Source organism: Hydrogenophaga sp., from assembly GCF_022844385.1.
In the GTDB taxonomy this organism is placed as follows: Bacteria; Pseudomonadota; Gammaproteobacteria; order Burkholderiales; family Burkholderiaceae_C; genus Hydrogenophaga.
Genome location: NZ_JALHLX010000006.1, coordinates 3113 through 59900 on the forward strand (window position 1 = coordinate 3113; position 56788 = coordinate 59900).

At 66.1% G+C, this 56788-nt stretch carries 48 protein-coding genes and 1 pseudogene (1 of these 49 only partly in view); 26 read left to right on the forward strand and 23 right to left on the reverse strand.

Annotated elements, in window-relative coordinates:
- Together Q0C59_RS02330 and Q0C59_RS02335 are read right to left on the reverse strand one after the other, a co-directional pair.
- Positions 1-414: pseudogene (locus Q0C59_RS02330) on the reverse strand (class I SAM-dependent methyltransferase); the annotation flags it as partial.
- A gap of 13 nt (positions 415-427) precedes the next feature.
- Entirely contained in the window at positions 428-1264 is an 837-nt protein-coding gene (locus Q0C59_RS02335) for a Crp/Fnr family transcriptional regulator (protein ID WP_291211154.1), read from the reverse strand.
- A gap of 287 nt (positions 1265-1551) precedes the next feature.
- On the opposite strand from Q0C59_RS02335, the gene Q0C59_RS02340 reads away from it, so the two are divergent.
- From Q0C59_RS02340 to Q0C59_RS02355, 4 genes are read left to right on the forward strand one after another with little or no spacing between them, the layout of a single operon-like run.
- Positions 1552-3096, forward strand: a complete 1545-nt coding sequence (locus Q0C59_RS02340) for a PAS domain S-box protein (protein ID WP_291211157.1) — start codon at positions 1552-1554, stop codon at positions 3094-3096.
- Between the two features lie 13 nt (positions 3097-3109).
- A complete protein-coding gene (locus Q0C59_RS02345; RefSeq protein ID WP_291211160.1) occupies positions 3110-4252 on the forward strand; it encodes a PAS domain S-box protein in 1143 nt (380 codons plus the stop codon).
- The gene (locus Q0C59_RS02350) at positions 4249-4935 is read left to right on the forward strand and encodes a response regulator transcription factor (protein WP_291211163.1); all 687 of its coding nucleotides are present in this window, start codon (positions 4249-4251) and stop codon (positions 4933-4935) included. The genes Q0C59_RS02345 and Q0C59_RS02350 overlap by 4 nt, the downstream gene beginning before the upstream one ends.
- Positions 4936-4985: 50 nt before the next feature.
- Positions 4986-7937, forward strand: coding sequence for a chemotaxis protein CheB (locus Q0C59_RS02355; protein ID WP_291211166.1), 2952 nt, complete (start codon positions 4986-4988; stop codon positions 7935-7937).
- A 6-nt stretch (positions 7938-7943) separates the two neighbouring features.
- On the opposite strand, the gene Q0C59_RS02360 is transcribed toward Q0C59_RS02355, so the two are convergent.
- On the reverse strand, positions 7944-8669 hold the full coding sequence (locus Q0C59_RS02360; protein ID WP_291211169.1) for a phosphoribosyltransferase: 726 nt from the start codon (positions 8667-8669) through the stop codon (positions 7944-7946).
- Entirely contained in the window at positions 8666-9319 is a 654-nt protein-coding gene (locus Q0C59_RS02365) for a dienelactone hydrolase family protein (protein WP_291211172.1), read from the reverse strand. The genes Q0C59_RS02360 and Q0C59_RS02365 overlap by 4 nt, the downstream gene beginning before the upstream one ends.
- Positions 9320-9481: 162 nt before the next feature.
- Between Q0C59_RS02365 and Q0C59_RS02370 the strand changes: the two genes are divergently transcribed.
- A complete protein-coding gene (locus tag Q0C59_RS02370; RefSeq protein WP_291211174.1) occupies positions 9482-9997 on the forward strand; it encodes an ureidoglycolate lyase in 516 nt (171 codons plus the stop codon).
- 86 nt (positions 9998-10083) lie between these two features.
- Here the strand turns inward: Q0C59_RS02370 and gdhA are convergent, their stop codons facing one another.
- Both gdhA and Q0C59_RS02380 read right to left on the reverse strand, forming a co-directional pair.
- Positions 10084-11427: an NADP-specific glutamate dehydrogenase gene (gdhA, locus tag Q0C59_RS02375; protein ID WP_291211177.1), complete on the reverse strand. Its 1344-nt coding sequence runs from the start codon at positions 11425-11427 to the stop codon at positions 10084-10086.
- A 118-nt stretch (positions 11428-11545) separates the two neighbouring features.
- Positions 11546-11947, reverse strand: coding sequence for a GreA/GreB family elongation factor (locus tag Q0C59_RS02380; RefSeq protein ID WP_291211182.1), 402 nt, complete (start codon positions 11945-11947; stop codon positions 11546-11548).
- A gap of 378 nt (positions 11948-12325) precedes the next feature.
- Here Q0C59_RS02380 and Q0C59_RS02385 point away from each other — a divergent pair, with 378 nt between their 5' ends.
- From Q0C59_RS02385 to Q0C59_RS02405, 5 genes are all read left to right on the forward strand, one after another.
- Positions 12326-13681 (forward strand): NAD(P)H-dependent oxidoreductase, encoded by a 1356-nt coding sequence (locus Q0C59_RS02385; protein ID WP_291211185.1) that lies wholly within the window; start codon positions 12326-12328, stop codon positions 13679-13681.
- An 86-nt stretch (positions 13682-13767) separates the two neighbouring features.
- Entirely contained in the window at positions 13768-14319 is a 552-nt protein-coding gene (locus tag Q0C59_RS02390; protein ID WP_291211188.1) for a hypothetical protein, read from the forward strand.
- A gap of 170 nt (positions 14320-14489) precedes the next feature.
- On the forward strand, positions 14490-14885 hold the full coding sequence (locus tag Q0C59_RS02395) for a response regulator (protein WP_291211190.1): 396 nt from the start codon (positions 14490-14492) through the stop codon (positions 14883-14885).
- Between the two features lie 23 nt (positions 14886-14908).
- On the forward strand, positions 14909-16576 hold the full coding sequence (locus tag Q0C59_RS02400) for a PAS domain-containing protein (protein WP_291211192.1): 1668 nt from the start codon (positions 14909-14911) through the stop codon (positions 16574-16576).
- Positions 16573-16983: a response regulator gene (locus tag Q0C59_RS02405; protein WP_291211194.1), complete on the forward strand. Its 411-nt coding sequence runs from the start codon at positions 16573-16575 to the stop codon at positions 16981-16983. The genes Q0C59_RS02400 and Q0C59_RS02405 overlap by 4 nt, the downstream gene beginning before the upstream one ends.
- A 67-nt stretch (positions 16984-17050) precedes the next feature.
- Here Q0C59_RS02405 and Q0C59_RS02410 read toward each other — a convergent pair whose 3' ends face one another.
- Positions 17051-17773 carry an aldolase gene (locus tag Q0C59_RS02410; RefSeq protein WP_291211197.1) on the reverse strand — a complete coding sequence of 241 codons (723 nt, stop codon included), beginning with the start codon at positions 17771-17773 and terminating at the stop codon, positions 17051-17053.
- A 25-nt stretch (positions 17774-17798) separates the two neighbouring features.
- Positions 17799-18794 carry an NADPH:quinone oxidoreductase family protein gene (locus Q0C59_RS02415; RefSeq protein WP_291211200.1) on the reverse strand — a complete coding sequence of 332 codons (996 nt, stop codon included), beginning with the start codon at positions 18792-18794 and terminating at the stop codon, positions 17799-17801.
- 124 nt (positions 18795-18918) lie between these two features.
- Here Q0C59_RS02415 and surE point away from each other — a divergent pair, with 124 nt between their 5' ends.
- From surE to rlmD, 5 genes are all read left to right on the forward strand, one after another.
- Complete coding sequence (gene surE / locus Q0C59_RS02420) at positions 18919-19719, forward strand: 5'/3'-nucleotidase SurE (RefSeq protein WP_291211202.1); 801 nt, start codon at positions 18919-18921, stop codon at positions 19717-19719.
- Positions 19716-20543, forward strand: a complete 828-nt coding sequence (locus tag Q0C59_RS02425; RefSeq protein ID WP_407066540.1) for a protein-L-isoaspartate(D-aspartate) O-methyltransferase — start codon at positions 19716-19718, stop codon at positions 20541-20543. Before surE ends, Q0C59_RS02425 begins: the two co-directional genes overlap by 4 nt.
- Positions 20544-20632: 89 nt before the next feature.
- On the forward strand, positions 20633-21520 hold the full coding sequence (locus Q0C59_RS02430; RefSeq protein WP_370654533.1) for a peptidoglycan DD-metalloendopeptidase family protein: 888 nt from the start codon (positions 20633-20635) through the stop codon (positions 21518-21520).
- Between the two features lie 12 nt (positions 21521-21532).
- Positions 21533-22318 (forward strand): 3'-5' exonuclease, encoded by a 786-nt coding sequence (locus tag Q0C59_RS02435; protein ID WP_291211206.1) that lies wholly within the window; start codon positions 21533-21535, stop codon positions 22316-22318.
- A gap of 186 nt (positions 22319-22504) precedes the next feature.
- Positions 22505-23986 (forward strand): 23S rRNA (uracil(1939)-C(5))-methyltransferase RlmD, encoded by a 1482-nt coding sequence (gene rlmD, locus Q0C59_RS02440; protein WP_291211208.1) that lies wholly within the window; start codon positions 22505-22507, stop codon positions 23984-23986.
- Positions 23987-24004: 18 nt separating this feature from the next.
- Here rlmD and Q0C59_RS02445 read toward each other — a convergent pair whose 3' ends face one another.
- Together Q0C59_RS02445 and Q0C59_RS02450 are read right to left on the reverse strand one after the other, a co-directional pair.
- Positions 24005-24358 carry a hypothetical protein gene (locus Q0C59_RS02445; protein ID WP_291211210.1) on the reverse strand — a complete coding sequence of 118 codons (354 nt, stop codon included), beginning with the start codon at positions 24356-24358 and terminating at the stop codon, positions 24005-24007.
- A gap of 125 nt (positions 24359-24483) precedes the next feature.
- Positions 24484-25179, reverse strand: coding sequence for a Bax inhibitor-1 family protein (locus Q0C59_RS02450; protein ID WP_291211213.1), 696 nt, complete (start codon positions 25177-25179; stop codon positions 24484-24486).
- A 249-nt stretch (positions 25180-25428) separates the two neighbouring features.
- Here Q0C59_RS02450 and Q0C59_RS02455 point away from each other — a divergent pair, with 249 nt between their 5' ends.
- A complete protein-coding gene (locus tag Q0C59_RS02455) occupies positions 25429-25836 on the forward strand; it encodes a heme-binding protein (protein WP_291211215.1) in 408 nt (135 codons plus the stop codon).
- A 105-nt stretch (positions 25837-25941) separates the two neighbouring features.
- Here the strand turns inward: Q0C59_RS02455 and hemP are convergent, their stop codons facing one another.
- The 4 genes from hemP to Q0C59_RS02475 are packed head-to-tail and all read right to left on the reverse strand — an operon-like array spanning position 25942 to position 28057.
- Positions 25942-26139 (reverse strand): hemin uptake protein HemP, encoded by a 198-nt coding sequence (gene hemP / locus Q0C59_RS02460; protein WP_291211218.1) that lies wholly within the window; start codon positions 26137-26139, stop codon positions 25942-25944.
- A complete protein-coding gene (locus tag Q0C59_RS02465; RefSeq protein ID WP_291211221.1) occupies positions 26136-26546 on the reverse strand; it encodes a biopolymer transporter ExbD in 411 nt (136 codons plus the stop codon). Before Q0C59_RS02465 ends, hemP begins: the two co-directional genes overlap by 4 nt.
- Positions 26547-26560: 14 nt before the next feature.
- Positions 26561-27307 (reverse strand): MotA/TolQ/ExbB proton channel family protein, encoded by a 747-nt coding sequence (locus Q0C59_RS02470; RefSeq protein WP_291211223.1) that lies wholly within the window; start codon positions 27305-27307, stop codon positions 26561-26563.
- Positions 27308-27334: 27 nt separating this feature from the next.
- A complete protein-coding gene (locus tag Q0C59_RS02475) occupies positions 27335-28057 on the reverse strand; it encodes an energy transducer TonB (protein WP_407066541.1) in 723 nt (240 codons plus the stop codon).
- A 543-nt stretch (positions 28058-28600) separates the two neighbouring features.
- Here Q0C59_RS02475 and Q0C59_RS02480 point away from each other — a divergent pair.
- The 3 genes from Q0C59_RS02480 to Q0C59_RS02490 are packed head-to-tail and all read left to right on the forward strand — an operon-like array spanning position 28601 to position 33497.
- A complete protein-coding gene (locus tag Q0C59_RS02480) occupies positions 28601-30058 on the forward strand; it encodes an efflux RND transporter periplasmic adaptor subunit (protein ID WP_291211225.1) in 1458 nt (485 codons plus the stop codon).
- Complete coding sequence (locus Q0C59_RS02485) at positions 30055-32079, forward strand: MacB family efflux pump subunit (protein WP_291211227.1); 2025 nt, start codon at positions 30055-30057, stop codon at positions 32077-32079. The genes Q0C59_RS02480 and Q0C59_RS02485 overlap by 4 nt, the downstream gene beginning before the upstream one ends.
- Positions 32080-32087: 8 nt before the next feature.
- Entirely contained in the window at positions 32088-33497 is a 1410-nt protein-coding gene (locus tag Q0C59_RS02490; protein WP_291211230.1) for an efflux transporter outer membrane subunit, read from the forward strand.
- Between the two features lie 30 nt (positions 33498-33527).
- On the opposite strand, the gene Q0C59_RS02495 is transcribed toward Q0C59_RS02490, so the two are convergent.
- The 3 genes from Q0C59_RS02495 to Q0C59_RS02505 all read right to left on the reverse strand — a co-directional run bounded on the left by Q0C59_RS02495 (position 33528) and on the right by Q0C59_RS02505 (position 37721).
- Positions 33528-34658: an alpha-hydroxy acid oxidase gene (locus tag Q0C59_RS02495; RefSeq protein WP_291211233.1), complete on the reverse strand. Its 1131-nt coding sequence runs from the start codon at positions 34656-34658 to the stop codon at positions 33528-33530.
- Positions 34655-35335 carry a Fe2+-dependent dioxygenase gene (locus Q0C59_RS02500; RefSeq protein WP_291211236.1) on the reverse strand — a complete coding sequence of 227 codons (681 nt, stop codon included), beginning with the start codon at positions 35333-35335 and terminating at the stop codon, positions 34655-34657. The genes Q0C59_RS02495 and Q0C59_RS02500 overlap by 4 nt, the downstream gene beginning before the upstream one ends.
- 85 nt (positions 35336-35420) lie before the next feature.
- Positions 35421-37721, reverse strand: a complete 2301-nt coding sequence (locus Q0C59_RS02505) for a TonB-dependent siderophore receptor (RefSeq protein ID WP_291211239.1) — start codon at positions 37719-37721, stop codon at positions 35421-35423.
- A 269-nt stretch (positions 37722-37990) separates the two neighbouring features.
- On the opposite strand from Q0C59_RS02505, the gene ahpC reads away from it, so the two are divergent.
- Both ahpC and ahpF read left to right on the forward strand, forming a co-directional pair.
- Positions 37991-38554: an alkyl hydroperoxide reductase subunit C gene (gene ahpC / locus Q0C59_RS02510; RefSeq protein WP_291211241.1), complete on the forward strand. Its 564-nt coding sequence runs from the start codon at positions 37991-37993 to the stop codon at positions 38552-38554.
- 93 nt (positions 38555-38647) lie between these two features.
- Positions 38648-40240, forward strand: a complete 1593-nt coding sequence (gene ahpF / locus Q0C59_RS02515; RefSeq protein ID WP_291211243.1) for an alkyl hydroperoxide reductase subunit F — start codon at positions 38648-38650, stop codon at positions 40238-40240.
- Between the two features lie 69 nt (positions 40241-40309).
- Here the strand turns inward: ahpF and Q0C59_RS02520 are convergent, their stop codons facing one another.
- The 5 genes from Q0C59_RS02520 to Q0C59_RS02540 are packed head-to-tail and all read right to left on the reverse strand — an operon-like array spanning position 40310 to position 49963.
- A complete protein-coding gene (locus Q0C59_RS02520) occupies positions 40310-41335 on the reverse strand; it encodes a M12 family metallopeptidase (protein ID WP_291211245.1) in 1026 nt (341 codons plus the stop codon).
- A gap of 25 nt (positions 41336-41360) precedes the next feature.
- Positions 41361-42419, reverse strand: coding sequence for a toll/interleukin-1 receptor domain-containing protein (locus tag Q0C59_RS02525; RefSeq protein WP_291211248.1), 1059 nt, complete (start codon positions 42417-42419; stop codon positions 41361-41363).
- Complete coding sequence (locus Q0C59_RS02530) at positions 42416-48025, reverse strand: CHAT domain-containing protein (RefSeq protein ID WP_291211251.1); 5610 nt, start codon at positions 48023-48025, stop codon at positions 42416-42418. Before Q0C59_RS02530 ends, Q0C59_RS02525 begins: the two co-directional genes overlap by 4 nt.
- Positions 48026-48058: 33 nt before the next feature.
- The gene (locus tag Q0C59_RS02535; RefSeq protein WP_291211254.1) at positions 48059-49000 is read right to left on the reverse strand and encodes an N-acetylmuramoyl-L-alanine amidase; all 942 of its coding nucleotides are present in this window, start codon (positions 48998-49000) and stop codon (positions 48059-48061) included.
- Between the two features lie 57 nt (positions 49001-49057).
- A complete protein-coding gene (locus Q0C59_RS02540; protein WP_291211256.1) occupies positions 49058-49963 on the reverse strand; it encodes a caspase family protein in 906 nt (301 codons plus the stop codon).
- A 435-nt stretch (positions 49964-50398) separates the two neighbouring features.
- Between Q0C59_RS02540 and Q0C59_RS02545 the strand changes: the two genes are divergently transcribed.
- The 3 genes from Q0C59_RS02545 (at position 50399) to Q0C59_RS02555 (ending at position 53019) form a co-directional block, all read left to right on the forward strand.
- On the forward strand, positions 50399-50659 hold the full coding sequence (locus Q0C59_RS02545; RefSeq protein WP_056276888.1) for a DUF4212 domain-containing protein: 261 nt from the start codon (positions 50399-50401) through the stop codon (positions 50657-50659).
- 17 nt (positions 50660-50676) lie between these two features.
- Positions 50677-52530 (forward strand): sodium:solute symporter family protein, encoded by a 1854-nt coding sequence (locus Q0C59_RS02550; RefSeq protein WP_291211261.1) that lies wholly within the window; start codon positions 50677-50679, stop codon positions 52528-52530.
- A gap of 129 nt (positions 52531-52659) precedes the next feature.
- On the forward strand, positions 52660-53019 hold the full coding sequence (locus tag Q0C59_RS02555; protein ID WP_291211264.1) for a hypothetical protein: 360 nt from the start codon (positions 52660-52662) through the stop codon (positions 53017-53019).
- Positions 53020-53055: 36 nt separating this feature from the next.
- On the opposite strand, the gene Q0C59_RS02560 is transcribed toward Q0C59_RS02555, so the two are convergent.
- Entirely contained in the window at positions 53056-53877 is an 822-nt protein-coding gene (locus Q0C59_RS02560; protein ID WP_291211267.1) for a pyruvate, water dikinase regulatory protein, read from the reverse strand.
- Between the two features lie 157 nt (positions 53878-54034).
- Here Q0C59_RS02560 and ppsA point away from each other — a divergent pair, with 157 nt between their 5' ends.
- Together ppsA and Q0C59_RS02570 are read left to right on the forward strand one after the other, a co-directional pair.
- Positions 54035-56446, forward strand: a complete 2412-nt coding sequence (gene ppsA, locus Q0C59_RS02565; RefSeq protein WP_291211269.1) for a phosphoenolpyruvate synthase — start codon at positions 54035-54037, stop codon at positions 56444-56446.
- Positions 56447-56601: 155 nt separating this feature from the next.
- Positions 56602-56788: the 5' portion of a hypothetical protein gene (locus tag Q0C59_RS02570; protein WP_291211271.1), read on the forward strand. Its footprint extends 26 nt past the window's final position; only the first 187 of its 213 coding nucleotides appear in the window; its start codon is at positions 56602-56604; its stop codon lies beyond the right edge, outside the window.

Below are 56788 nucleotides of genomic sequence, written 5' to 3' on the forward strand. Positions count from 1 at the left end.
GTACACGCGCAAGGGGTCGAGCCAGAGGGCAAAGAAGTCGTCGCACAGGTCGTAGTGAAAGCGCACCTGCTCGGCGTCCTTGTGCGGGCGGTGCAGCCAGCGCGAGCGCAGGTGCTGCAACAGCTGCGTGCCCAGCGTGGCCTGGCCCTTTGCCACCGGGTCGCCCACGAGCTCGGCGGCGATCTCCATCACCTCGCGAAGGTCGCCTTCAATCTCCAGATCGCCACGCACGTAGGCGTCGGCCAGGGTGCCGATGTTCCCGCTGGCCAGGTACTTGAGGTTCCCGGTGTCGTTGACCTTGAGGCGCACCGCAGCGTCCGCCGCACCCGCTTGCCCACCCGGCCACTGCAGCGCCAGCGGGCGCGACAGCTGCCCGATGCGCGACTCGACGAACGAAGGCATGGTGAGTTGCATGGCGGCTCCTGTGTCAGGCGGGCATGGTGCTCAGGCCCGTGGGTTGGCAGGGGACCGCACGCCGGCTGGTCGGGCGGCGCGTGGCGGTTGATCCGAGGTCGTCCATCGAACGCCGGGTGCATCGCGAATAGGCCTTGAGTCCGTCCATGTCGAGTATCTCGACGTCGCGGTCGCTCACGTGGATGAGGCAGTTCATGGCCAGCGCGGTGAACGAGCGGCTCACGGTTTCGTGTGCCACACCCAGCATGCTGGCAATGTCGCGCCGGCCCATGCGCAGGTGAAAGCGCCGCGGTGACTGCCCGCTGGCGGCCATCTGGCGCGAGAGCTGCAACAGAAAGCGCGCCAGCCGCACTTCGGCTGCCACAGCCGCCATCACGTCCACCAGTTCGTTGGTGCGGGTGAGGGCGCGGCTGCCGGCGCGCTGCAGTTCATGCTCGAAGGCAGGCTCGGCGCGGCCGAGGGCGGGCAAGTCGGCCTTGCGGATCACGTAGACGGTGGAATCTTCCAATGCGGTGGCGGCGGTGGGGTGGGTCTCCATGCACAGCGCGTCGAAGGCCAGCACTTCGCGCCGTCCGGCAAAGGCCAGCACCTGCTCGTAGCCGTCTTCGTCGGTGCGGAAGATCTTGAAGGTGCCGGTGCATACAAAGTACAACGCATCGCTGGGTGCACCCATCTGCATCAGGTGGTCGCCGGCACCCACCCGCCGCAGACCCACGGGGATGTGGCTGGCAGCGCACTGGGGGTCTTGCATGGTCTGCGTTTCGCGACCCAGAAGGCGCATCAGGTCGGCCAGTGTGCTGCGCCCGATGTGAGAGCCGGCACGGGCGTCGACTTCGGCGGTGCTGTTCATGGGTGTGGTCGTTTGGTTCAAGAGGCCTCCTGATGGGTGGTGCGGACGGCGGTTTCTGCTGCTTCAAGGATGCGACTGCAACCCTTGGCGCACCATCGGAATCCGGCACGACCTGTGTTCGGAAAGTGGCGCTTCGTGCTGCGCTCGATTCCGACAGCCGTTAGGAGAAGTCCTACCCCTGGCTGGCAGCCCATTGACCTGGGTCAAGGCGGGTGGGTTTTGGTGCTGGCGGGTCTGGGCAAACCTTCCTAAGATGCCCCTACAGGTATCCAACCGGGCCAGACAACATGACTTCAGACAGCATGGGCAGCGTTTCCCTGGCCCCAGAGGCACTGGCGCAGCCACGGCTGGCCCATGCGGCGCTGGAGGCGGTGATCACGGTGGATCAGCAGCAGCGCATCGTCATGATCAATCCGGCGGGCCTGAGCATGTTCGGCCTCACGAGCGAGCAGGCGCTGGGCATGGATCTGGGCCGACTCATTCCGCCGCGCCTGCGCGCAGCACACCAGGGTCACGTGCAGCGCTTCAGCGATTCGCCCGAGATCGAACGCCCGATGGGCCAGCGCGGCCAGGTGCTGGGCCTGCGGGCCAACGGCGAAGAGTTTCCGCTGGAGGCGGCCATCTTCAAGAGCGATGTGGTGCTGCCTTCAGGCACCGTGAGCTACACCACGGCCCTCCTGCGCGACCTCTCGGAGTTCACCCGCATGAGTTCCGTCATCGAGCAACTCAACCAGCGCCTGCGCTCGGTCTTCGAGCGGGCGCCGGTGGCCATCTGGATCACGGAGCGGGACCGTGTGGTCTTTGCCAACAGCGCCTGTGCCCGGCTGGTCGGGCTGCAGGAGCCCGGACAGCTGGTGGGTCGTTCCATCTTTGAACTGCTTGCGCCCGATTCGCGCGAACCAGTGCGAAGCAAGCTGCAAAATCTGGAGCAGACCGAAGGCGTGTCGGTGCTGGTGGGCTCGCTGCAGCGAGCGGACGGCGCCTTGCTCGAAGTCGAAATGGTGGTGGCGGTGCTGCCCGACCACGAACACAGCTTTGTGCAGATGGTCATCAACGACATTACCTTGCGAACGCGCGAGAGACAGAGACTCTTGAACTCGCGCCGCACCTTGCGCGAGTTTTCGGCCAGCCTGGTGGCGGCGCGCGAAGAGGAGCGCCGGCGGATCGCCCGCGAATTGCATGACGAACTGGGGCAGCGGCTCACCGCACTCAAGCTGGAGATGATTGCCTGCCAGCGCGACCACCCGAACCTGGGCGTGGGCGAGCGGGCCCAGCTCATGCTGGACATGCTGGACGAGACCGTGGCGTCGACCCGCCGCATCTCCATGGACCTGCGCCCGCTGATGCTGGACGACCTGGGACTGGCCGACGCCATCGACTGGCTGGTAAAGGAATTCAGGCGCCGCACCGGCGTGGAGGTTGAGATCCGGCTGGGTGAGGGTTTGCGGGAGCTCTCGCCCCACCTGGCGACCACGCTCTACCGCATCGTGCAGGAGGCGCTGACCAACATCACGCGGCACGCGCGGGCCACCTGGGTGCGGGTCGAACTGGGGCGCACCGGTGACGAACTGCGGCTGGCGATCCGGGACAACGGCGTGGGTTTCCCCAACGGAAGCCGCTCGCGCAACCCGGGCTCCTTTGGACTGCTGGGCATCCGCGAGCGGGTGCTGATGCTGGGCGGGCAGATTTCGGTGGGCAACGCGCCCGAAGGCGGCGCCCTGCTGGTGGTGCGGGTGCCTTGTGTGACACCGCCTGTGTCTGCGCGCGACGACGACCTCAGGGAAGCAGCGGAGCCGCTGTTCGACGAATCCACCCGCGGCAGCCTCGAATGAAGGAGACAGAACGATGAACAATTCACCGGGTTCGTCAACGGTCAGCCGCGAGGCGCTGGAACATGAACTGCACGTGCACCAGGTCGAGCTGGTGCAGCAGAACGAGGAGTTGCAGCGAACCCAGTCCGACCTGGCCGCAGCGCACGACCGCTACCGCGATCTGTACGACTTCGCGCCTGTGGGCTACTGCACGCTCGACGCACAAGGCTGCATCAGCAAGATCAACCTCACGGGGGCTGGCTTGCTGGGGCAGCCGCGCGCTGCGCTGGTGGGCAAGCCGCTGGCGCGCTTCGTGAGTTCAACCGACGCAGACCGCTGGCATCTTTACCTGCGCTGGGCGCTCGCGCGCGAAACACCGCAGCGCATCGACCTCACCATGAACTTTGCCGACGGCACGCTGCACTGGTTCGCCGCCATCAACAGCGCGCGGGTGCTGGACGAGCACGGCGAGCCCTGCTTGCGGGTGTCGATCACCGATGTGACCGACCGCATCCGGTCCGAGGTGGAGCGGCGCATCGCCGCCATCGATGCCGACGCCCGCGAGTCCGAGCGCCGGCGCATGGCGCTGGACCTGCATGAAGATCTGGGACAACGCCTGAGTGCGATCAAGATCCAGCTGGCCAGCCTGCAGCAGGGCAGCGAAATGGTGGGTGCGATTGACCAGGCGCTGGCGCTGGTGCGGCGCATCACCATCGACCTGCGTCCGCCCATGCTGGACGACCTGGGCCTTCATCCCGCGATCGAATGGCTGGCCCGGGACACGGCGCGCCGGCTGGACCTGAAGCTGTCCCTGCGCATGGACAACGACCTGCCGCCGCTGGGCCGGGCGGTGTCGGTGGCGCTGTACCGCTTCTTCCAGGAATCGCTGTCCTACCTGCTGCACGAGACCCACGCCTCGGAACTCGGCATCGAGGTGCTGCGTCCGCTGGGGCAGTTCATCCTGATCCTGCGGGCCCGCGCCAGCGGAGCCGGCACACCCTGGCGCCTGGACACGCGCTCCGAGCCCTCGTTGATCCTGGAGCACCGCGCCCGCCTGCTCGGGGGGCGGCTGGCGTTTGATGCCGTACCCGACGGCTCGGGCTGGTTCGGCCTGCAACTGACCCAGAACCTGGACCTGAAGGAAACGCCCGTTGATCGAGCGGGGCGACCGGCATGAACGGCGATCTGGCCCACCACCAACTCCGCCTGCTGCTGGTGGACGACCACACCGTGGTGCGCGAAGGACTCAAGCGCCTGCTCGACCCACAGGGCAACCAGTGGTTCATCACCGAGGCGGGCACCGGCTTCCAGGCGCTCGAATGCCTGCGGCGCGCGACCTTCGACCTCGTCATTGCCGACCTGTCCCTGCCCGGCATGAGCGGGCTGGACCTGATTCACCGCATCAAGGAAACCTACCCCGGTGTGGCCGTGCTGGTGCTCACCATGCACAGCGAAGAGCAGTACGCGTTGCGCGCCTTCCAGGCCGGGGCCAGCGGTTACGTCACCAAGGACAGCGCCAGCGAAGAGCTGGTGGCCGCCGTGCGCAAGGTGGCCTCGGGCGGGGTGTTTGTGACCGCGATGCTGGCCGAGCGCGTGGTGCAGCAGCTCAACGGGCGCCGCCCGGCGTCGGACCTCAGCATGCTGTCCAACCGGGAGCTGGAGATCCTGCGGCGCATCGTGGCGGGTGAGCGCATGGTCGACATCGCCGACGCGCTGCACCTGTCCATCAAGACGGTGAGCACGCACAAGACCCGCATCCTGGAAAAGCTGCAGCTCGACAGCACGGCCGCGCTGATCCGCTTTGGCCTGGAGCACCAGCTCGACCAGGCCGATCCGGCCACGGCGCCGGGCCCGGGCTGAGCCTGCCCGCCTGGTGACCGGGCGACAATACCGCGCATCGAGGAGCGGACATGGTCACCAAAAAACAGCCCCCATCGGCCGGTACCGGCCCGACAGCCCTGCCGGCCGACGCAGCGTTGAACGTGGCAACGCCTGGCCAGGTGGTGGCGCTGGGCGCATCGGCCGGCGGGCTGGAGGCGTTCGAACAATTTCTGCGCGCCATGCCCCCGGACAGCGGCATGGGCTTTGTGCTGGTGCAGCACCTGGACCCCACGCACCCCAGCATCCTTGCTGAAATCCTGCGCCGCAGCACCCCCATGACGGTGGTGGAAGCCACCGACGGCATGCCGGTGCAGGCCAACCGCGTGCACGTGATCCCGCCCAACCGCGACATGGTGATCTCGCACGGCGTGCTGGGCCTGAGCATGCCCACCGAGCCGCGTGGGCGCCACCTGCCCATCGACAGCTTCTTCCGCGCGCTGGCGGCCGACCAGGCCGAAGCGGCGGTGGGCATCATCCTCTCGGGCACCGGCACCGACGGCACGCTGGGCATCCGCGCCATCCACGGCGCGGGCGGGCTGGGGCTGGTGCAGGAGCCGGCCACCGCGCGTTTCGACGGCATGCCGGCGAGCGCCCTGAAGTCGGGTTTTGCCACCCAGGCCCTGGCCGTGGAAGCCATGCCGGCGCTGCTGCTGGCGCATGCCCGGCGCCTGGGCTCGCGTGCGGTGGCGGCCGACGGCGACGGTGCTTCGGCCCGGCTCGCCGGTGTGTTGATGCAGTTGCGGCTGGGCACAGGCCACGATTTCTCGCAGTACAAGAAGAGCACGCTGGGGCGGCGCATCGAGCGGCGCATGACGCAGCAGGGCATCGACGACATCGCCACCTACGAACGTTTCCTCAAGGAGCACCCACCCGAAGTGCAGACGCTGTTTCGCGAGATGCTGATCAACGTCACCAGCTTCTTTCGCGACACCGCGGTGTTTGACACCCTCAAGCGCGACGTGCTGCCCGCGTTGCTGGCCCAGCGGCCTGAAAACGAGGCACTGCGCGTTTGGGTGGCGGGTTGCGCCACCGGCGAAGAGGCGTACTCGGTGGCCATGCTGTTGCGCGAACTGGCCGATGAGCACAAGCGCGACTGGCAGGTGCAGATTTACGGCACCGACATCGACGCCGACGCCGTTGCGGTGGCCCGGGCGGGCCTGTACCCACCCAACATCGCCCAGGACGTGACCCCCGAGCGGCTTCGCCGTTTCTTCGTCAAGGAAGAGGGCGGTTACCGGGTGCGCAAGGAGATCCGCGAGATGGTGGTGTTTGCGGTGCAGAGCGTGATCAAGGACCCGCCCTTCACCCGGCTGGACCTGCTGACCTGCCGCAACCTGCTGATCTACCTGGAGCCCGAGCTGCAGGAGCGGCTGGTGCCGATCTTTCACTACGCGCTGCGCCCCGGTGGCGTGCTGTGCCTGTCGCCGTCGGAGAGCATCGGCAGCCATGGCGAGCTGTTCGAAACGCTGGACCGCCGCCTCAACATCTACCGCGCCCGGCCCACCGTGGCCTCCCGGCGCGCGGTGATCAGCAGCCGGCTGTCGTGGACCACCGACCGGGCCGGCGCGGCCCTGCCGGTGGTGGTGAGCAAGCCGCGTGAAACCGCCGCCGCCGACCTGGCCCGGCGCACGCTGCTGCAGGCCTTTGCGCCGGCCTCGGTGCTCACCGACCTGCAGGGCGACATCTTGTACGTGCACGGCGAGACCGGTCGCTTCCTGCGCCTGGCCCCGGGCCAGCCCACGCACAACGTGGTGGACATGGCGACCGAGGGCTTGCAGCTGGATGTGCGCGAGGCCTTGCAGAAAGCGGCCTCGGGCGACCTGAGCCTGACCAGCCGCGAGGTGCTGCACAAGATCGACAACGACATGCAGACCGTGACCCTGAGCGTGCGCGCGATCGCCGGACCGGAGCCCAGCCGCAGCCTGCTGCTGTTCAGCTTTCAGGAACTGGATCCTTCGCCGGCCCGCAGCCCGGCGCGCCGCCGCAAGGCCGGCGCCAGCACCGAGGCGCAGCGCGTGCAGGCGCTGGAACACGAGCTCATGCTGAGCAAACAGACGCTGGGCGCCATGGTGGAGGAGCAGCAGATCTCCAACGAAGAGCTGCAGTCGACCAACGAGGAGCTGCAGTCGACCAACGAAGAACTGCAGTCCACCAACGAAGAGCTGGAAACCTCGAAGGAAGAACTGCAGTCGGTGAACGAAGAGCTGGTCACGGTGAATTCGGAGCTGCAAATCAAGGTGGAGCAGCTCACCGGCATGCAGGACGACATGAAGAACCTGCTGGACAACATCAGCTTGGGTTCGATCTTTCTGGACCGCCGGCTGTTGATCCGGCGCTTCACGCGCGACGCCACGGCGGTGTACCGCCTGGTGCCTTCCGATGTGGGCCGCCCCTTGTCGGACATCCGCTGCGAACTGCAGGACGTCGACCTGCTGGCCGATGCCCAGAGCGTGCTGGACACGCTGGCGCCGGTGGAGCGCGAGGTGCGCACGGCCGGAAACACCTGGTATCTCGCGCGCATCAAACCCTACCGCACCATGGACAACGTGATCGACGGTGTGGTGCTGACCTTCAACGACGTGACCGAGCGGGTGCTGGCCCTGGCGATGCGCCAGGCGCGCGACCTGGCCGAAGCGGTGGTGGACACCGTGTACGAGCCGCTGGTGGTGCTTGACAGCTCGCTGCTGGTGCTCACCGCCAACCGTGCCTTCCTGAGCCTGTTTGGCGGGCAGGCCGCCGATACGCTGGGCCGTGCCTTCTACGACATCGGCCAGCGGCAGTGGGACTTTGTCGCCATGCACGAGCTGCTGGATGGCCCGTCAGGCGGTCAGTGCCTGGGCGAAGACCGCGTGCTCAGCCACGACTTCGCCGGCATCGGCCGACAGCAGCTGCGCGTGCGCACGCGCCGTGTGGCCTTGCAGAACGGTGCCGCCGGCCTGGTGCTGGTGAGCTTTGCCACGGAGCCGGCACCGCCGGCCTGAGCCGCTTCAACAGGATGGGCGCCTGGCGCGGGCGGCGTCGAAGGCTGCGCACACCTCGCTGTCGGCGAGTTGGTGGAAGTCGAGGTAGTGCAGGCCGATGGCTCGAAACGGCCGGGGCTCCAGCAGGCAGACCACCTCGTCCACCTCGTCGCTCAACTCGGCCATCGTCGCGTGGGGCCCCACGGGCACTGCCACGATCAGCCGGGCCGGATGGCGCCGGCGCAGCGCCCGCAGCGCAGCCTTCAGGGTGGTGCCGGTGGCGATGCCGTCGTCGACCACGATCACTGTGGCTCCTTCCACCGGCAGCGGCGCGCGTCCTGCCAGGTACACGCTGCGGCGGCGCTCGATCTCGCGAACCGCAGCCGGCACCTGGGCCTGGATCCATGCCTCGTCCACCCCGGGCAGGTCGGCGGTGTCTTCGTTGACCACCACGTCCGGCGGTGAGCCTTCCACCACCGCAGCCACCGCCAGCTCGGGCTGGAAGGGCGCGCCGATCTTGCGGACCAGCAGCAGGTCCAGCGGCGCGCCCAGTGCTCGCGCAATCTCGGCCGCCACCGGCACGCCACCGCGCGGCAGGGCCAGCACCACCAGCGGTCCTCTCAGGTTCAGCGCCAGCAGTTCGTCGGCCAGGGCACGGCCCGCGTGCGTGCGGTCTTCGAAGGTGTGGCCAGCCAGGGCCGCGTTGCGTGCCAGCCCCATGGGCGTGGTGTCGCCCCATGGAAAATCGCTCATGCGTTCCTTCCGTTGCCCAGGTATTGCTCGAACCAGCTGGCGGCAAAAACCGCCACGCTGCCGAGTGCGCCCGGCTCTTCAAACAGGTGGCTCGCACCGGGCACGACTTCAAGCCGCTTGGGCGTGTTCAACTGGCGCAGGGCCTGCCGGTTGAGCGCCAGCACCTCGGTGTCCAGTCCGCCCACGATCAGCAGTGTGGCTGCCTGCACGCCGGGCAGGCAGTCCATGGCCAGGTCCGGGCGACCACCGCGCGAGACCACGGCCGTCACGCGGTCGGGTCGCACCGCGGCAGCCGCCAGCGCGGCTGCTGCGCCTGTGCTCGCGCCGAACAGACCGAGGCGCAAGTGCGCCAGATCGGGGTGGTGCCCGGTCCAGTGAATGGCCTCGAGCACCCGTTGCCCCAGCAACGCGATGTTGAACACCTGGCTGGGGTCCTGCGCTTCTTCTTCGGTGAGCAGATCGAACAGCAAGGTGGCCAGGTGGTGCTGTTGCAGCGCGGCGGCCACCCAGCGGTTGCGCGGACTTTGCCGCCCGCTGCCGCTGCCGTGCACGAACATCACCAAGCCCATCGCCTGGGGCGGGATCACCAGATCCCCCGGCAGTGCCAGGCTGCCGAGTTGCACGGGCTCCGTCATGAGCAGGGTCGACATGCAGGTGCCTTGTCCCGGACAACGCCGGAAGTGGGTGAGAGGGGCGAACCATTGTTCGCCGCACCGGCCCCTTCGCATTGAGCGTGCGCAATGCACTCGCGATTCGTGCGCAGCCAGCCGCCGCCACGCCCGACCTGAAAGGCATAGACTGATGAGAACACCATGAAGCCACTGGCCACGCTCCTGACCATCGAACTGCTCACCGCCGAGGCCTTCCGCCCGTTCGGCGACGTGATTGAAGCCAGCGATGCCGCACGCCACTTCACCATCAACGAAGGTTTCGCCGAGCGTTACCACGACCTCGCGCGCGTCGACACCGCAGGCGAAGGCGGCCACACCGTGGTGAGCATCTTCAAGGCCCAGCCGCGAACCTTCCCGCTGGCCATCACCGTGATGGAGCGTCATCCACTGGGCAGCCAGGCGTTTGTGGCGCTGGCGCCCATGCCGTTTCTGGTGGTGGTGGCCCAGCCGGGAGAGGCGCCCGGGCCGGGTGATATCCGCTGCTTTCTGGCGCAAGCCGGGCAGGGCGTGAACTACTCGCGCGGCACCTGGCACCACCCCTTGATCGCGCTGGACGTGCCGGGGGATTTTCTGGTGATCGACCGGGGCGGGCCGGCGCCGCACGGGAACTGTGACGAGATCACGTTGGAGGAAGGGGCGCTCTGGCTGGTTCGCTGAAGCCGTTTCAGCTCCGGCGCTGAATTGCGCATCCGTCCAGCTGCGCCGGTTTGCGCCCAGTGCGCTCCCGGCCCCGCCGACCGGCCCTAGATCACACCCTGCGCAAGCATGGCGTCGGCCACCTTGACGAAACCGGCGATGTTGGCGCCGTCCACATAGCTCACTGTGCCGTCGGCGCGGCGACCGTGCACCAGGCAGGCCTCGTGGATGCCCACCATGATGGTGTGCAGGCGGTCGTCGACCTCGGCGCGTGGCCACGACAGGCGCATCGCGTTCTGGCTCATCTCCAGACCCGAGGTGGCCACGCCACCAGCGTTGCTGGCCTTGCCCGGCGCATACAGCACGCCAGCCGCTTCAAACCGCTCCACGGCTTCCATCGTGGTCGGCATGTTGGCGCCTTCGGCCACGCAGATCACCCCGTTCTTGATGAGCGTGGCCGCATCGGCCTCATCCAGCTCGTTTTGCGTGGCGCAGGGCAGCGCCACGTCCACCGGCACGCCCCAGGGCCGCACTCCCGCCTCGAAGCGGCTGTGGGTGCGGGTGGCGTAGTCGCTCACGCGGCCGTACAGGTGGTTCTTCACTTCCATCAGCTCCGCGAGTTTCTCCGGGGTGAAACCGTCTTCGTCGATCACGGTTCCGCTGGAGTCGGACACGGTGACCACCTTGGCTCCCAGCGCCATGGCTTTTTCCACCGCGTACTGGGCCACATTGCCCGAGCCCGACACGCTCACCCGCAGGCCGTCAAAAGTGCGCCCTGCCTGCTTGAGCATTTCCTGCGCGAAGTACACCGTGCCGTAGCCGGTGGCTTCCGGGCGCACCAGCGAGCCGCCAAACGACAAGCCCTTGCCGGTGAACACGCAGTCGGAGCGGTTGCTGAGCTTTTTCATCATGCCGGCCATGAAGCCGACTTCCCGGGCTCCCACGCCGATGTCTCCCGCGGGCACGTCGGTGTCGGCCCCGACATGGCGGAACAGCTCGCTCGTCAAGGCCTGACAAAAGCGCATCACCTCCCCCGGGCTCTTGCCCTTGGGATCAAAGTCGGAGCCGCCCTTGCCGCCACCCATGGGCAGGGTGGTCAGCGCATTCTTGAAGGTCTGCTCGAAGGCCAGGAACTTCAGGATCGACAGGTTGACCGAGGGGTGAAAGCGCATGCCGCCCTTGTACGGCCCGATGGCCGAGCTGTGCTGGATGCGGTAGCCCCGGTTGACCTGCACGTCGCCGTGGTCGTTCACCCACGAAATGCGGAACATGACCACCCGCTCGGGTTCCACCAGCCGGTCCAGCAGGCCTTGTTCGGCGTATTTGGGGTGGGTCTGGATGAAGGGCCAGAGGCTCTCCATCACCTCCGAGACGGCCTGGTGGAATTCGGTTTGGCCGGGGTTGCGGCTGACAACGTGTTCGAGGAAGTGTCGGGCTGATGTGTATTTCATGGATTCATGCTCTAAGAAGGTGCATGACATTATGCGTAAACTGCATCCCGTGCTGAAAACTGCCTCATATTGGTGCTTTTCATTGCCCGGCTTGAGCGCACAGGTGTCGGCGAGGCCGCTAGGTGGTGTAGTCGCCGCTGGCTTCGGGCTGAAACAGCAGCGCCACGATTTCGGCCGCGCACGCATCCCCGTTGGGTGTGTACCAGCGGGCGGTGGCGCCCACGCGCTGACCAAGCAGGCTGGCCCCCACCGGCGAGAAGACAGAGATGAAGCCCAGGTGAGGCTCGGCGTCCTCGGGGTAGCACAGCGTGAGCTTCTGGCGTTGGTGGGACTCGAGGTCTTCAACCATGACCTGCGAGTACATCGTGACAACGTCGGGCGGGATCTCGCGCGAGGGAACGAGGTCGAGGGAGTCGAGTGTCTCGATCAGCTCGGACGGAAGTTGTGCGCCGCGCAGTTTGATCAGGCGCGCGTGGTCGATTTCGGTGAGCAGCCGCTCACCCGCAGGGTTCTTGTGCATGGGGCACTCCAACTGGTGCAGGCCCGCTGCAAAAGAGCGGCGCCCGCGATCGCGCTGGGCGGGGGCCCGGCGATGTTGGTTTGCGCAAAAAGAGGAAGGGGTATCGCCGGGCTCAGGAATGTGCGGCCGGTTGGCGCAGTCCCGCCGAACCCATCAGCTTGCGACCGGCCACGGCGCTGCTCGCCGCGAGGGGCATGGGAGCTGCTGTGTGGGCAGTGAAGGGGAGTGGGAAGACCATGCATGGATTGTAGGACCCCTCGCCGGACCAGGCTGCAGGTGGCCACGCAAGCCCCGCTGGAACAGCGGTTTTGTGCCGGCATTGCACTGGACCACTGCAGTATTCTGGCGGCCACCTCCCACCCAACCAGCAAAGCCACCATGAACCTGTTCTCCAAACTGCAGCAGCGCGCCGCTGAAGGCAAACCCCTTCGCGTCGGCATGATCGGCGCCGGCAAATTCGGCTCCATGTACCTGTCGCAGGTGCCGCGCACGCCGGGCATCCACATGGTGGGGATTGCCGATCTGTCGCCGTCGCGGGCCAGGGCCGCCCTCAAGAACGTGGGCTGGACGGAAGAGGCCTGCAGCGCCACGTCGCTGGAGCAGGCGGCCAGGCTGGGCAACACCGCCGTGATCGACGACGGCATGAAGCTCATTGCGTCGCCCTTCGTGGACATCGTCATCGACGCCACGGGCAACCCGGCGGTGGGCATTGCCCATGTGCTTGCGTGCTGCGAGTTCAGGAAGCACATCGTGATGGTGAATGTGGAGGCCGATGCGCTGGCCGGCCCTTTGTTGAAACGCAAGGCCGACGAGGCCGGCATCGTGTATTCGCTGGCCTACGGTGATCAGCCGGCCCTCATCTGTGAAATGGTCGACTGGGCGCGGGCGGCGGGGTTTTCGGTGGTGGCGGCGGGCAAGGGCACCAAGTACCTGCCGGCCTATCACGAGAGCACACCCGACACGGTGTGGAACCACTACGGCCTGACCGCCGAGGACGCGGCCAGGGGTGGCATGAATGCGCAGATGTTCAACAGCTTTCTGGACGGCACGAAGAGCGCCATCGAGATGGCCGCTGTGGCCAACGCCACCGGGCTGAGCGCGCCCAGTGGTTTGAAATTTCCTGCGGTGGGCGTGGACGATCTCGCACGCATTCTCAAACCCCGGGAACACGGCGGCATCCTGGACCAGCGCGGGCAGGTGGAGGTGATTTCCAGCGTGGAGCGCGACACCCGTCCGGTGTTTCGCGACCTGCGCTGGGGTGTGTACGTGACCTTCGCCGCCGACAGCGACTACGTGGCGCGTTGCTTCAAGGAATACGGCCTGATCACCGACCCCAGCGGACAGTATTCGAGCATGTACAAACCTTTTCATCTGATTGGTCTTGAGCTGGGCATCACCGTGGCGTCCATCGGTCTGCGCACTGAAGCAACGGGCGCGCCCGTGTGCTGGCACGGCGATGTGGTGGCCACGGCCAAACGCGATCTGCAGGCGGGTGAAATGCTCGATGGTGAAGGGGGTTTCACCGTGTACGGCAAGCTGCTGCCTGCTCAGGAATCGCTGGCGCTTGGCGGCTTGCCCCTGGGCCTGGCGCACGGGGTGAAGCTGCTCAAGCCCGTGAAAGCCGGGCAGGCCGTGGGCTGGAACGATGTGGCCTTTGATGCCGGCTCAACGGCGGTGCAGTTCCGCCGCGAGATGGAGCGGGTGTTTGCCCCCGACGTGTCCCGCAACCGTTGAATCCAGGCAGACGTATCAAGATCCGCCCGCCACAACCGATACAGGAGACATCACCAGCTTTCAAGACCCCCGCTTCACCCGCCGCCATGAACACCGACGCCAACGACGGTCACCACAAGCCCCAGAGCCCCGACCCTGCGGTGCAGATCGACCTGGACGCGGCCTGCCAGCCGGTGCCGCGCCTGCTGTTTGTGGATGCCTCACGCCGTGCGCTCAAGCTCATGGGCAACAAGCTGCAGACCGATCTGCAGGCGCTGGAGCGGTACCCGGTGATTCCGGGCATTGAAGACCTGCCGTCGCTGGAGCTGGGCATGCAGTACATCCAGCACCAGTTTGTGTCGGCGGGGCAGCCGCAGGCGGTGGCCATGGCGGCCGCCCTGCGTTTTGTGGCGGTCATGTTCACGCGCCGCTACCAATACAACTACCAGGACCTGCGGGTGGGCCACGACAGCGGCACGCTGTTCTGGGCGCCCAGCGGCCCCATGCTGGCGGCGGCGGCCAACATCCGGTTGCAACTTTGGGCCATCGATTGCCCGCGTTTTGTTGAAGCGGAACTCATCCGCGCCGCGCACGCTATCCACCGCAACTTCGATCACTTCGACGAAGGCGCGTTGATCTATATAGAGCGCTTCATCTAAATCTGCCCGCAGCCGCGACCTGCGGTCGATGGCGAGGCGTTCGCGTGACCCATTGCACGCCAGGTTGAACCAATCCGCCAGCGGCAGTGTCTTATGACACCCGTGGCGCATTGGCCACTGCCTACATTGGGTTTTCAAGCAGGCCCCGCTTGTGCTTCGAAAGCCTCTCCATGCACAGCAACACCCACACCCAGCGCGTCATCCTGGTCGATGACAGCGACAACGACAACTTCTTCCACGACCTCGCGGTGCGCAAGTGCGGCTTCGCCGGCGAGATCCAGATTTACGACAAGGGTGAAGATGCGCTCGAGTTCCTGCTGCGCGACCGCGTGAGCGTGCCCACCATGGTGTTCATGGACATCAACATGGCCGGCATGGGCGGGTTCGAACTGGCCCGCACGCTCAACGAGCAACTCGAACCCGATGTACCGCTGCAGCTGCACATGCTCACATCGTCTTCCTGGTCGGTCGACAAGGCCATGTGCGATTCGATCGCCTGCATCAGCAGCTACCTGGTCAAGCCGCTCACAAGCGAGACGGCTGGCGCGCTGATCGACATGTCCTGAACCCTGTGCTGCAACTTCAAGACATGCCCACTCCGATCCCGGCCAACGAACCCGATCGCCTGGCCGCGCTGCGGCGCCTGCAGATTCTGGACACTTTGCCGCAGAAGGCTTTTGACAGCATCACGGCGCTGGCGGCCGGCATCTGCGGCACCCCCATCGCACTGATTTCGCTGGTGGATTCGAACCGGCAATGGTTCAAGTCGCGTCAAGGCGTGGAGCTGACGCAGACCTCGCGCAGCGAGGCGTTCTGTGCCCACGCCATCATGGAACCCAGCGAAGTGCTGGTGGTGAACGACGCCACCCACGATCAGCGGTTTCAGGACTTTCCCATGGTGCGCCGAGGCGAGCTGGTGTTTTATGCCGGTGCGCCCATCGTCACCTCGGGCGGGGCTGCGTTGGGCACGGTGTGTGTGCTTGACACATTGCCGCGTGAGCTCAATGACGAACAGCTGAGCATGCTCAAGCACCTGGCCGAGCTGGCCATGCAGCTGATCGAACACGAGCGCAGCCGCCGCGACCATTCGGAGGTGATGATCCAGCAGATCGTCAAAGGCCAGCAGGTGGTGCGCGATGTGCTCAACGAGGGCCGCGACATGGCCGCCTTCATCGACCGCGAGCATTGTTACCTTTTTGTGAACCCTGCGTTCCAGCGCTACTGGATCCTGGAGCCGCAGGAAATCATGGGCATGCGGGTGCAGGACCTGATGTCCATCACCCACTACCGTGCCCTGTTCAAACCCAGCATCAACCAGGCGCTGGCAGGGCTCGAATCGCAGTTCGAGATCGAGCTGGATTTTCCCGGCATGGGCACGCGGTACCTTGAGGTCACGCACACGCCGGCACGCGAAGCGGGTGTGGTGCACGGCGTGGTCGAACGCACGCGCGACATCACCTCGCGCAAACAGAGCGAGCGGCAACTGGCCGATGCCGTCAAGGAGTTGCAGGCCAAACGCCTGGCCAACCGCAAGTACGTCTACAGCGTCTCCCACGATCTCAAGGAGCCGGTCAATGCCATCACCAACGCCACTCGCCTGCTGGCCGAGGGCGCCCTGGAGCGCGCCGATCCACTGGAGACGCGCTGCCTGCGCATTGCCGGGGAAGCCAGCGCCAAGCTGTCGCGGGTGCTGGAGGATCTGCGCCTCTACAGCGAGGTGGACACCAGCGACATGCGCATGAAGCCGCATCCGGCGCGCAGCATTTACGCCGAAGCCGTGTTGGCGATCGGTGGTGAGCTGGAGTCCGCCGGAGCGGAGGTTGAACTCTCGGTGGAGGGCAGCATCCGCGCGGACGCACCGCTGCTGAGCCTGGCCATCCGCAGCATTCTGGAAAACCTGCTCAGCTCCACACAGCGCCAGGATCCGGGGGGCGATTGGCTGGTGTCCATCCGGTCGCATGAGGAGTTGTTCACCCACCGCGTGGACATCACCACCCAGCAACTGGCCCAGCCGCTTCCCCCGGTCGACCTGTCTGGCAGCTCGACCCGCCCGGTGTCGGCTCGCCGGGCCCGCAAGCGCGCCTTGAACGATGTGCGCGAACTGGGTCTGGGCCTGTCCATCGCTTCCCACATCATCGATCTGCACCAGGGAGAGCTGCAGATCGAACTCAAATCCGACGGCAGCAACAGCTATTCCGTGATCCTGCCCGGCCACGCCCGGGCGATCGAGCCCGCCAGAGCGGCACCTTCAGCATGAACACACACCACCACGTGCATCGCGTCGTCCTGATCGACGACAGCGAGAACGACAACTTTTTCCACGAGATCGCGCTGCGCAAGGCCGGCTTTGGCGGCGAGGTGCGCATCTTCGAGAGCGGCGAAAGTGCGCTCGACTTTCTGTTGCACGACCAGGTGAGCGTGCCCACCATCGTGTTTCTCGACATCAACATGCCCGGCATGAACGGCTTCGATGTGGCGCGTGCGCTCGGCGACCGGTTGCAACCGCAGGCCGAACTGCAGCTGTACATGCTGACCTCATCGGCCTGGTCGGTGGACAAGGCCACGGCCGAGTCCATCGGCATCATCCAGCAGTACCTGGTCAAGCCGCTCACGGCGGACATGGCAGCGGGACTGATCGCGCCCCTGTGCGCTGCCAGCCGCTGAGCGCAAGGGTCCAACCGCGGTTCCCGCCCACATTCGCGCGCCGGCGATCAGCCTGCGTGAACAGGGCTCACACAGTGCGGCGCAAAGCCTCGAAGAACAGCTCGGACTGCAAACGCTCGCTCTGCATCTGGCTGGCCACGTGCGCGGCGGTGTCCGCGTCGGCGGGCTTCAGTGGCCGCCCGGTGGACTGGGCCAGCACCTGCGCCATGCAGGCGCGTTCGAGGTAATAGAGGTCGTCGAAGGCGTGGTCGATGCGTGGGCCGCACACCACCACGCCATGGTTGGCGAGAAAGGCGATGTCGGTCGTGCCCATGGCGCGCGCGATGCGTTCACCTTCGCCCGCGTCGAGTGCCAGACCGTTGTAGTGCGGATCGATGGCCACGCGGCCATGGAAGCGCATGGCGTTTTGCGACAGGGTGGTGTCCAGCGCGCGGTCTTGTGTGAGCGTGAGCGCGGTGGCGTAGGGCATGTGGGTGTGCAACACCACGGCCTGGCGCGCCAGGCGGTGGATGCCGCTGTGGATGTGCATGGCGGTGGACTCGACCGGATGGCGCCCGGCGAGACGCTCGCCGTGCACGTCCACCATCACGATGTCGTCGGCCTGTACCTCGCTCCACAGCAGGCCGCGCGGGTTGAGCAGGAAGCGGCCCGAGCCGTCGGGCAGCTCCACGCTGAAGTGGTTGCAGACGCCTTCGGACAGGCCGAAGCGGGCGGCGGCACGCAGGGCCAGTGCCAGGTCGGTTCGGGCTTGTCGGCAGGGTTCGGCGTGGTAATCGGTTTCGTGGTTCATGGCCGGGAGCTTCAACGGCGCTGACTCAGACCGGCGTGTTCACCATCACCAGCTTGCCCTTGACCGAGCGCGATCCCATGATGGCGTAGGCCTTGTGCAGCTCGCTCATGGGCAGGGTCTGGTCGATCACCGGTTTCACCTGGCCCTTCGCGTACATCACGGCCAGCGCCTGCATCATCTCGGCGTTGGCCTTGGGTTCGCGGCGCGCGAAATCCCCCCAGAACACGCCCACGATGCTCGCGCCCTTGAGCAGGGTGAGGTTCAGCGGCAGTGCGGGAATGGGGCCGCTGGCAAAACCCACCACCAGGTAGCGGCCACGCCAAGCAATGGAGCGAAACGCCGGTTCGGCGAAGTCCCCGCCGACCGGGTCGTAGATCACGTCCGGGCCCTTGCCGTCGGTGAGTTGTTTGATGGCGTCGCGCAGTCCCTCTTTGGGCGTGTGCACGCTGTAGTTGATGGTGGCGTCGGCGCCGAGCTGTTTGCACAGCTCGCACTTCTCGTCGCTCGATGCGGCAGCAATCACGCGCGCACCGGCGGCCTTGGCGATCTGGATGGCCGCTGTGCCCACGCCACCGGCCGCACCGAGGATCAGCACGGTCTCACCGGCCTTGAGGGCGGCACGGTCCATGAGCGCGTGCCAGGAGGTGGCGTAGATCATGATGAAGGCGGCTGCGTCCACTGCCGGGAAACCGGCCGGCAGCGGCATGCACAAGGCCGCCGGTGCGATGGTGTGCGTGCCGAAACCACCGGTGCCGCTGAGGCAGGCCACACTTTGTCCCACCTGCAGGTGCTTCACGCCTTCGCCCACTGCGCGCACCACGCCGGCGTATTCGGAGCCCGGCACAAAGGGCAAGGCGGGCTTCATCTGGTACTTGTTCTGCACGATCAGCAGATCGGGGAAGTTCAGGCTGGCCGCCTCGATCTCGATCAGCACCTCGCCGGCCTTGGGCTCGGGCGTGGGCAGTTCTTTCCAGGTCAGGGCGTCAACGCCCACGGGGTTTTCACAAAGCCAGGCGTGCATGCCGTCTCCTCGGTTGATGGGGGTCGATCGAACCATGATAGGCAGCGCAGAGGCCCACCTTGCAGCGGGTAAGCCCGTTGTCTGTCTCAAGCGTGACCGGAGGGAAGCCACCTAAAATCGCTTGATGAAAATTCTCATCTCCAACGACGATGGTTACCAGGCGCCCGGTCTCGTGGCGCTGTATGAGGCCCTCAAGGGGCTGGCTGAGGTGGAGGTGGTGGCGCCAGAGCACAACAACAGCGCCAAATCCAACGCGCTGACCCTGCATTCGCCGCTGTACGTGCACACCGCGCACAACGGCTTTCGCTACGTCAACGGCACGCCGGCCGACTGCGTGCACATCGCGCTCACCGGCCTGCTGGGCTACCGGCCGGACCTGGTGGTCTCCGGCATCAACAACGGCGCCAACATGGGCGACGACACCATCTATTCAGGCACCGTGGGCGCGGCCATGGAAGGCTATCTTTTCGGCATTCCGGCCATTGCGTTCTCGCAGACCGAAAAGGGCTGGGGGCACCTGGAAGACGCGGGCCAGATGGCCGCGCGCCTGGTGGCGCAGCTGTTGCCCTCGTTGAAAAGTGGTGCGCCGGTGGAGCCCTGGCTGCTCAACGTGAACATTCCGAACCGGCCCATCGCAGACATCAAGGGTTTCAAGGTCGCACGCCTGGGCCGGCGCCACGCGGCCGAGCAGGTGATTTCGCAGACCAACCCGCGCGGCGACACCATGTACTGGATCGGCAGCGCCGGCAAGGCCAAGGACGACGCCGACGGAACCGACTTTCATGCCGCCGTGCAGGGTTACGCCACCATCACGCCGCTGAAGGTGGACCTCACCGACCACGAGCGCCTGGCGTATTGGGCGCCGACCGCTGCCAGCCTGTCGACTCCGCCCGAGGTTGCGGTTGCCGGGGGAGCAGTGTCTTGAAGGACGGCGGCAAGGCCCGCCCGACGTTTCCGGCGCGGCTGCCGGCCGCACCTCAAACGCCGACGGCACGCACGTCGGTGGCGCGTGTTTCCCAGCCCGCGCTGACCACCGTCAAACCGCTGCCGCGCCCGGCCATCAAAACCGCTGCGCCCGTGCGGCCCCCAGCGCCCAGCGGGGTAGGCATGGACTCGTCGGCGGTGCGCGCGGCCATGGTGCGCAAGATCCAGGCACAGGGCGTAAGCCACGCCGGTGTGCTCGCGGCCTTGCAGGCGGTGGAGCGGCACCGGTTTGTGGACACCGCGCTGGTGAACCAGGCGTACGAAGACACCAGTCTGCCGATCGGCCTGGGGCAGACCATTTCCAAACCCGGCGTGGTGGCCCGCATGATCGAACTGCTGTGCGCCAGCCACACCGGCAAGCTGGGTCGTGTGCTGGAAATCGGCACCGGCTGCGGCTACCAGGCCGCGGTGCTGGCCCATGTGGCGCGCGAGGTCTACAGCATCGAGCGCCTGCGCGGCCTGCACGAAAAGGCGCGCGAGAACCTTCGCGCCTTCCGCATCTCCAATCTGCACTTGTTGTTCGGCGACGGCATGCTCGGGTACGCCAAAGGTGCTCCTTATGCCGCCATCATTGCCGCCGCCGGGGGCAACGACATCCCGCAAGCGTGGATCGACCAGCTCGCCGTGGGTGGCCGGCTGGTGGCGCCTGCGGTCACCGCAGCGGGCAAACAGAACCTGGTGGTGGTGGACAAAACCGCCACCGGGATCGTCCGCACCGAGCTGGAGGCCGTGTTTTTTGTGCCTCTAAAATCGGGTATCGCATGAGTTTCCCCCTGCCTTGGGCAGCGGGGCGTTCTTTTTATCGGGGCCACCACCAGGCGTGTCCCGTTCACAGGTTGGGAGTTTTCATGTCCATGCGTTTTCCCCTGGCACCGACCGTGCCCCGCGAACAGCGCCGTTCCCCTTGGCAAGTCGCCGCAGTGGTGGCGGTTGCCGCGGTTGTGCTGGTCACAGCCGGCTGTTCGACCCGCCGCGTGTCGGGCCCTGCCCCGGTGGAAGACCGCGGCATGGCGCGTCCCGCCGATGCCGTGGTGCTGCCCGGTGCTGAAAACGCCGGCAAGCCCGGCTACTACACGGTGAAGGCCGGCGACACGCTCTTCCGCATCGCGCTGGACAGCGGCCAGAACTGGCGCGATCTGCAGGCGTGGAACAACTTGTCGAACGCCAATGCCATCGAAATCGGCCAGGTGCTGCGCGTGCAGCCGCCAGTGCCGCTGGTGGCCCAGTCCGCTCCGGCCACCGGCGTGGCCAGCACACCGGTGAACCCGGCTGGCGTGGTGTCTCGTCCGCTCACCGACACCGCGCCTGTGGCGCCCGCCGCAGCGCCAATTCCAGCCCCTGCGCCCGCGCCTGCACCCGCGTCGGCCGGCGCCGACGAACTCAATTTCGTGTGGCCTGCCCAGGGCACCGTGGTCTCCAGCTTCGACGAGACGACCAACAAGGGTGTGTCCATCGCCGGCAAGATCGGTGACGCCGTGGTCGCCGCCGCTGACGGCCGCGTGGTGTACGCGGGTGCCGGCCTGCGCGGCTACGGCAACCTCATCATCCTCAAGCACAACAACACCTACCTCACGGCTTACGCGCACAACCAGGCGCTGCTGGTTCGCGAAGACCAGGCCGTGCGCCAGGGTCAGAAGATCGCCGAGATGGGCAGCAGCGACACCGACCGGGTGAAGCTGCACTTTGAAGTGCGCCGCATGGGCAAACCGGTCGATCCGATCGGTTATCTGCCCAAACGCTGAGCCGGGGTTGCCATGGCCTGGCCGGTGCTCGTCTTCGACATCGAGTCCATACCCGACGTTGAGGGCCTGAGGGCCCTGCGCGGTGCGCCAGCCGACCACACCGACGAGCAGGTCTACGCCGCCTGGTTGGCCGAACGCAAGGAAAAGGGCCAGAGCGACTTCATGCCGCTGCACCTGCAGCGCGTGCTGGTCATCAGCTGTGTGTTCCGCAACGCCGAAGGCCTGCGCATCCACTCGTTTGTGGACCGCGACGGCCAGAGCGAAGGCAAGGTGGTGCAGACCTTCTTCCATGCGGTGGAGAAACACACGCCGCAGCTGGTGAGCTGGAACGGTGGCGGGTTCGATTTGCCGGTGCTGCACTACCGTGGCCTGCGCCATGGCGTGGAGGCCAGCAAGTACTGGGACTTGGGCGAAGACGACCGCGAGTTCAAGTGGAACAACTACATCAGCCGCTACCACATGCGTCACCTGGACCTGATGGACCTGCTGGCCATGTACTCGCCCAAAAACAATGCACCACTCGACGCCATGGCCAAGCTCTGTGGCTTCCCCGGCAAGCTGGGCATGGACGGCTCGCAGGTGTATGCGCAGTACCTTTCGGGGCAGACCGAGGACATCCGCCGCTACTGCGAGACCGACGTGATGAACACCTACCTCGTGTACTGCCGTTTCCAGAAGATGCGCGGAGGTTTGACCGAAGCCGAGTACGGGCAGGAGATTGCGATGGTCAAGGAGACGCTGGGCAACCTGGCGCCGAACGAATCGCACTGGAACGAATATCTGGCTGCCTGGGCCTGAGAGCAGAGCCCCCACGCTCCACCGCTTCGCGGGTCGCTGCCCCCCATGGGGGCTGTTTCGCCTTGGGGCGGCCCGGGGGCGAAACTTGCCCCCATGCTCCCCCGCTGCGCGGGTCGCTGCCCCCCGAGGGGGCTGTTTCACCTGGGGGCGGCCCGGCGGCGAAACGTGGCCTGAGACAATCGCTGCATGACAACCGCCGCCACCCTTCACGTAAACAGCCTCCTCACCACCGCCAACGCCGCAGCGCACGACGCCCCCGAGAACCCTTTGCCAGACGGATGGCTCGCGGTCGAATCGCTGGACATCGATGCCCAAGGCATCGCCCGCCGGCCCGACGGCAAGGTGGTCTTCATCGAAGGCGCCCTGCCGTTCGAGCAGGTCAGCGTCAACGTACACCGCAAGAAGAACAACTGGGAAGCCGGCGTGGTGACGGCGGTGCACCACGAGTCTTCCCAGCGGGTGCGTCCCGGCTGCCCGCATTTCGGCCTGCATGCCGGCGCTTGCGGCGGCTGCAAGATGCAGCACCTGCACGAATCGGCCCAGGTGGCCGTGAAGCAGCGCGTGCTCGAAGACAACCTCTGGCACTTGGGCAAGGTGCGGGCCGAGACCATGTTGCGCCCGATCGAGGGTCCGGCCTGGGGATACCGTTTCCGCGCCCGCTTGTCGGTGCGCCACGTGCACAAAAAGGGCGAGGTGCTGATCGGCTTTCACGAGCGCAAGAGCCGCTACGTGGCCGACATGCGGGTCTGCCCGGTGCTGCCGCCGCACGTGAGCGAGATGCTCATGCCGCTGCGCGAACTGATCTTCGGTATGGACGCGCGCGAAACCTGCCCGCAGATCGAACTGGCTTGTGGCGACACAGTGACGGCCATGGTGCTGCGCCACCTGGAGCCGTTGAGCGAGGACGACATCAGCCGCCTGCGCGCGTTTGCACAACAACACGGTGTGCAGTGGTGGTTGCAGTCCAAGGGGCCGGAGACCGTCAAGCTGCTCGACACCGATGGCCCGCAGCTCTCCTACGCCCTGCCCGAATTCGGCATCACCATGCCGTTCAAACCGACCGATTTCACCCAGGTCAATCCAGCCATCAACCGGGTGCTGGTCACGCGCGCGCTTCGCTTGCTCGATGCGAAGAAGAACGAACGCGTGATCGACTGGTTCTGCGGCCTGGGCAACTTCACCTTGCCGATTGCCACCACGGCGGGCGAGGTGCTCGGCATTGAGGGCAGCGAGACGCTGGTGGCCCGCTCGCGCGAGAACCTGGCGTTGAACCAGGCGGGACGGGACGCTGCTCTGGCACCCACCGCATTTGCCGCGCGCAACCTGTTCGAGATGACGCCGGGTTTGCTGGTCTCCGACGGTACAGCCCAGAAGTGGCTGGTGGACCCGCCGCGCGAAGGCGCGTTCGCGCTGGCCAAGGCGCTGGCGGATCTGCACCAGAACCCGGCCCAGCGCGGTGGCTGGACGCCGCCGCAGCGCATTGTGTATGTGAGTTGCAACCCGGCCACGCTGGCGCGCGACGCAGGGCTGCTGGTGCACCAGGCGGGTTACCGCTGTGTGGCTGCGGGTGTGGTCAACATGTTTGCGCACACGGCGCACGTGGAGAGCATGGCGGTGTTTGAACTCGACCCATCGCGGGTACCGGGCGAAGACCCGGCGCCCGGGTAAACCGGGCGGGGCAACGGATCAGGAGTTGCGCGAGGCGCTGGCCGCCTTGCCGCCGTCGGGAGCGTCAGGGCTGGCGGCCGGAGTGGCTTCAGCCGGTGCGGGCTCGGCCGGCATGCCGACGATGGCGTTCTCGCGCATGTACTCGTCCATCTCTTTCCAGCCGGCGAACACGGCGGCCTTGCCGGCGCGCGGGTAGCCGCCGAAGCAGTCCTCGATGCTGCGCACGGCATGGCGGCAGGCGCTGCCGATGGCCTTGCCCTCGGCTTCCTTCTTTGCTGCCACCGCGCTGGCGCTTTCGATGCCCAGCGCATCGCAGCCCGCCAGCAGGCTGGCGGCTCCAAGAAGGCAGACGGTGAGGACGGTATGTCGCATGGTGTTCGGTATCGGTTTCCCCTTGTTTCGGCGTTTGCCTCCCGAACTTGACCCCTGTTTGAAGCCGACCGGCGCGGACATGAAAAAAGGACCCGAAGGTCCTTTTTTCAGGGCGCAGTGCGCGCTCAGTCGCGGTCGCCGCCGAACATGCCCAGCAGCATCAGCAAGCTCTGGAAGATGTTGAACACGCTCAGGTACAGGCCCAGCGTGGCGGTGATGTAGTTGGTCTCGCCGCCGTCCACGATGCGCTTGAGGTCGTACAGCAGGTACATGCTGAACACCACAATCGCCAAGGTGGCAATGGCTGCCATCGCGGCCGGACTGCCCACGAACACGTTGATGATCGCGCCGAAGAACACGGCCAGCATGCCCACGAAGAGCCACTTGCCCATGCCCGAGATGTCGCGCTTGATCACGGTCGACAGGTTGGCCATGACGAAGAAGACGCCGGCCGTGCCGCCGAAGGCCGTCATGATCAGGCTGGAACCGTTGGAGAAGCCCAGCACCATGGCCAGCATGCGCGAGAGCATCAGACCCATGAAGAACGTGAAAGCCAGCAGCACCGGCACGCCGGCAGCCGAGTTCTTGGTCTTTTCGATGGCGAACATGAAGCCGAAGGCGCCGCCCAGAAAGACGATCAGGCCCAAACCACCACCGAGCCCGGCCGTGATGCCGGTCTGCACGCCGACCCAGGCGCCCAGCACGGTGGGCAGCATGGACAAGGCCAGCAGCCAGTAGGTGTTGCGCATGACTCTGTTGCGCTGCGCATCGCTCGATACCGCGGTGCCGAAGCGGCCGCTGGGGTGAACTTGGTCGGTCATGGTGGTGATCTCCTTCATCATCTGACACGGGGGGCCGGTACCCGGACGCCGGAATGGCACCCGACCGGTGGAATTGCATTGTAGGGCGCTGCTTCACCTGCGACGCATGGGCGTCAAAACCGCATTGTTTGGTAAGGTCACTTGTGACCAGATGAGCCCCAATGGTCGCGGTATCGTTTGCCCAAAGCTCGCAGGCGCTCAAATGCCCTGTCAGCAGAACCTTCAGACACCCCAAAAGGACATAAGTTCATGAAAAACAAACCCATGCTGGACAGCGCCGACGTGAAACTGATCGCCGCGGCGGCTGAAGCCGAAGCGCTGAAGAACAATTGGGCGGTCACGATCGCCATCGTGGACGATGGCGGCCACCTGCTGGGCCTGCAGCGCCTGGACGGCGCACCGGCGATCTCCGCGCACATCGCGCCCGCCAAGGCCCACACGGCGGCCATGGGTCGTCGCGAGAGCAAGGTCTATGAAGACGTGATCAACCAGGGCCGCGTGTCGTTCCTGAGCGCGCCCGGCCTCTCGGGCATGCTGGAAGGCGGTGTGCCGATCATGAAGGATGGTCAGTGCCTCGGCGCGGTGGGCGTGAGCGGCGTGAAGTCGACCGAAGATGCGCAGGTTGCGCGTGCCGGCATCGCTGCCATCGGGCTCTAACCTGCCTGAAAAAAGACCTGGCTATCGGGGCACAACGCCCCCTGGCTGGTCAAAAACGACGCTCGGGGATGATGAATTCTCCGAGGTCGCCCCACGATTCAATGGCTACTTGGTCAGGATCAGTTTGCCCTGGCGCGTGGCCTGCAGGCGGTAGACGGATCCGTTGTGGCTGATCGTCACGGCCTTCTGACCTTGCAGCAGGGCGTCGCTGGTGAGCGCAGGTGTGGTTTTTTCTCCCGGTTCGGTGTCCCTCGCTGCAGGGACCGATTCCGGCCCGGGTTCCAGGCGAGGCTCGCTGTTCATGGCGCGGGTTCGGTGATGAATCCGATCTTGCGCACGCCGCTGCGCTGTGCGGCGGCCATGGCTTGCGCCACGCGCTCGTAACGCACCGCCTTGTCACCGCGGATGTGCAGCTCGGGCTGGGGCTCCATTGAGGCGGCGGCCGTCAGTCGGTTGGCGAAGTCCGCGTCTTCCACACGCTGGTCGTTCCAGAAATACACCCCGTCGGCGTCCACCGAGAGGCGGATGTTCTCGGGCTTGTCCTGCACCTTTTCCATGCTGGCCTGCGGCAGTTCGATGTTGACGGCGTGTTTGATCACCGGCACCGTGATGATGAAGATGATCAGCAGCACCAGCATCACGTCGATGAACGGGATCATGTTGATCTCGCTCAGCATGTCGTCGCTGTCCTGTTGGGTTCCGATGGCCATGGCGGGGTTCCTCCTCAGGCTTTCTTCATCGGCAGCACCTTGCCGTCACCACCCGCGGTGACGCGGGCGCCGGTGACGAAGTAGGCGTGCAGATCGTGTGCGAAGCGGTTGAGCTGGTGGTTGATGCCCTTGTTGCCGCGCACCAGGACGTTGTAGCCCAGCACCGCGGGAATGGCCACCAGCAGGCCGAGCGCGGTCATGATCAGCGCCTCGCCGATCGGGCCAGCCACCTGGTCGATGCTGACCTGGCCGGCGGCACCGATGGCCAGCAGCGCGTGGTAGATGCCCCAGACCGTGCCGAACAGGCCCACGAAGGGGGCGGTCGACGCAACCGAGGCCAGCACAGACAGGCCGCTCTGGGCGCGCGCGGTGTAGTCATCGACGCTCTTGCGCAACGAGCGCTCGACCCAGTCGCTCACGTCCAGGCTGTCGTGCAGCTGGCGCTGTGGGGGCGAGCCGTTGTGGCCGTCCTTGTGCAGGATGTGGCGGGTGGATTCGCGGCCTTCCAGGGCCACGGCGCGAAACGGGTTGCCCTCGGGTGATCCGAGTTTGTCCAGTCCTTCTGCGAAATCGGCGCTGTGCCAGAAGCCTTCGACCCCCTTGGCCTGGGCGCGTTGTGCGCGTTGATCCAGGGCTTTCCACAGGATGATGATCCAGGTGGCCAGCGACATGACCAGCAGCACGATGGCCACCGAACGGGTGACCCAGTCACCCTGGGTCCAGACGTGGGCGATGCCCGAGCTTGCGAATTGCGGTTCCATGATTTTTCTCACTCCAGGAGACGGGGTTTATTCCAAAACAAAACTGATCGGCACGTTGAACCACATGGCTTCGGGCACACCAGCGCGCTTGCCGGGCACGTAGCGCCAGCGCAGCACGGTCTGCAGGGCCGTCTGGTCCAGGCGTTCAAAGCCGCTGGACGTGCGCACTTCGGCGCGTGAGGCGGTTCCATTGACTTCAATGAAGACGCGCACCACCACCCGGCCTTGTTCACCCAGGCGCTTGGACAGCGGCGGGTACGGGGGGCGCGGGTTGTTGAGGTAGTCGGCGCTGCTGGAGGGCAGCTCGATGCGGGGTGGTGCGGGCGGTGCAGGTGGGGCCGGCGGTGCGGCGGCCACCACCGGTTCGGCCGGGACGGGTGGTGCGGGCGGGCTGGGCGGCACCACCGGCGCGAGCGTGGAAGGCTCGGGTGTGGCCACGGCCACCGGTTGTGGCAGGGGTTGCGGCACGGGCCGCGGCCGGGGCTTGGGCGGTGCGGGTGTGGCCACGGGCGGGGCTGGGGGTGGAGGCTCGACGACAGGCTGCGGCGGCTCGATGAATTCCGCCAGTACCTGCACCGGAATCACCAGCTCCACGGCGCGTTTGAGCAGTCCGCTTTGCAGCGCCCACAAGGCACCCACATGGAACACCACCACCGCGAGCACGATGGCCAGACGGCGGTGCAGGCGTGAGGGCGCGACAGCGAGCATGGGCGTGAAGGGCTGCGCCAGGGTGGCGCTGAAAGGGCTCATCAGTTTAGCGGCGTGGGCTGTTTGTGCATCAGTTGCGAAAGATCCACCACAGGGCGCACAACAACACGATCAGGGCGGTGCCGAGTGCGGCGAGTCCGGTGGTCATGGCGTGTCCTTTCGGTGATGCTGGATGCATCTGCTGGATGTTGCCATTCTAAACGAGAATGCTTCCTATTTGCATAAATACTGCAGAAAACAGGATCCACGGGTGAGGCTCGGGCACCCACAGCAGTGAGGCCAAGGCCGTGCCCCGGCGCAGAACGGCGTTCCACCGGGTGGCTCTTCAGCCACACCGCCATGTTGGCGCCCGCAATCGTCAGTAAAAGCTTGACGCGCAAGCTACCGCAGCGCGCGAGCCATGCGCGGGAGCGGGGCAGGGGTGGGGTCGATACTGTGCAGTCTGAATACATGGTGTCGTGCAGCGACGGCCCAAATCTTTAAAACTTTGCGTTTGCGCAACCGTTGGCCTTGCACATTCCTTCCACAGTTCGCGTACACCATGCAGCATCGCCTGAACCAATGCCCGTCAAGACACCCACCGATATGAACCAAGCTCCCTCCTCTGCTGTTCGCAAACCAAGCCCCTGGCAACTGGCCTTGATCGTGCTGGTTGCCCTGGCCGTGGCGGGCGGTGGCTGGCTCGCCTGGGTCCAATACGGCCCGGGCAACAAGACCGAGAGCGCCTACATCACCGCCACCGTGCAGCGGGGCGACATTGAAGACCAGGTCAGCGCCACCGGTTCGCTGCAGCCGCGCGACTACGTGGACGTGGGTGCCCAGGTGTCGGGACAGTTGCGCAAGATCCTGGTGGAAGTGGGCAGCGAGGTCAAAGAGGGCGACCTGCTGGCCGAGATCGACGCAGAGACTTCGATGGCTCGCGTGGAAGCCAGTCGCGCCCAGCTGCGTTCGCAGCAGGCCCAGATGACCGAGCGCGAACTGGCGTTGAGCAAGGCCGAGCGCGACCTGCAGCGCCAGAAGAACCTGATGCTGGAAGAGGCCACCACAACCGAAACCCTGCAGAACGCCGAGACCACGGTGCGCACCGCGCGTGCGCAGATCCAGTCGCTCAAGGCGTCGATGGAGCAGCTGCAGGCCAGCATGCGGGTGGAGGAGGCCAACCTCAAGTTCACCAGGATCTACGCCCCCATGGGCGGCACCGTGGTGAGCATCACCGCGCGCCAGGGCCAGACGCTCAACACCAACCAGTCGGCGCCCACACTGATGCGCATTGCCGATCTCTCGGTGATGACGGTGCAGACCCAGGTGTCGGAGGCCGATGTGAGCAAGCTGCGCAGCGGCATGGCGGTGTACTTCACCACGCTGGGTGGCCAGGGCCGGCGCTGGTATGGCGAGCTCAAGAAGATCGAACCCACCCCCACGGTGACCAACAACGTCGTGCTCTACAACGCGCTCTTCGAGGTGCCCAACAGCAACCGCAGCCTGATGACGCAGATGACGGCGCAGGTGTTTTTTGTGGTGTCGGACGCCAGGGATGTGTTGATGGTGCCGATGTCGGCCCTGACGATCCAGCGCAGCGCCCCGCAAGGTCCCCGCGGCGTGCAGGCTGCTCCCGCTGCTCCCGCTGCTCCCGCTGCTCCCGCTGTTCCGGCGGCACCGGGTGCAACAGGTGCTGGCGCGCCGGCAACGACCGCGTCGCCTGCTGTGGGTGAGCCAGAACGCACCACCCCCACCCGCCCCGCGGTGAGCAGCGGCATGCCGCGCAACGAAGCCGCTGCACGCCCTGTGCGTGCTCCGCGCCAGGCCAAGGCCAAGGTCATGGCCGAGGACGGCAGCATTGAAGAACGCGACGTCACCATCGGCGTGAGCAACCGTGTGCACGCCCAGGTGTTGTCGGGGCTGAAGGAGGGCGAGCGTGTCATCGCCGGTGTGCGTGAACCCGAGCGCCGCAGCACCACGGGGCAGGCGGGCGCGGGTGTCGGTCAGACCATGGGTGGCCCGGGCGGCATGCCCGCGGGCGCAGCCGGCGGGGCAAGGCGATGAGCCAGTTGCCCCACACTCCCGAAGCCGAGGCACTGCGCGCAGCAGCACCCCAGCTTGACGCCGCGGCGCCCGGGCTGGGCGTGCCGCTGATCGACCTGAGTGGCATCACCAAAACCTACCGCAACGGTGACCTCGCCGTTGAGGTGCTGCACGGCATCGACCTCAAGATCTACCCCGGCGAGCTGGTGGCCATCATGGGTGCCTCGGGCTCGGGCAAGTCGACCCTGATGAACATCCTGGGCTGCCTGGACAAGCCCACCACCGGCCGTTATCTGTTCATGGGCCGCGATGTGTCGGAGTTCGGGCGCGACGAACTCGCCGAACTGCGGCGCGATGCCTTCGGCTTTGTGTTCCAGAGCTACAACCTGATCGCCACCGGCACCGCGGCCGACAACGTGGAAGTGCCCGCTGTGTACGCCGGCATTGCGCCGGCCGAGCGCCACGCGCGCGCGGCCGAGCTGCTGGGCTCGCTGGGCCTGGGCGATCGCATGCACCACCGGCCGAACCAACTCTCGGGCGGTCAGCAGCAGCGGGTGTCGATCGCGCGTGCGCTAATGAACGGCGGCCGCGTGATCCTGGCCGACGAGCCTACCGGCGCGCTGGACAGCAAGAGCGGCGCCGATGTGATGGTCTTGCTCAAGGACCTTGCGGCCAAGGGCCACACGGTGATCCTGATCACGCACGCGGCCGAGGTGGCGGCGCACGCCAACCGCGTGATCGAAATCAAGGACGGCGACGTCGTGTCCGATCCCGGGCCGCGTCCGCCCGAGGGCGAAGCGGCTCAGGCCGCTTTGGCGTGGCATGCGCGCGGCGGCAAGATTTCCCAGCTGGGTGATGTGGTGGAGGCCGCGCGCACGGCGCTGCGCGCGCTGCGTGCCAATGTGTTCCGCGCCATCCTCACCTTGCTGGGCATCGTGATCGGTGTGGCCTCGGTGATTGCCATGCTGGCCATTGGCGACGGCGCCAAGCAGGTGGTGATCGACCGCATCAGCGCCATGGGCTCCAACCTGCTGCTGGTGCGCCCGGGCGCGCCCAACCAGCGCGGCTTCCAGAACATCGCCACGTTGGTGTTGGCCGACGTGAACGCGATTGACAAGGAGGTGCCCAACGTGTTGGCCGCCGTGCCCGAGCAGAGCAGCACGGCCACGCTGCGGTTTGGCGACGCCGACTACTCCAGCAGCATCCTGGGCACCTCGGCCAAGTTTCCGCTGGCGCGCCAATGGCGCGTGCAGCACGGCACCTTTTTCACCGACGAAGATGAGCAGGAGTACGCCACCGTGGCGGTGCTCGGCCAGACCGTGGCCAAGGCCTTGTTTCCGGGCGGAGAGGAGCCGCTGGGCAAGTTCGTGCTGGTCAACAACCTGATCTTCCAGGTGGTGGGCGTGATGAGTTCACGTGGCGCCTCGCCCAGCGGGCAGGACCAGGACGATGTGGTGCTGGTGCCGTATGCCACCAGCCAGCTGCGCCTGTCGGGTCAGCGCTTTCTGCGCAACGTGACGGTGGCGGTGGAGGACGTGAGCCGCATCGACGAGACGCAGTCCGCGGTGGAGTCGCTGCTGGCCGAACGTCACGGTGTGATCGACTTCCAGATCCGCAACATGGCGTCCATCATCGACACCGCCACCGAGACCCAGAACACCATGACCATCCTGCTGGGGTCGATTGCCGCGATCTCGCTGCTGGTGGGGGGTATCGGGGTGATGAACATCATGCTGGTCAGCGTGACCGAGCGCACCCGCGAGATCGGCATCCGCATGGCCACAGGGGCGCGCATGCGCAACATCCTGCAGCAGTTCCTGATCGAGGCGCTGGTGGTCTCCGCGCTGGGCGGCCTCATCGGCGTCGTCATCGGCCTGGGCGTGGCCTTTGTGATCGGTGCCACCGGCACGGCGGTGCAGTACTCCGTGGCCCCCGTGGTGCTGGCTTTCGGCTGCGCGTTTGCCACCGGCCTGATCTTTGGCTACCTGCCAGCGCGCAAGGCCGCGCGGCTGGACCCTGTGGTGGCCCTTTCTTCCGAATGAGCACTGTGATGAAACCGTTTGCCTTTCCTTTCGCCAAACCGCTGGTGCTCGCCATCGCGCTCGCGCTGCAGGCCTGCGCCACCACCGACCCGGCGCGTGCGCCGGTGGTCGAGATGCCCACGGCCTGGAGCCCGGCGGCACCAATGCTTGAGGCCGCGCAGCTCACCACCGCGTGGTGGCAGTCCTTCGGCTCGGAGCCGCTGGAGCGCCTGATCGCCGAAGCGCAGGCCGGCAGCCCGGACCTGCGCATCGCCATCGAGCGCATCCGCCAGGCCGACCTCGCCTTGCAGCAGGCCGGCGTCTCGCGCCTGCCGTCGATCAACGGCAGCGCGGGTGTGTCGGCCAACCGCAGCGACGGACCTGGTGTTCCGTCCACCTCGCGCGAGTCGAGCAGCGTGGGGCTCTCCATGAGCTACGAGGTCGACCTCTGGGGCCGCATTGCCGCGGGCGTTCGCGCCGGCGAGGCTTCGTTGCAGGCCAGCGAGTTCGACTGGAAGACCGCGCGCCTCACGCTGCTGAGCGGTGTGGCGAACAACTACTTCCTGTGGCTCAACACGGCCGAGCGCCTGCGCATTGCGCGCGAAAACCTGGCCATTGCCGAGCGCGTGCTGGGCATCGTCGAAGCGCGCCAGCGCAACGGCGTGGCCACGGCACTGGAAGTGTCTCAACAGCGCACCACGGTGCTGTCGCAGCGCACGGCCTTGCTGCCGCTGGAGTTGCAACAGCGCCAGACCGGCACGGCGCTCGCGTTGCTGCTGGGCCGCGTGCCGCAGGGCTACACGCCCGAGGCGGGCGAGTTCGCGCAGCTGCGAGTGCCTGCGCTGTCGCCGGGTCTGCCGTCGTCCTTGCTCACGCGCCGCCCGGACCTGGCCTCGGCCGAAGCGCAACTCGCAGCGGCCGATGCCAATGTGGACGCCGCTCGCGCCGCGCTGCTGCCGAGCCTGTCGCTGTCGGCTTCGGGCAGCCTGGGCACCTCGGCCTTGCTGAGCCTGGCCGACCCCACGCGTGGCATTTCGATTGGCCTGTCGCTCGCGCAGGCCATCTTTGACGGCGGGCGCCAGCGCCTGCAGATCCGCAGCACCGAATCGCAGCGCGTGGTGCTGATCGAGAACTACGGCAAGGCCATCCGCACCGCGCTCAAGGAGGTTGACGACGGGCTGGGCAATGTGGACCGCAGCCAGCGGCAGGAAGCGCTGCAGCGCGAGGTGGTGGCGCAGGCGCGGCGTTCGCTGCAGCTCGCCGAGCTGCGGTACCGCGAGGGCAGTGGCGATCTGCTGTCGGTTCTGGACGCGCAGCGCACCCTGTTTGCTGCGCTCGATGCACTGGCCACGCAGAGCCTGTCGCGCCTCACGGCGGCGCTCGATCTGTACAAGGCGTTGGGTGGTGACTGGGCCGGACCACCGCCGCCCTTGGGCTGACGCCGGTTGGGCGTCTGGAGCTCTATCGCCTCAACAGCGGGATGAGGCGGGGCTCAGCGTTGACGCCGCATCGCGCAGGGTGCGGCAGCCCGTGAGTGCCATGGCGATCTCGAGTTCGTCGCGCAGAAGGCGCAGCACATGGGCGACTCCGGTGGCACCGGCATTGGCCAGGCCGTGCAGCACCGGGCGGCCGACCAGCACGGCGGACGCGCCCAGCGCCATGGCCTTGAGCACGTCGGTGCCACGACGAATGCCGCCGTCCACCAGCACCGGCGCGTCACCCGCCACCGCCTGCACCACACGTGGCAACAACGCGGCCGTGGCGGGCATGGTGTCGAGCGTGCGCCCGCCGTGGTTGGAGACGATCACGCCGGCTGCGCCGCAATCCAGCGCTTGCCGGGCGTCGTCCGGGTGCACCACACCCTTGAGCAGCACTGGCAGGTTTGTGATCGAGCGCAGCCAGGCGATGTCGTCCCAGGTCGGTGCGTGGGTCATGAGGTCGTCAAACAGTCTGCTCTGGCCCGGCCGCAGGGAGAGCGGTGCAGGTGCCACGCGACCTGCCAGGTTGACCGCCGTGATGTCCGCAGGCCGTCGAAAGCCGGCGCGGCGCTCCCGGTCGCGCGCTCCCTGCACCGGCGCGTCGACTGTGAGTACCAGGGCCTCGAAGCCTGCAGCTTCCGCGCGCTGCACCAGTGTTTTCATGAAGCCGCGGTCGGGCAGCAGGTAGAGCTGAAACCAGAGGGGTCCACGGTCTGGCTCGGGCAGGACGGTCCGGGCCACGTCTTCAAGCAGTGTGCTGGCCTGTGTGCTGAGCACCAGCCCGGCTCCGAGCGCAGCAGCGGCGAGCGCGGTGGCCTGCTCGGCGTGCGGGTGCGCCAGACGCTGGTAGGCCATGGGCGCGATCAGGATGGGGTGGGGCCATTCACGGCCCAGCAGGCTCACACGGGTGTGGCCGCCGCTCAACTGGCGCATCACGCGCGGCAGCAGTTCGATGGTTTGCCAGGCCTGCGCATTGGCATGCAGGGTGAGCTCGTCGGCAGCGGCGCCATTGAAATAGGCCCAGACCGCTTCATCGAGCAGGCTGCGGGCGTGGAATTCGTGGTCGGCCAGCGTCACCACGCCATCGGGCAGTGTTTGCGGAACAGTGGACGCGGAGCTCATGTGTCGGCCCACTGGCGCAGCAGGTTGTGATACGTCCCGGTGAGGGCGGTGGACTCGGCGGTTTCGCCGTGGCGCTGGCGCAGTGCGAGCAGGTTCATGTCGAGGTCGAACAAGATGCGCCGGTGTTCGTCGCTGCGCACCATGCTCTGGACCCAGAAGAAACAAGCCAGGCGCTCGCCGCGCGTGACGGGCTTGACCTGGTGCAGGCTGGTACCGGGGTAGATCACGGCATGCCCGGCGGGCAGCTTGACGCTGTGTTCACCGTACGTGTCGGCGACCACCAGTTCACCGCCGTCGTAGTCGGTCGGATCGTTCAGGAAGACGGTGCAGGAAACATCGGTTCGCACGCGTTGACCGCCTGGCAGTACGCGCACCGCGTTGTCGATGTGGTTGCCGTAGGCGTTGGTCTCGCCTGCATAGCGATTGATGCGCGGCGTGAACACCTTGAGTGGCAGCACCGCAGAAAAGAAGCGCGGGCTGCTGTCGAGGCCCCGCAGCACATGGGCGCGGATGGTCTGGGCCGCGGCGCAGTCGTGCGGCAGTTGCAGGTTGTTCTTGACCGCGCGGGCCTGGGTGCCTGCGCTCTCGCCGCCGTCGGTCCAGGGCGCCTTGGTCAGTGCTTGGTGGACCTTGCGCAGGTCTTCTTGACTCAGGATGTCGGGCAAGGTCAGCAGCATGGGAGTACTTGTGGTTGCGTCGTGGGAAAAGGCAAAAAGCCGCCCCACGCAGGTGGGGCGGCGAAAGCCCTGGAGTGGGGCCTTGTCAGAACTTCAGACTGGCGGTCACCTGCAGCGTGCGGCCCGCACCCGGAACATAGTGCGCCGGGTAGAGCGAGTCTGCGTAGAGCTTGTTGGTCACGTTGGTCAGGTTGGCCTTCAAGATGAGGTTTTCGAAGTCGAAGCGGTACTCGGCCATGAGGTCGGCGGTGACATAGCTGGGCACGTGGAACTCCGAGCGAAGTGGCTTCTGCTTGCTGCGGAAGTTCAGGCCGCCACCAACGCGGAACTTGGGCGTGAGCTGCCAGGTGCTCCACACCGTGCCGCTGTGCTCGGGTGTGAGGGTCGGGCGGTCGCCGACACGTTCACCCGGGGTGTTCTGTGTGCATGCGCCCGACGGTGGGCAGGGTGCGGCCTTGTCCACATGGGCGACGGGAATCCACATGTAGGAGCCATACACCTCCCAGGTGGGCGAGAGGCGTCCGGAAATGTCGGCTTCAAAGCCGGCCACATGGCGCTTGCCCGAGAGCGTGATCACCGACAGGTCGGGGTCGGTGTTGCGCTCGTTCAGTTTGGTCGAGCGGAACACCGCCAGGCGCGTCGTGAAGCGCTTGTCGGCCGAATCCAGCTTGGCGCCGATTTCAAGGTTGATGCTTTTCTCGGGTGGCGTGTCCACGTTGCTCGGGCCCAACGAGTAGGCATCGCCCGAGGTGTTGAACGAGGTGCCCGCGGAGGCGTGGAACGATTGCAGCGCGTTCGGCTGCCACAGGGCACCGAGGCGTTGGCTCACCTCGGAGACCTTCATGCGGTAGCTGTTGGTGGTGACCGGCCCGGGCGCGGCGTTCGGAATGGTGAAAGCGTCGTAGTCGCCCGTGAGGTTGTCATAGCGCAGGCCACCCACCAGTTTCCAGGTGGGGGTGAGTTGAACCACGTCTTGCACGTAAGCGCCCCAGCCGGTGGACACGTACTGGTTGCTGACGCGCAGCACACGCGAGGCTTCGTCAACGAATGCGCCGTCGTTGGGCGTGCCCACGGTGGTTCGCGGTTTGGTCGGCACCACGCCACCTTGGTTGGCATTGCGCGCGGCGTAAACCGTCTTCTCCTCCCGCGACGCGTCCACGCCAGCCAGAATGTCGTGTTTGAAGCCCAGCGCCTCGAACTTGCCGGAGTAGTCGCTCTGCACATGGACGTTGTCCATGTCCTGGATCTTCAAGTGCAGGTTGCGTTGCAACACGGTGTCGGGGCCGAAATTGGTCAGGTTGGCCGCCACGCCGCCGGGCTGAAAGGCTGCGGCTGCAAAACGGATGGCTCCCGAACGCTGGTCGCGCTTGAACTGGCCCACGCGGATCTGGGTCTTGATCTCGCTTTCGCGGTCGAAGCGGTGGATGTGGCTGAAGCCGGCAATGGTCGCGCTGCTGTCGTTGTAGTCGCTGGCCAGGCCGTAGTAGTTCTTCGGGTCCAGTGGCAACAGCACACGCTCGGTGTTGGGCGCGCCAGCGTAAGGCGCGATGAACGGGATGCCGTAGTTGATGCCGTTGTTGTTGTCCAGGTTGTAGATGCTGGCCTGGAACTCGTTGCGCTCACCGATGCCCCAGCGGTAGGCCAGGGCCACGCCATTCTTGTCGAGGCTGGCGCCCGAGCCGTTGTTGTCGGCCTTGGTCACCATGGCGTTGAGACGCAGCGCCGAACTCTCACCGGTCTGGATGTTGAAATCGCCCTGCACGCGGCGGTAGGCGTGGCTGCCCAGGGTGAGGTCGACCTGGTGTTCGGTGATCAGGCGCGGCACCTTGCTGACCTGGTTGACCGCGCCACCGGTCGAGCCGCGGCCGAACAACATGGACGCCGAGCCGCGCAGCACCTCCATGCGGTCGAGGTTGAACGTGTCGCGTTCGTAGAACGCCGGATCGCGCATGCCATCGATGAACAGGTCGCCCGTGGCTTGCAGCGAAAAGCCACGCAGCCGGATGTCTTCCTCGGCGCCTTCGGCGGCCAGGAAGCTGATGCCCGCTGTGTTCTTCAACGCTTCCTTGACGGTGTCAAGGTTGCGGTCGTCGATGAGCTTTTCGGTCACGACGGTCACCGACTGGGGAATGTCACGCAATTGCTGGCGCCCTTTGCCAATGCCGGTTTCCGTGGCACGCAACGCGTCCTTGCCTTCCGGGGCCTCGGCCCGCTCGCGCACGGTCACCGTGGGCAGGGTGTCGGACGGCGTGGTTTGCGCCATGGCGCTCAATGAGCCGGCGAGCAGCATGGCGCCCAAGGGCAGCATGGCCGTGGAGGCGTTCGTGGACGGCTTGGACGGGGAGCGGACGATGGCAAGACGTTGGCGGGTTTTCCGTTGGGACATGGTGGCAACAAGCTGAAGGGGTTTTCGGCTGGCTGCACGCGGCTGCGTCCTGGCTGGCTGGAAGCGTGAAGTGTATATCGAACGAGAACGATTCGCATTAAAATGCAATGCGTCGACCGGTTGTGGTGCTGCGTTGCAACATTCCGGCTATCGACCGGATAGTGACTATCAATAAAGATTGTTGATAGAGATGGGCTATAGTTCATCCATCGCTGCAACAGCAGTACCCGGTTCACCATTCCCGCAACCTCACCTCCAAGGAAATCACCATGTCCCTGATCAACACCACCGTCCAGCCCTTCAAGGCCGAAGCCTTCCACAACGGCAAGTTCGTGCCCGTGTCCGACGCCAGCCTGCGCGGCGAGTGGTCGGTCCTGATCTTCATGCCCGCTGCCTTCACCTTCAACTGCCCGACCGAAGTGGAAGACGCAGCCGACAACTACGCCGAGTTCCAGAAGGCCGGTGCCGAGGTCTACATCGTGACCACCGACACCCACTTCGCACACAAGGTGTGGCACGAGACCTCGCCCGCCGTTGGCAAGGCCAAGTTCCCGCTGATCGGTGACCCGACCCACACGCTGACCCGTGCGTTCGGCGTGCACATCGAAGAAGAAGGCCTGGCGCTGCGCGGCACCTTCATCATCAACCCCGAAGGTGTGATCAAGACCGCCGAAATCCACGACAACGCGATCGCCCGCGATGTGAAGGAAACCCTGCGCAAGCTGAAGGCCGCCCAGTTCGTGGCCAACAACCCAGGCCAGGTGTGCCCCGCCAAGTGGAACGAAGGCTCGAAGACCATCACGCCTTCGCTGGACCTCGTGGGCAAGATCTGATCTTCCAACTCGGTCTTTAGTACCGCAGACCGATGGGCCTTTGGGCCCATCCACCGGCGGCATTGATGCCTCAACCCCATTCAGGAGAATTTCATGCTCGACACCAACCTCAAGACGCAACTGCAGGCTTACCTCGGCAAGCTGCAGCGCCCGATCCGTTTGATTGCTTCGCTCGACGCCAGCGCAGGCGCGGCCGAGATGAAAGAACTGCTGCTGGAAGTGGCCGAGCTCTCCGATCTGGTGAGCTTCGACGAGACCGGCACCGATGCGCGCAAGCCATCGTTCGTGATCGCCCGCGAAGGTGAAACCACCGGCGTGCGCTTCGCAGCAATTCCGCTGGGCCATGAGTTCACCTCGCTGGTGCTGGCGCTGTTGTGGACGGGTGGCCATCCGCCCAAGGTCGAAGCGGCCGTGATCGAGCAGATCAAGGGTCTGGAAGGCGACTTCAACTTCGAGATGTACATGAGCCTCTCGTGCCACAACTGCCCCGACGTGGTGCAGGCGCTCACGCTGATGTCCATCCTCAACCCCGCCGTGAAGGCCACGGTGATCGACGGCGGTTTGTACCAGGCCGAAGTGGAAGAGCGCCAGATCCTGGCCGTGCCGATGGTGTTTCTGAACGGTGAGCTGTTCGGCTCGGGCCGCATGCTGCTCGAAGAGATCGTCGCCAAGCTGGATGTGAAGTCCGACGAGCGCGAAGCCGCCAAGCTCAATGCCAAGGACCCCTACGACGTGTTGATCGTCGGTGGTGGCCCGGCCGGCGCTGCGGCTGCGGTGTACGCCGCCCGCAAGGGCATCCGCGTGGGCGTGGCCGCCGAGCGTTTCGGTGGCCAGACCAACGACACCATGGCGATCGAGAACTACATCAGTGTGCTGGAGACCGACGGGCCGAAGTTCGCCGCTTCGCTTGAAGCGCAGGTGCGCCATTACGACGTGGACATCATGAACCTGCAGCGCGCCAGCAAGATCATCCCGGCCACAGAAACTGGTGGCATGGTGAAGGTGGAAATGGCAAACGGTGCGGTGCTGGAAGCGCGCAGCGTGATCCTGTGCACCGGCGCGCGTTGGCGCAATGTGAACGTGCCCGGAGAAGAAGAGTTCAAGAACAAGGGCGTGGCCTATTGCCCGCATTGCGACGGCCCGCTCTTCAAGGGCAAGGACGTGGCGGTGATCGGTGGTGGCAACTCCGGCGTGGAAGCCGCGATTGACCTGGCCGGCATCGTGAAACACGTGACGCTGGTCGAATTTGCCGACGCGCTGAAGGCCGACGCGGTGCTGGTGAGCAAGCTCAAAAGCCTGCCCAACGTGACCATCAACGTGAACGCGCAGACCACCGAGATCACGGGTGCCGGCGGCAAGGTCAACGGCATGTCGTTCAAGGACCGCGTCAGCGGCGAGGTGAAACACGTGGCTCTGGAAGGCGTTTTCGTGCAGATCGGCCTCGTGCCCAACACCGAGTGGCTCAAGGGCACCGTGGACCTGAGCCGCTACGGCGAGATCGAGATCGACGCCAAGGGCCACACCAACGTGCCCGGCGTGTTTGCCGCCGGCGACTGCACAACGGTGCCGTACAAGCAGATCGTCATTGCTGCGGGTGACGGCTCCAAGGCCGCGCTCAGTGCCTTTGACTACCTGATCCGCCAGCCGGTGGTGGCCGCCAAGGTCGAAGAAGCGGTCGCCGCCTGAACACGGTCCGCCCATGAAAAAGGCTTCGGGAAACCGAAGCCTTTTCTGTTTCCGGTCGACACAACACGCTCAGGCCTTGCGGACCTTCACCGTGTAGTTGCCCAGCCCCGTGGCCCGGTTGTAGTGGCGCACCTGAACGTAGTAGCGACCCGGGATGAGGCTGGCTCGGATCAGGGCGTTGGTGTCCACACCGCTGTCGTCGTCTTCGGCGATCACGGCGGTGGGGCTGTCGGGGCCGAAGAGTTTCATCACCACGTCGGTCGGGCCGCGCGTGTCGATGATGTGGGGACCGCCGGTGGTCACGGTGAACTGGAACAGGTCTTCTTCACCCGCCTTGCCGATGGCGGCTGCGGTGCGTCGGCTGGCGCCGATCTTGATTTCTTTCGCATCCACCAGCGTGGGCGCCGCTTTGGGGTAGGCCTTGGCGCCTCCGATGAAGGCCTTGTCCAGCGACGAGAGCACCGGGTTCGCGCGCGTGCCCACGCCACTCTGCACCCAGCTGCCCGGAAAAAAATACAGCATCACGGAGTCGGGGTCGAAGGTGGTGCCGTTGATCTGGTCGGCGCGGTATTTGTTGAGCACGTTGTGGCGGATGGTCGCCTCGCTCCAGTTGTTGGGCGGGCCCGAGAGGTCGCGGATCACGGCAGCCTCGTTCCACTCAATGCCGCCGGCCGGGTTCTGGTGTTCGTGCATGAGGCCGATGGCGTGGCCGAACTCGTGCGCCACCGTGCCGCCGTCCATGAAGCCGAGGTTCATGGTGGGCTGGTCCAGCGGAATACTGCGGTTGTCGGTGCCCACGTAGGACCATGCGCCCTTGGCCGGATCGAAGCTGATGCGGATTTCGGCATCGGGCGCGTTGTTGAATTCGAACTTGAGGTTGGCGTGTGCCGTCCACCACTGCGCCTGCTCACGCACCTTGGCTTGTTGCGCCGCCGTGCCGCCAATGAAGCGCACGCGCAGCGTGCTGCCGTTCATCCACATCTTGCCCAGCGGCATGATGGCGCGCGTGCGTCCGCGGCTGCGCACGGTGGGTTGAAACTGCATGAGCTCGGCAGGCAGCAGGCGTTGGGTGCACACGTGAACAAGTTTTGTCATGGTGGTCTCCTCGGGGTTTTGTGGATCAGGGACTGCGCACCAGCCGCAGTGGGCTCTCAGCCTGCTCGCCGTTGCTCCAGAGCTGGCCGGTGAGTTCGCGTCCGTCGGCGCTGGCGTTGAGCACGACGCTGCCGGTGTCCAGTGGCCCACGGCCGTCGCCGGTGACGGCCTGGTACGGAATCTCGATGCGCGGCACGCCCATCACATCGGTGAGCACCCCCTGGCCAACGTAGCGCACCTCGTTGACGGTGAGGCCTTGCCCACGAACGCCTTGCGCGTAAGCCTGCCATTCCGGATACCAGGACACCGGAAAAGCATCGGTCTGCAGCTGGATGGCACCGTTGTTCACGGTGAACTGCACCCGCAAGCGCCGGTTGTCTTCGTCGATGGACCACCAGATGCCCGACACATCCAGGGCGGACTGGCCCGATCGCGGCACGGGCTCGGGTGTCGCTGCCACGTAAGGGGGCGGGGAGGGCGGGACTTCCTCCTCATCGTCGGGCGCGAGCAGGCCGATCACCACCAGTCCCACAAAGATGCCCCCGATCCACATGAAGCCGCGCTGCATGCGCTGCACCCAACTGCGTTTTTCGGGCCGTACCGGGTCGCGCGACACCAACGGGTGGATGCCGTGGGTGGCGAGGTCGGCCACGATCTTGTCGAGATCGTCGGCCCAGTCTTCGGTGCGCAGCTTGAGCGCGTGTGACTCCTTCAGAAAGCGCAGCGGCGGCGGAATGTCGGCCGTGGCCGGCATCACCATGCCCTCGGTCAGCAAGGGCACGATGGTGGCGCCGTTGGCCTGCGCCGTGAGCGCCTCGCCGCGGATGGGGTCGTCGTCCCGGTCGATGCGCCGTCCGCCTTCGGGATGCGCCATGCCCAGCAGCTCGGGCGTCACCAGCAGCAGCACCACCGGTTGTGTGCCCAGCGCCGCCATGATGGCGCTGCGCCACGAGTGCCCGCCGCGCAGGTCCTGCTTGTCGAAGAACACCTGGTCAGCGCCGTAGAGGCGGCTGAGGTCGGCGCACAGGCGGTCGGCGTCCTTCTTGCCGTCGGACGACCGGTAGCTGATGAAGATGCGGTTCATGGGGCGGCGTAGCCGTTCAGGATGCCGAGCAACTCGCCGGCGGCCTGCCGGTCGGCCTGCGTCATGCCGTGCAGATGCTCCACCACAAAACAGAGCTGGTCGGCCACCGAGGCCCACATCCACGGGGTACCGGCGCGCTGGTGCATGTCGTCGAAGCTGGACAGGATGGCCGGCAACCGTTGCGCCAAGGCATGGCTGGCCAGTGCCTCGTACACGCTGAGTTCGGGCAGCCCCACCACGCTCCAGAAATCGGGGTCTTCGCGCCGTTGCCGCTCCAGGCTCTGGCGCACCCGCTGAAGCCGGTCATGCTCGAAGCCGGCCCATGGCCGATCACTGGCGCGCGCCAGCAAGTCAGCCGCCACGAGGTTCAGGGCTGGATAGAACAGATCGGACTGCCCGGTCTGAAGCGCCAGGGCCTCGGCTTGCCGGTAGTGCGCCGCCATGTGTTCAATGGCTGCTGTGCTGGCCGGGGTGGCCTGGCCCGCAGCGGCAATGCCTTCGAGCCGCGCCATGCGTTTCCAGGTCGAACCGAGCAGGCTTTCGCGCTCCACGGTGGGTGACAAGGCCAGCAGTGCTTCCAGGATCCGCACTGCCTGGGTGATCTCTGAGCGTCCCTGCTCCACCAGAGCCTGTACGCGGGCTGGCTTGGCGCCTTCACGCACGGCGTTTTGCAGCCGCGACCAGGCCTGACGAGCGCCCAGGTTGGCCAACTGTTCGTTGGCTTTCACCGACGCGCTGCCGTCGTTGGCCGCCGCGGCGCGCCGGTACCAGTGCAGCGCACGGTCGATGTCGCGCGCGGCAGCCCAGGCCACGCCGTAGGCCTCGGCCACTGCGCCCATGCCGCCCCAGTCCCCTTCGAAACGGGCTTCAAGGTAGCGGATCTTCTCCCGCTGCGACTCGGGCGCGGCACCTTGCGTGGCGCTTTGTACGGCGAGCGTTTCCAGTGCCAGAGCCAGCGCCACTGGCGACGCAATGCCCGCGTACGTCTTGGCCAGCGTGGGCGGTGCACGGCGGTTGTCGATCTCGTTGCGTTCCCAGACCCAGTCCGGATCGCCATAGCACTGGTAGGCGGCCCAGGTGTTGCCTCGCGGGTTGGCGTTGTAGGCCGCCAGGCGTCCCGCCTGCACCGCATCCATGAAGCGCTGACCGGAGAGCAGCGAGCGGTAGAACGCGGTGGCGAACAGGTTGGCCGGCTCGTCTTCCACCGCCCAGCCCGCCGCCACCACACAACGCACGCCGATGCGGATCAGCTGCTTGGCCACGCCGGCGGCGAATTGCGCGCGGTCGTAGCCGCTTTTGAGCAGCTTTTCCGGGTCGGCCGCGAGGTGGCAACAGTTGAGGAACACCAGCTCGGGCACGACGCGCATGGCCTGCACCTCGCGCGGACCCAGAAAGGTGTCGTCGCTCAGCACCACGCCGCGCAGCAGGGGCGACTTGCCGGGGCGTTGCAGTTCGGGTTCGCCGTGGCCGGCGATGTGCACGATGCGGTAGCGCCGCGCCAGCAGCGCGGTGGTCACGGCGGCCGCGTCCGGGCCCAGGTTGTCGTCGGGCGCAATCAGCGAGTGCACCCGCGACGCATCGAGCCCGAGTTGCCCGCTGAGTGCTTCGACCACCGCCTCGGCCTCGGAGCGCGCGGCAGGCAAGGGCGGGTAATGCACCGGGTCGCACAGCGGCTCGCCAATCACCAGCACGCAGTCATCGGGCCGGGCGTCGCTCACCTGGCTGCGAAAGGCCGCGGTGCGCAGGCGGCGCAGCAGTTTGTTGCGGATGGCCCAGGGCGCATCCGGTCCACCGCGACCATCATCGGGCGCGTCCAGCAGCTCCCAGGGAATGGCGGCGGTACCGTCGTCGAGTTCGAGCAGCAGCTCGCTGGTGCCGCCCAGGCTGGCCTCCATTTCCACCGGCACCAGCAACTGAAAGAGGGTGCGGCCGATGGTGGGGTCGCGGTTGGCGTCGTTGGAGGCGCGGCGCACCAGTTCACCCACCAGCCGGGCCTGCGTGGCCTGGGCCCGCACTTCGGCGCGGGCGCGCTGGGTGTCCAGCGTGTAGACGATGCTGGGGTCGCCACTGTCGTCGGTTTCGGTCACAGCGCTGATGAAGTCGTAGGCGGTGCCGCGGTAGCCGTTGTCCAGCGGCCGGCGCAGCGCGCCCACGCCAGAGAGGATCCTGGGGCTGAGCGCGAAATGGTCGGGCGCGGCAGCGCACAGCAGTGTCAGGGCGCTCCAGGCGTCGGTGGCCCGATCCAGGTAGAGCTCCACGATGTGCAGGTGGCTCACCTGTGGCCAGCCACCTGCGGCGAGCCTTTCGTTGGCCTCGCGCACACCTTGTGCCAGTGCCTGTGCCGAGGTGTTCACGCTGATGCCGGTGCCGCCGCTGCCCACGAGCGTGGCGGCCAGCTCGAAATGGGAGGGACCGCCTCCCGGTGCTTCAGCCACCCGCTGCGCCCAGGCCAGGGTCGCCTGCCGAACGGTCTGGGTGATCGAAGTGCTCTTGAGTTTGCCCTCCGAACCCAGCCCGACCACCACCACATGGGGTGGCCGCGGCAGGGCGAGCGGGCTGTCCGGGTCCTGCCGGTTGTTGATGAAGATCTGGTGGGTGCCGGGCGACTCCGGGTAGAGGCCAGCGGCCAGCGAGGCCGACATGGCCCCTCCGATGAAGCGGTCCACCACCGCCTCGGTGCCGCTCAATGTCGAGGCGAAGTAGTGGCCAACCATCAATGGCTTGCTGATGAACTTGAGGTTGGCGTTGTGCACGCTGATGTGCAGCGCGCCCTGCGGTGCCTCGGAGACGGTGGAGGGCTCTGCGGCGGGTGCCAGCAGCTCGCCCAGGCCGTTGGGTGGCACCACCACTGCGCTGCGCTGGCGAGACGGCCGGTTGCGCACCAGTGCCATGGCCGCCGCACCGCCGCTGCGCACGCCGGGCCCGGCGCCCACCCGAGGCAGGCTCTGCGTGTCACCGTGTTGCAGCAGTTCCAGGTAGGCCGGGAACGCGGCCTGGGCGTCGGGCAGGTCGCCGTGCGGGCAGTCCACCCGCCAGGCACGCACGCCCGGCAGCAGCGCATTGTCCTGCGTCACGCGACCGTCGCCGCCTTCGGGCTGATCCAGGTAGATCAGGCCCTCGCGGGCGTCCATTTCAAAGCCTGCCGGTGTGAAGCGGGCCTGACCGAGCACCATCACCACCCGATCGCGGAACCCCGGCAATGCGGTCTCGCGTTGCTGGTCGAGGCGGCGCCGCAGATCCACGGCGCGGTCGAGCACGTCTTGCGCCGGCACACCCCAGCGGTAGATGGCGCGCTGGCTGCCGGGGTCGTGCCAGAAGTTGGCATCTTCCAGCGTCTTCATGTCCTGTTCGGCCAGCGCCTGCCAGCGTTCGCTCTGGGCAAGCCCCAGTGCCGGGTCGAGCAGGCCGGCCTGCAATTGCAGGAAGCCCGGCATGGCCGCCATCAGGCGGCGCGCCTTGTGGTCTTGAAACGGCAGGCCGAAGGCGGCCAGCGCGTTGCCCATGGTGTCGTCGCCCGAGAGCACCTGCATCGGGGCGAACGATCCGCCGTTGGGTGTGCCCAGCATGAGCAGGCGCGAGCCGGGTCGCTCCAGCCAGCGGCGCCACACCTCGGGCCGCTCCAGTTGCACGGTGCGCGCGACCACCCCACCCATGGAGTGGGCGAGCAGACGCACCGGCTGACCGCTGCCCGCACGGGCGGTGAGGGCCTGGTCCATCACCTCGGCCAGCCGGGCCGCTTCTTCCTCGATGGGGCGCCGCCAGTCAAACGAAAACTCGATTACTTCATGGGTGGCCGTGAGGAAGGCGACCAGGTCGTCATACACGCTGCCGATGGCGCCGTCGGGCGTCACGCGTCCGCCCGCATCGGGATAGGCCAATCGACCCAGGCCACCCAGGATGCGCGCGCTCAACCAGATGCGCTTGCCATCGACGGCGAGGTGACTGCCCAGGATGCCGGGCAGCAGGATCACGGCCGGGCGTTCAGAGGCGGGCGGCGCGCTGGCCGATCGGGGCATGCCGCGCAGCCCGTCGCTCGAACTGCCGGCCCACGACATCGGCCCGATCGGCCTGAAACCCGCAGGCGAGTCCTGCACCAGAGCGTTGCAGATCGCCTCGGCCGAGCGTGGCTCGCTGAAGTAGCTGAAGTGCGTGACCTTGCCACCCCGTTCCAGAACGAACGTGGCCGCCGCGTGGCCACCGGCTGGAGAGCGCGGTGTGCCGCCGTACATCGAGCGCGTCTGCACCACCAGGTCGTTGTCGGTCCAGTAGAAGGCGTCGGCCAGCAGCGTCTTGACCCAGGAGGTGATGGAGTCGCCCTGGATGTCGCCCGCCACCACGCGCAGTTGCCCCGGCAGCGGCGTGCCGCCTGCGCCTTCACTGGCATGCAGCCACTGCACCAGAGGGCTCTCGGGCATCATGCATTCGAGGCCGGGCAGCAGGGCTGGATCGGTGCGCTGGCTGGCCACTTCACCAATGAAATCGATCAGCGTGGGGGCCACCGGGATCGCTGCCAGTTCCAGCGACCACTTGAGCACCGACACGTAGGCGTCAAGCCGCTTGGAGGCCAGCAGCGTGCCGCGCGCCGGGCAGGCCACCCGCACCACGCGATCCACACGGATGTTGCGGCCCTTGAGCTCGGCGGCGAGTTCGCGCAGCGCCTTGAGCTGGTTGCGGTGGGCGGGCACCTTGAACGGCGCGAGCGACTTGTCGTCCAGTTCGGGCCTGGCACACACACGGGCCAGCACTTCGGCCACCAGACCACCGCGCGAATGGGTGAGCAGGTGCAGACGCGCGCCATCGGGCAGCGACCTTGCGAGCATGAGCGCGTTGTCGATCGGGCTGGCCATGAGCGTGGGGTGCTCGAAGCCGTAGACCCGCTCGCCGTGGCGCGTGAACAGCTCGCGCACCTTTTGAGGGTGGTGCTGCCACAGCTTCCCGAAGGTGCCGTGGGTGTTGGAGAAGGTGCCGTGCAGCAGCACCAGGATGGGCTCGTCGGGATGGGTGGCGGGTGGGATCTTCGTGATTGGCTTGGCGTTGCCCTTGAGCGTGGTGGCAAAGCTGTGCGCCGAGAGGGCATACAGACCGGCGTCCACCTGGTCGTCCACCCGCGCGGCGATCTTGGCGGCGGTGATGCGCGAGGCCGGTTCCAGCAACAGGCCGGTGACCACCTCGATGGCCGAGAGCAGCACATCGCCCAGCCGCCCGCGCGTGGCCCCGCGCGAAGCGCCAGCCTGCTCCAGCCCCTGCCAGCCCAACTGCGCGGGCACCTGCACTTCGGTGGCGCCGCGGTTGCGTGGTTGGACCGGCATGCCGCTGCGCGTGAGGCCGGACTGCGCCAGCATCAGGTCACGTGCGGTCTCGGGGTGCAGCATGAGCGAGGGGCCGTTGCTGATGTGCAGCACCACCGCGTCCAGCCCGGGCCTTGCGGTCATGCGCACGGCATCGCTGCTGCCCCGGGTAGCACCCACCTGCACGCGCTGCACGGTTTGGCCGCGTCCGCCGAAGCCCGCCGCTGCGCCTGAACCGGCGCCACGTGTGGCAGTCGTTCCCGCCTGCGGTTGACCGCGAACGATGAAGGTGATCGGTGCGGTGGAAGCGGTGGTCATGTGGGCCTTTCTGCGGCGGCGGTGCAACTGGGTTCAGCGCACGGTGCGGGGGGTGCGTTTCTTGGCGGGTGCGGCGGGTTTCCTGGGTGCGGGCGTTGCTCGTGCCTGGGCAACGGGCACCGCGCGCTGCGAGCGCGAGAGCACGGTGGGGCCAGACCGTGTGGCCGCCTGGCGCGTCACGAAGTCGTTGCACACCCAGCCTTCCAGATCGGTGGCGCCCACCACCGCCACGCGGCTCCAGCGGTCTTGGGGTTCCAGCAGCACCAGCTCGGCACCGCGCTTGAGCGCGGGTGCGACCTTGGGAAACTCGGCGGCCGGGCCGCTGCGGATGTTCAGGCTGGTGGCCGTGACCACCAGGCGCACCGCCACATCGGCACCCCGGCCCAGTGCACGTGCGCGCACGGCGGCCAGTGGAAAGGCCGGGCCCGGGTCCACCTTGCGCCCGCGCGCGATGTCTTCATGACCCAGCACATCCTGCAGGCCATAGTGCGCCACCAGCACCTCACACAGTTGCAGCGCACGCTCGATCTGCACCTCGGTGAAGTGGTGCCATGGCCGCACACCGCCACCGTGCCGGTGTTCCGCCACCACCACCTCGTTGTCGGGGTAGACCTTGCCGAACCACGCTACACAGCGCTCGCCCTCGCGGTGCAACAGGCCGGCGTTGTCCATCTCGATGCCGATGGCGTGGTGGTTCAATCCGTCAATCCCGTTCCACTGGCTCACACCGGCGTGCCAGGTCACGGCGTTGAACGGCGCGAGCTGAACGATGCGCCCGTCGCGTCCCAGAACGATGTGCGCCGACGCGTTGCCCTGGGGCTTCTTCGTGCACAGTGACTCCACCGAACTCTCCAGTGTTCGCCCGGCGGTGTAGTGCAGCACCACGTAGCGCGGTCGCAGGGCGCCGCCCACGTTGGGCGTGGCACGAAAGCTCACGTCGGGGCCGGTGAGCCGGTGGTTCTGGATGGCGAGCATGTGAATGCCTCCCTGGGTTGCCGATGCAAACAAGGCGCCAGCCGGGGCGCCCACCGGTCAGACGCTGAAGGGCGCCTGTTTGAGGAACGGCGCTGCCGGGCCGAGCGTGAAGAGGTTGGGCGACTGGCTGGGTGGCAGGCCCGCGCGGATGTGCGCATGCAGGCTGGCGTAGCTGCCCTTGAATGCGCCGTTGTTCCACACGCGCAGCAGTTGTTCGGTGAAGGCACCGTTGTGGTCGCCGTCCATGGAGAACTGGTTGTCCTGGCAGCCCGAGATGAGGATGAGCGAGGGATGGAACGCCTTGACGATGCCGGTGAGGCGGGTGCTCACGGTCAGTTTGGCCAGCGCGGTGTCGGGGTCGGTCACACGCCCGCCGGCATGCCTGGCGACTTCGTTCTGCAGCTGGTCGTAGAAGGACTTGTGCGCTGCATAGACGCGCATGCCCACGGCCGGCGGCATGATGCGCGGGCGCTGGGCGGGTGTGCCGGGTGGCGGGCGCGCGGCGCGCACCACAGTGCCGCTGTGGCAGCTGTCCGAGACCACGAAGAGGCGCACGCCGCTCTTGAATTTGCTGAGCTCGTAGTAGAGCTCGTCGTCGATCAGCTGGCCATCGAACAGGCACCAGGTTTCGTCCTGCTTGTCGTCTTCATCGCCACTCACGTCGGGCACCTGGCCACCGTGCCCGGAAAAACTCATGAAGAAGTAGTCGCCTGCAACGAGGGTCTTGGCGGCCTTGCGCAATGCCGCCAGCAGGTTGGCGCGGGTGGCTTTTTTCGTGATCAGCAGCGTGCTCTTCATGCCCCGGGACTGGGCCAGTGCCGCCATGTCGTGCGCGTCGAATTCACAAGCCGCCAGAGGGCCGGTCCAGCCCTCGTAGTGGGCGGCGCTCACCTCGTTGATGCCGATGTGCAGCGACAGACCTTGCGGCTTTTTTGCCTGGGTGGCAGATGCTTTGCTGGCCATTTGAACTCCCCCGCGGTAGCTGTTTCAATTTGTTTGAACTGTGCAATCCGTCACAAATTCTGGGGAGTTTGTCGTTATGAAGCAAATCACAAGTTGTAAGTGAATGTCTGAAAAGCGGTCCTTTCGGACTACTTGGTTCCAGTGATCCCTCGCACATCACAGGTGTCCGCAAGCGTGGACAACGAGGTGATGGATTCATCCAAATCGCCCGGCGCGCTCTCATTTTGAAAGCTGCGCGTCAGCTTCGCTGCATTCTCTTAGGGGCATACCCTATGTTTATCCCGAATGTGCTGTGGGTGCAATTTGGCTGTAAGAAAGCGCCAACACAGTGCGTTTCGTAGTGCCACAAGCCGTCCGGTTTTGTGGAATGCACAAGTCGGCGGCCAGTCCCGGCCCCTCCCTCGTCAAGCATCACTTTTTCAGGAGATGACTTTCATGAACAGCGACAGCAACGCAAAGGCCTATTGGTCCGCCACGCTGGGCCTGCTGACCAAGGTATTGGTCGTGTGGTTCCTGGTTTCCTACGGCGCGGGCATCTTGTTCGCCCCCCTGCTCAACAACATCTCGCTCGGTGGCTATCCCCTGGGCTTCTGGTTTGCACAGCAAGGCTCCATCTACGTGTTCATTGCATTGATCTTCTATTACGCCCACAAGATGGGCCAGATCGATCGCAAGTTCGGCATGCAGGAAGACTGAGCACACAAGAGAACACCATGGAACTTCAAACCACCATTTATCTGTTCGTCGGGCTCAGCTTCGCGCTGTACCTCGGCATCGCCTACTGGGCACGCGCAGGCAGCACGTCCGAGTTCTACGTGGCCGGCGGCGGGGTTCACCCGATCACCAACGGCATGGCCACGGCCGCCGACTGGATGTCGGCCGCGTCCTTCATCTCCATGGCCGGCCTGATCTCCAACATGGGCTATGGCGGCTCCGTGTTCCTGATGGGCTGGACCGGCGGCTTCGTGCTGCTGGCCATGCTGTTGGCGCCGTACCTGCGCAAGTTCGGCAAGTTCACCGTGCCTGAATTCATTGGCGACCGCTTCTACTCCCCCACCGCGCGCAACGTGGCGGTGTTGTGCCTGCTGATCATTTCGCTGACCTACATCATTGGCCAGATGACCGGCGTGGGCGTGACCTTCGCGCGTTTCCTGGGTGTTTCCAGCGCTCAGGGCATCTACATCGGCATGGCCATCGTGTTCATGTATGCGGTGTTCGGCGGCATGAAGGGCATCACCTACACGCAGGTCGCCCAGTACATCGTGCTGATCGCGGCCTACCTGGTGCCGGCCTTCTTCATCTCGCTCAACCTCACCGGCAACTTCTTGCCGCAGTTGGGTCTGGGTTCGGACATGTCCGGCACCGACGTGTCGCTGCTGACCAAGCTCGACCAGGTGGTGACCGATCTGGGCTTTGGCCAGTACACCACCACCAGCGCGGGCTCCACGCTCAACATGTTCTTCTACACCGTGTCGCTGATGATCGGTACCGCGGGCCTGCCCCACGTGATCGTTCGCTTCTTCACCGTGCCGAAGGTTGCCGATGCACGCTCCACCGCTGGCTGGGCGCTGATTTTCATCGCGCTGCTGTACACCACGGCACCTGCTGTGGGCGCCATGGCCAAGCTGAACCTGCACGGCACCGTCAACTCGGCGGTGGGCCTGGTCAACAGCGCTGAAGGTGGTATTGGCGTGAATGCCGATGCGGTCAAGGCCAACGCAGACCTGTACGCCACCGAGTCCAGCCTGCAGTATGAGCAGCGTCCCGAGTGGATGAAGCGCTGGGAAAAGACCGGCCTGTTGAAGTGGGAAGACAAGAACGCGGACGGCCGCATCCAGTACTACAACGACGCCACCAAGAACGAAGTCGCCAAGGGCAAGGCCCAGGCCGCTGGCTGGAAGGGCAACGAGCTGACCGTGAACGCCGACATCATCGTGCTGGCCAACCCGGAAATCGCGCTGCTGCCCAACTGGGTGATCGCACTGGTGGCTGCGGGTGGTCTGGCCGCTGCGCTGTCCACCGCTGCCGGTCTGTTGCTGGCCATCTCGTCGGCCGTGTCGCACGACCTGATCAAGGGCGCCATCAAGCCCGACATCAGCGAAAAGGGTGAGCTCATGGCCGGCAAGATTGCCATGGCCGTGGCGATCTTCGTGGCGGGCTGGCTGGGCCTTAATCCACCGGGCTTTGCGGCCGGCACTGTGGCCCTGGCCTTCGGTATCGCGGCATCCACCATCTTCCCCGCGTTGATGATGGGCATTTTCAGCCGTACCGTGACCGACAAGGGCGCCATTGCCGGCATGCTGGCCGGTCTGGCTGTGGTGCTGTTCTATGTGTTCGCACACAAGGGCATCTTCTTCATCAAGGGCACGGACTTCGTGCACATGGTCGGTGGCGTGAACGGCTTCTTCACCATCACCCCCGAGGCCTTCGGTACCGTGGGCGCGATCGTGAACTTCGTCGTCGCCTACCTGGTGAGCAAGGTCTCCACGCCGGTGCCCAAGCACATTGTGGAACTGGTGGAGTCGGTTCGCGTGCCCAAGGGCGCGGGCACAGCCACCGGACATTGATGGCTTGAACCCACACAGCCCGGGCAGCCGCCCGGCCTGCTCGTGACCCAGACCCCGTCGGTCCGCCGGCGGGGTTTGGTGTTTCTGGAGAGCGCTGGAGGACAATCCAGCATCAACACACGGCCCACCATGAACCTGCCCAGCGTCTTCATCTTCAACTGGATCTTCCTGCTTGCCCTGTTTCCGGTGGCGTTCTTCTGGCTGCGTCGCGCATACCGCATCCTCGTCAAGCGCGACTTCTCTGAAGTTGCCCTGAAGAAGGGTCTTCCTCCACCCAACGCCGAGAAATATGCACCCTACGAGATGGTCATCAATCTCGTCGGCGGTGTGATCGTGGTCGGCGTGCTCGTGGCCGTGCTCGGCTTCCAGGCGCTCGCCTCCGAAGACTGGATCGCCGTGGCCGGTGTGACCTTGTGGATGAAGCTGCTGGCCTCGTTTGCGCTGGGTCGCCAGGCACACGGCCTGGGGCCAGGCCGCAAGAAGGGCTGAAAGGCAGCGACCCGCCCAGCGGCGCAGCTGGGGGGCTCAGTACTCCAGGCGTTCGGGCCGGATTTCTTGCAGGATCGTCGTCGCAATTTCTTCGATCGACTTGGTCGTCGTTGACAACCAGCGGATGCCTTCGCGGCGCATCATGCTTTCGGCTTCACTCACTTCCATTCGGCAGTTCTCCAGGCTCGCGTAACGCGAGTTGGGGCGTCGCTCGTTTCGGATCTCGCTCAGGCGCTCGGGCCCGATCGTCAGACCGAAGATCTTCTTGCGGTGCGGCACCAGCGCGGGCGGCAGTTGCCTGCGTTCGAAGTCTTCGGGGATCAGCGGGTAGTTGGACGCCTTCAGGCCGTACTGCATGGCGAGGTACAGCGAGGTGGGCGTTTTGCCGCTGCGGCTCACCCCCACCAGGATCACATCGGACCCTTTCAGGTCCTTGTGGCTCTGGCCATCGTCGTGCGCCAGCGAAAAATTGATCGCCTCGATGCGGGCGTTGTAGGCCTGGCTCTTGGAGGCGTCGGAGAAGCGCCCCACGCGGTGGTTGGACTTGATGCCCAACTCGTGCTCCAGCGGCGCGATGAAGGTGCCGAACATGTCCAGCAGGACGCCTTTGCATTGGGTGCGGAACACGTTGAGCACGTCCATGTCGACCACGGTGGTGAACACCAGCGGGCGGTTGCCTTCCAGGTCGGCGGCGTGGTTGATCTGGCGCACCGCCTGGTGCGCCTTGTCCACATCGTCCAGAAATGGCAGGCGAACCCGGCGCATCTGGGTCTCGAACTGATTCAGGATGGCGTTGCCGAAGGTCTCGGCGGTGATGCCGGTGCCGTCGGAGATGAAGAAGACCGTTCGGTTGGGCATGGGGCGCGTCCTTACAATACCGGGTGTTGTGTCGGGGTCATTATCAATGGCCCTGCCGTCTCATTTGCCTCCCTGCCCGGTGCCAGACCCACAACAGAACAACAGGTCGCCAGCCCCTGCATGGACAACCCGGTTTTTCAACCTTAGGAGTTTTCCCATGTCCCACCTGTTTGGAGCGACCGATCTGGTCGTGCCGTTCGAGCACCTGCGCATGACCGATGTCGAGTCGGTCGGCGGCAAGAACGCCAGCCTCGGCGAGATGATTTCGCAGCTGCCCAGCGGCGTGAAAGTGCCCACCGGTTTTGCCACCACGGCACACGCCTTCCGCGAGTTCCTTGCGTTCGATGGCCTGACCGGGCGCATCAATGCGCGACTGGACGCGCTGGACACCGAAGACGTGCGCGCCCTGGCCGAAGCCGGTGCCGAGATCCGCGCCATGGTGGAAAACCAGCCTTTCCCGGCCGATCTGGAGAAGGCCATCCGCGAAGCGTTTGTGACCCTCACCCACGGCAACGACACGGCCTCGTTCGCCGTGCGTTCCTCGGCCACCGCCGAAGACCTGCCTGACGCCTCGTTTGCCGGCCAGCAGGAGACCTTCCTCAACGTGATCGGCATCGAAGAGGTGCTGCACAAGATGAAGGAGGTTTTTGCGTCCCTTTACAACGACCGCGCCATCAGCTACCGCGTGCACAAAGGGTTTGCCCATGCCGACGTGGCCCTGAGTGCCGGCGTGCAGCGCATGGTGCGCTCTGACCTGGGTGCCGCTGGTGTCATGTTCACCATCGACACCGAGAGTGGTTTTGAAGATGTGGTGTTCATCACCAGCAGCTACGGCCTGGGTGAGACCGTGGTGCAGGGCGCCGTGAACCCCGACGAGTTTTATGTGCACAAGCCCATGCTCAAGGCCGGCAAGCGCGCGCTGATTCGCCGCAACCTGGGCAGCAAGCTGATCCAGATGGGCTTCACGTCTGGAGCCGAAAAGTCGGGCGATGGCCTCCACAAGGGCAAGCTGGTGAAGACCACCGACGTGCCGGTGGAGCTGCGCAACCGCTACAGCCTGTCCGACGCTGATGTGGAGCAGCTCGCGCGTTACGCCGTGGTGATCGAACAGCACTATGGCCGCCCGATGGACATCGAGTGGGGCAAGGACGGCATCGATGGCGAGCTCTACATCCTGCAGGCCCGCCCCGAGACGGTGAAGAGCCAGAGCGCGGGCAAGACTGAGGTGCGCTACAAGCTCAAGGGCAAGGGCACGGTGCTGGCTTCGGGCCGCGCCATCGGCCAGAAGGTGGGCACGGGCCCGGTGCGCCTGGTGCACAACATCAGCGAGATGGACAAGGTGCAGCCCGGAGACGTGCTGGTGACCGACATGACCGACCCGAACTGGGAGCCGGTGATGAAGCGGGCGAGCGCCATCGTGACCAACCGCGGCGGGCGCACCTGCCATGCGGCCATCATTGCGCGCGAGCTGGGCATTCCAGCCGTGGTCGGTTGTGGCGACGCCACCGAGCACCTGAAGGACGGCACGCTGGTCACGGTGAGCTGCGCCGAGGGTGACACCGGCCACATTTACGACGGCTTGCTGGAGACCGAGATCACCGAAGTGCAGCGCGGCGAGATGCCCCCGCTGGACGTGAAGATCATGATGAACGTGGGCAACCCCCAGCTGGCGTTTGACTTCTGCCAGATTCCCAACGGCGGCGTGGGCCTGGCGCGACTCGAATTCATCATCAACAACAACATCGGCGTGCACCCCAAGGCGATCCTGGACTACCCCGCTGTGGACGCCGACCTGAAGAAGGCGGTGGAGTCGGTGGCCCGAGGCCATGCCTCGCCCCGTGCGTTCTACGTGGACAAGGTCGCCGAAGGCGTGGCCACCATCGCCGCGGCCTTCTGGCCCAAGCCGGTGATCGTGCGCTTGTCGGATTTCAAGAGCAACGAGTACCGCAAGCTGGTGGGCGGTTCGCGCTACGAGCCCGACGAAGAGAACCCGATGCTGGGTTTCCGCGGTGCGGCACGCTACATCAGCGAAGACTTCCGCGAAGCCTTTGCCATGGAATGCGAAGCGCTCAAGCGCGTGCGCGAAGACATGGGCCTGGACAACGTGCAGGTGATGGTGCCGTTCGTGCGCACACTGGCGCAGGCCAAGCGCGTGACCGAGCTCATGGCCGACAAGGGCTTGAAGCGCGGTGACAACGGCCTGAAGGTCATCATGATGTGCGAGATCCCGAGCAACGCGGTGCTGGCCAAGGACTTCCTGCAGTACTTCGACGGCTTCTCCATCGGCTCCAACGACCTGACCCAGCTCACCCTGGGCCTGGACCGCGACTCCGGACTGGAGCTGCTCGCTCACGATTTCGACGAGCGCGATCCGGCCGTGAAGGCGCTGCTGAAGATGGCCATCAGCGCCTGCCGGGCCGAGGGCAAGTACGTGGGCATCTGCGGCCAGGGGCCCAGCGACCACCCCGACTTTGCGCAGTGGCTGCGCGACGAGGGCATCAGCTCGATCTCGTTGAACCCGGACTCGGTGGTCGACACTTGGCAGCTGCTGGCGTCCAGCCAGAAGTGAGTGATCAACGCTGCGGCGTTTGAAAGGAGAGCGGCAGCGGGCAACCCTGCCGCTTTTTTCATGGGCCGCTGCGTCAGCCTGAGGTCAGTGCATGGCGCACAATCCCATCGCACACCGTTGGCAATGACCCTTGGTGGCCGATCGAGGAGACACACATGTTCAAAGGCCTTGCCGCCCAGCGCCTGGTGGCCCTGTTCTTCGCCGCTGCGGCGTTGTTCAACTTTCCGTTGCTGGCCCTGTGGGACCACGATGCGCGCGTGTGGGGATTGCCCTTGTTCCCGCTGGCGCTGTTCGTCATCTGGGGCGTGTTGATCGCCGCCCTGGCCTGGGTCGTGGAACACC

Bases quoted from the DNA above. Each gene is read 5' to 3' on its own strand.
- Q0C59_RS02335 (WP_291211154.1), bottom strand. From the start codon at position 1,264: ATGAACAGCACCGCCGAAGTCGACGCCCGTGCCGGCTCTCACATCGGG.
- Q0C59_RS02340 (WP_291211157.1), top strand. From the start codon at position 1,552: ATGACTTCAGACAGCATGGGCAGCGTTTCCCTGGCCCCAGAGGCACTG.
- Q0C59_RS02345 (WP_291211160.1), top strand. From the start codon at position 3,110: ATGAACAATTCACCGGGTTCGTCAACGGTCAGCCGCGAGGCGCTGGAA.
- Q0C59_RS02350 (WP_291211163.1), top strand. From the start codon at position 4,249: ATGAACGGCGATCTGGCCCACCACCAACTCCGCCTGCTGCTGGTGGAC.
- Q0C59_RS02355 (WP_291211166.1), top strand. From the start codon at position 4,986: ATGGTCACCAAAAAACAGCCCCCATCGGCCGGTACCGGCCCGACAGCC.
- Q0C59_RS02360 (WP_291211169.1), bottom strand. From the start codon at position 8,669: ATGAGCGATTTTCCATGGGGCGACACCACGCCCATGGGGCTGGCACGC.
- Q0C59_RS02365 (WP_291211172.1), bottom strand. From the start codon at position 9,319: ATGTCGACCCTGCTCATGACGGAGCCCGTGCAACTCGGCAGCCTGGCA.
- Q0C59_RS02370 (WP_291211174.1), top strand. From the start codon at position 9,482: ATGAAGCCACTGGCCACGCTCCTGACCATCGAACTGCTCACCGCCGAG.
- gdhA (WP_291211177.1), bottom strand. From the start codon at position 11,427: ATGAAATACACATCAGCCCGACACTTCCTCGAACACGTTGTCAGCCGC.
- Q0C59_RS02380 (WP_291211182.1), bottom strand. From the start codon at position 11,947: ATGCACAAGAACCCTGCGGGTGAGCGGCTGCTCACCGAAATCGACCAC.
- Q0C59_RS02385 (WP_291211185.1), top strand. From the start codon at position 12,326: ATGAACCTGTTCTCCAAACTGCAGCAGCGCGCCGCTGAAGGCAAACCC.
- Q0C59_RS02390 (WP_291211188.1), top strand. From the start codon at position 13,768: ATGAACACCGACGCCAACGACGGTCACCACAAGCCCCAGAGCCCCGAC.
- Q0C59_RS02395 (WP_291211190.1), top strand. From the start codon at position 14,490: ATGCACAGCAACACCCACACCCAGCGCGTCATCCTGGTCGATGACAGC.
- Q0C59_RS02400 (WP_291211192.1), top strand. From the start codon at position 14,909: ATGCCCACTCCGATCCCGGCCAACGAACCCGATCGCCTGGCCGCGCTG.
- Q0C59_RS02405 (WP_291211194.1), top strand. From the start codon at position 16,573: ATGAACACACACCACCACGTGCATCGCGTCGTCCTGATCGACGACAGC.
- Q0C59_RS02410 (WP_291211197.1), bottom strand. From the start codon at position 17,773: ATGAACCACGAAACCGATTACCACGCCGAACCCTGCCGACAAGCCCGA.
- Q0C59_RS02415 (WP_291211200.1), bottom strand. From the start codon at position 18,794: ATGCACGCCTGGCTTTGTGAAAACCCCGTGGGCGTTGACGCCCTGACC.
- surE (WP_291211202.1), top strand. From the start codon at position 18,919: ATGAAAATTCTCATCTCCAACGACGATGGTTACCAGGCGCCCGGTCTC.
- Q0C59_RS02430 (WP_370654533.1), top strand. From the start codon at position 20,633: ATGCGTTTTCCCCTGGCACCGACCGTGCCCCGCGAACAGCGCCGTTCC.
- Q0C59_RS02435 (WP_291211206.1), top strand. From the start codon at position 21,533: ATGGCCTGGCCGGTGCTCGTCTTCGACATCGAGTCCATACCCGACGTT.
- rlmD (WP_291211208.1), top strand. From the start codon at position 22,505: ATGACAACCGCCGCCACCCTTCACGTAAACAGCCTCCTCACCACCGCC.
- Q0C59_RS02445 (WP_291211210.1), bottom strand. From the start codon at position 24,358: ATGCGACATACCGTCCTCACCGTCTGCCTTCTTGGAGCCGCCAGCCTG.
- Q0C59_RS02450 (WP_291211213.1), bottom strand. From the start codon at position 25,179: ATGACCGACCAAGTTCACCCCAGCGGCCGCTTCGGCACCGCGGTATCG.
- Q0C59_RS02455 (WP_291211215.1), top strand. From the start codon at position 25,429: ATGAAAAACAAACCCATGCTGGACAGCGCCGACGTGAAACTGATCGCC.
- hemP (WP_291211218.1), bottom strand. From the start codon at position 26,139: ATGAACAGCGAGCCTCGCCTGGAACCCGGGCCGGAATCGGTCCCTGCA.
- Q0C59_RS02465 (WP_291211221.1), bottom strand. From the start codon at position 26,546: ATGGCCATCGGAACCCAACAGGACAGCGACGACATGCTGAGCGAGATC.
- Q0C59_RS02470 (WP_291211223.1), bottom strand. From the start codon at position 27,307: ATGGAACCGCAATTCGCAAGCTCGGGCATCGCCCACGTCTGGACCCAG.
- Q0C59_RS02475 (WP_407066541.1), bottom strand. From the start codon at position 28,057: ATGAGCCCTTTCAGCGCCACCCTGGCGCAGCCCTTCACGCCCATGCTC.
- Q0C59_RS02480 (WP_291211225.1), top strand. From the start codon at position 28,601: ATGAACCAAGCTCCCTCCTCTGCTGTTCGCAAACCAAGCCCCTGGCAA.
- Q0C59_RS02485 (WP_291211227.1), top strand. From the start codon at position 30,055: ATGAGCCAGTTGCCCCACACTCCCGAAGCCGAGGCACTGCGCGCAGCA.
- Q0C59_RS02490 (WP_291211230.1), top strand. From the start codon at position 32,088: ATGAAACCGTTTGCCTTTCCTTTCGCCAAACCGCTGGTGCTCGCCATC.
- Q0C59_RS02495 (WP_291211233.1), bottom strand. From the start codon at position 34,658: ATGAGCTCCGCGTCCACTGTTCCGCAAACACTGCCCGATGGCGTGGTG.
- Q0C59_RS02500 (WP_291211236.1), bottom strand. From the start codon at position 35,335: ATGCTGCTGACCTTGCCCGACATCCTGAGTCAAGAAGACCTGCGCAAG.
- Q0C59_RS02505 (WP_291211239.1), bottom strand. From the start codon at position 37,721: ATGTCCCAACGGAAAACCCGCCAACGTCTTGCCATCGTCCGCTCCCCG.
- ahpC (WP_291211241.1), top strand. From the start codon at position 37,991: ATGTCCCTGATCAACACCACCGTCCAGCCCTTCAAGGCCGAAGCCTTC.
- ahpF (WP_291211243.1), top strand. From the start codon at position 38,648: ATGCTCGACACCAACCTCAAGACGCAACTGCAGGCTTACCTCGGCAAG.
- Q0C59_RS02520 (WP_291211245.1), bottom strand. From the start codon at position 41,335: ATGACAAAACTTGTTCACGTGTGCACCCAACGCCTGCTGCCTGCCGAG.
- Q0C59_RS02525 (WP_291211248.1), bottom strand. From the start codon at position 42,419: ATGAACCGCATCTTCATCAGCTACCGGTCGTCCGACGGCAAGAAGGAC.
- Q0C59_RS02530 (WP_291211251.1), bottom strand. From the start codon at position 48,025: ATGACCACCGCTTCCACCGCACCGATCACCTTCATCGTTCGCGGTCAA.
- Q0C59_RS02535 (WP_291211254.1), bottom strand. From the start codon at position 49,000: ATGCTCGCCATCCAGAACCACCGGCTCACCGGCCCCGACGTGAGCTTT.
- Q0C59_RS02540 (WP_291211256.1), bottom strand. From the start codon at position 49,963: ATGGCCAGCAAAGCATCTGCCACCCAGGCAAAAAAGCCGCAAGGTCTG.
- Q0C59_RS02545 (WP_056276888.1), top strand. From the start codon at position 50,399: ATGAACAGCGACAGCAACGCAAAGGCCTATTGGTCCGCCACGCTGGGC.
- Q0C59_RS02550 (WP_291211261.1), top strand. From the start codon at position 50,677: ATGGAACTTCAAACCACCATTTATCTGTTCGTCGGGCTCAGCTTCGCG.
- Q0C59_RS02555 (WP_291211264.1), top strand. From the start codon at position 52,660: ATGAACCTGCCCAGCGTCTTCATCTTCAACTGGATCTTCCTGCTTGCC.
- Q0C59_RS02560 (WP_291211267.1), bottom strand. From the start codon at position 53,877: ATGCCCAACCGAACGGTCTTCTTCATCTCCGACGGCACCGGCATCACC.
- ppsA (WP_291211269.1), top strand. From the start codon at position 54,035: ATGTCCCACCTGTTTGGAGCGACCGATCTGGTCGTGCCGTTCGAGCAC.